The organism is Bacteroidales bacterium (assembly GCA_013141385.1).
Taxonomy (GTDB): Bacteria; Bacteroidota; Bacteroidia; order Bacteroidales; family Tenuifilaceae; genus UBA8529.
The window spans coordinates 57,672-115,342 of record JABFRB010000018.1 but is presented as its reverse complement, the minus strand read 5'-3'; the positions used below and the strand labels follow the sequence as shown (position 1 = coordinate 115,342).

Sequence of the window (57,671 nt, the reverse complement as noted above, 5' to 3'; positions counted from 1 at the left end):
GCAAAATGCGATATAATAGCAAATGGGTGGCATGATTGTTAAGAGGAACAAACCCCAACCACTTGAAAAATGGCTATAACAGGGTGATAAAGGGGTAATTACCAGTGGGGTTTATGGTTATTTGCTTTGTGCCTTTTGTGACTTCTTCGTGTAACTCTGTCTAATAAGCTATTCCTCAAAACACACAAGAGAACATGCAACAATTAAAAAATATATTTCAGGCAATAATCAAGACCAAAAAAAATCCTTAACATTTGTTCTCATATATTCTCTATGCCCTCTGTGTCTCCGTGGTTTTTGTTTATTTCGATTACCGTTGAATGGTTACTCCGAGTTAAATAAAAGATTATATCCACATTCCCCAAAATCACCAAACAGCCATTTGATGATTTGCTAATTTGTTTAACTTTGAAGTAGCTTCATAAAATATTGGTTCGAGAATAAAGTGTAAGTGTAATGAATATATTAAAGTATTTCGATATTTCATGGTTCTCATCGGTTGATGGCCCCGGAACAAGAGTTGTATTATACCTGTTAGGATGCAATTTAAGATGTCCTTGGTGTCATTCTCCCCATTCATGGGAAACATCATCGCCTTTACTCTACTTCGAAAGCCGTTGTACAAAATGCGGCTGTTGTGTGGATATTTGCCCCAATGGGGTACACGAAGTATCAAATGGAATTCATCTTGTTAATCATAGCCAATGTAATCAGTGTGGTGCATGTATTGAAATTTGCCCATCATCCGATATTAACAAGTGGAACACTAGCGCTTTGGGGTTTGCTGGTAAAGATATAGAGGTAAGCGAGCTATATCAACTACTAAAACCTCAGCTGGATTTACTAAAAGGCATTGGGGGCTTAACAGTATCCGGGGGCGATCCGCTGGTACAATCCAAAGCCTTGGTGGAATTGCTGAAAATTTGCTCAGCAGATGGTATTCACACTACCGTTGAAACATCTGCAACCCTAAATAAAAAGCATATTGAGGAGTTGATGCCTTATGTCAACCATTGGCTAATTGGGTTACGTCCTTCTCGCACCGATAAAGTAGAAGATTGGAAGCAACTTCTATCGAATATTGAGCTATTAGCCGCACATAATCCCGATCAAATTACCATTAGAACACCTATAATTCCCGGATATACTAATACCCAAATTGCTTATGATATGATAATTGAGGTGATGCGTTCGAATAGAATAAAATCAATTGAAATTCTCCCGTACAATCCCTATTCCGAAAACTATTACAAAGCAATGGGCATAGAATACCCCTTGAAAGGTACTCAAGTGCCAAGTAAAGAGGAGTTAATTGGGGTTAAAGATAATTTTACCTCAGCAGGAATCAAAGCGAAAATTGTTGCTTAAAACGATAAAAATAAAATATGCACTTACTTTATTATGCCTATAAGCAAACCTCAATCCATTGTCATTCCGGGCGAAGTCCCGGAATCCCTAAAAAGAGATAGATTCCTGCATTTGCAGCAATGACAATTTGGATTATTTATTCTTCATTAGGTATTATTACAGATAATCATTTTGGACTATTAACTAAACGATATTGAAATATAAACCAAAAATAGGAGACATCATTATGGCAGAATTAATTAAGGAAGAAATCATTATTGGATCAACCTACAGGATTACAGAATTGATCAAGGCTATGGAAAAACGTGCTTGGGCTGATCGTTCATCGGAATGGTTTACCAAGGACATGTTTAAAAAAATTGGCATTGATCACCCCAATAAGCCAGTAATTGTTCGCCGAGCATTGGCTATAGAAGAGATCCTCAAAGCCATGACAAATAAGCATCTATTTAAAGGCAATAATCCTCACTACCAAATTCGAGATGGTGAGTTGATAGTTGGTGTTATAACCCTAGGATCGTTGGGTTTGGGAAAATCTTTCCCTATTTATCTTACCCCTAGCGAATTGGATATTACCTCCGTATCTACTAAATCCGAAATGGGTTTATTTGGGCACGATTCGGTAAACTACGATGTAATGCTTGAGAAAGGCCTCGATGGTATTATCGCAGATTGTAATAAGGAGCTTAGCGCAACCGAGCATAAAATTAATCACTACAATAATCTCTTAAACTATTGTAGTAAAGTTGAAGGCGATGATACATTTTTAAAAGAAATACACCACCTCAAATCAAGTGGCAAAGCAACCGAAACTATTGAAAGCTTAAAGGAGATTTTCGAAGAGCATGATGAAAGCAAAGGCAATAGAACCAAAGCTTATGATTCAAATCTGAAAGATCTGTTTGAAATTTTAGAAACACATATTCACGCCAATTTCAGTGATATTTCCAAAACACGCAAGAATAAGCAAAAAACGGCTAGTTTTCCACATTTAAAGCAGATTAGAGGAATAATAGCTGAAAACAGAAATATTCTACATAACAGGCAAGATTTTTACACTGCCGTAAAAATTAGCTGTCAGGCTGTTATTGATTATGCAGGTCAATTCTCAAAATTAGCCAGAGAGTTAAGCATTATTGAAAAAGACCCTATTCGTAAATCCGAATTGATAGAAATAAGTAGAATTTGCAGTAAAGTTCCTGCAAAACCCGCAAGCACATTCTACGAAGCTCTTCAATCCATCTATTTCTTTCACCTTGCCCTGCACAGCAGCATGAGCCAGCTATCATTAGGGCGGCTCGATCAGGTTTTGCAACCCTACTATAAAAAGGAAGAGCATGAAAAACAGAAGGAGCTCTTCGAATGCTTTTTGATCAAATGTGCCGAGCGACTAATCCTCGATTCAACCACTTTTGTAAAGCAAGATCACCTTGATTTTGGCTCAAACCTACTTACCATACCAGTAGCACTCGATCAGTGGTCGGAATCAAACGAATTCCTACAAAATATCATTATAGGAGGACAAACCCGTGATGGTAAAAACGCGGTTAACGATTGCACCTACCTTATCCTTAAAGCATTCCAGAAAACCAAACTTTATACTCCAACCTTGAATGCAAGGATTTATAAAGAGCAAATGGATGGTAGTAAAGAGTCCAACAAATATTTGAATGCAATTGCTGAGTGCTTGTACGAAACAAAAAATGGAATGCCGGTTATTGGGAATGATGAAGTACTTGTTCCAGCCTTGAGTAAATTCTCTGATATCCCATTGGAAGAGGCAAGGGATTATGTAATTGATGGTTGCTGGGAACCACTACTCAATGGCTCATGCGACTGGACCTTTAGGATGTTCAATATGCTTACTGCGCTGGAATGTGCTTTAAACGGGGGTGCTACGCTCAGTTCAAATCCAATATTGCTAAGAGGGCAGAAGCTAACCTACGAAACCCCTTTGCCAGCAGTGGACACGAGCATAGACTTTGAAGGGTTTAAGAAAATCTTTAGAAAGCATATCAAATTTTTTACCGATAATTCGGCATTAAGCATTCACATGTTGTACCTAATCGATCAGGCAGTTAATCCAGATCCGCTCTATTCCGCTTTACTAAAGGGTTGTATGAAGACAGGGAGAGATAAAACCTGGGGTGGAGCCGATTATAAACTTGCTGGAATTATTCCTGCAGCAGTTCCCGATACAGTAAACACATTAACAGCGATAAAGAAATGGGTGTACGATAAAAAGGAATTTGAATTGGCAGATGTTTTGGATGCCTTCAGATGTAGTTACACTTCTACTGATAAAGTCCAGCAAGAAAAGTTCAACAGGATAAAACTCAAATTCCAAACCGATTCTCCCAAATTTGGTAACAACGATAAAGAATCGGTAGAGATGATGCAATGGATGCTAAACACATTTTACGAATGTGTTAAGGAATCGCAAAAATTAGCTCAAGAAGTATTTTTATATCCTCCCAAGGAAGGGGATGAGGAGAGAATTAAATCGCTAAGAGCCTTGGCTGGTTATGCCGGAAAATCGTTAAAAGAAGAATTCGGAGATAAATTTATGATACACATTACCGCTGGAATGGGGACATTTGAGCTGTTCGACATTTTCGGTGGTGGAAATGCCGCCTCTGCCGACCGCAACAAAGCTGGCGATCCAATTGCCCGAAATTTTGCGCCAATGGTGGGTACTACAAAGTTTAGTATTGGACATCTTCTATCATCATTTAAAACAATAGGACTTAATCGATTTGCTGGAGGGGTAATCACCGACCTATGTCTCGAAGAAAGGGACTTAGAGAAGAATGGCCCTGAAATCATTAAATCCGTTATCCAGAACTTTATGCTTAACGAAGGTAATATGATGACCATTACCATTTCTGATAAGAAATTATTAGGCCTAATCTACGATTTATGCGAAAAAAACAGGAATGGTGACCCAGAAGCCAAAAAGGAGCTAAAGAAATACGAACATGTAAGCGTTCGGGTAGGCGGATTCCAGATGCCTTACGTCACCTTACCCCCAGCAATGCAGAAAAGTTATATCGATAGGCCAATGCCTCCTGTGGGTTAAGGATTTTACCAAAGACAAAGATTTCCGAACTCTTGAAGAGTTCGGAAATCTAAACCATTATTTTGATTTAAGAACAAGGAGCAACGATTTATGATTTTCAATATTTGATTGAAGATATTGATTTAAAAGGGTTAACGAAAAGGGAGATTGAAAAGATAACCCAACCGAAAATATTATATGGTTTTATCATACAATACATGCAAAAAGGGGTGTTAAAGTATGATCTTATCATACACATAAATGAGTTAGGTATTATAAAGCACTATGGATAGACAGAAAGGGTTAACTGGAATTTACAAAATTGTAAACTTGACTAATGACAAATTTTACATCGGTCAATCAAGAAACATTTATCAAAGATGGAAACAACATACATCAAATTTGCCAGAAAAGTATCCAACAAGTAGAATTCGTACAGCATTTAAAAAATATGGTTTAGGCCAAATTGTTCATAAAGAAGGAGTATATGGTAATTTCAAGTTTGAAATTATTGAACTTTGCGAAGAATTTGAATTGTATAGAAAAGAATCAGAATATATCTTAAACTTAAAACCTCACTATAATTGTTCAATTTTCACTTCACCAGAATTCTATAAAGGAAATTATTTAGAAAAAGAAGAAAAGTATTGGATACAATATCACAATTATGATGCAGAAAAAGGTTACCCATCACAAGGAATACTTGAAAGTTTTGAAAATGAACTTCTAATTGATAGTACTCATTATATTTCATCTAGAAAACGAAGTATTCTTTATTCAAAAGGTGATGCGATTTTCTTAATTCTTGGAAAAACAATTAATAAGGCTAAGTGTTATTTTTTGTGGACAGCAACGATAGTTGAAGAAGTTGAATTTTTGGAGGAAGAAAACTTGATTTACAATGCTATTGGAGAACAACATTTCATTATGCCTCCTCAGTTATTAAATAATCTAGGTGGTTTTTTGGAGTTTAAGAAAATAACAGGAAATTTTGGATTAGGATTTCAAAACATTACAAATTGGGAATTTCTTGAAACTCTTAGAAATCTTACTTGTAAAAACCTTTGTAAAAAAGAAGATAAAATTACATTTAAAGAATATGTTAGACAGTTTGAAGAAAATAACAACCCTTAGCAGCTAGTGCCAATTTTATTTAAAATCCCCGTTCAACGGTGACTATAAGAATTAAAAATGACAAGATTGGGAGATTGGCTGCGTCGTCGTACATCAATTCTTCTAGGCTATGCCTGCAACCTTGTCTTTGCAGAATTCATTAATAATATTCAACCACCTCGTGGTTGTTTTTTATCACATACCACACCCCGCATTGCATACCGGGTTATTCACCTTCAATCCCTTCGGGATTAAGTACTAAGAGTTCCAATATCTTAAAAAGAAAGGAACTTTCAACCACCATTGTTTTGTCAGCGGGCGGCCGGAAGATATGGCGAGCCAGAGCTGGCCTTGTGGGCTGGAGCATCATATCTTCTTGATCTTTTGGTACTTTTCCATCAAGGGAAAAGTACAATAAAACTCCTTACATCCCCCTCCGTTCGTAGAAGATAAACGAAGCATATCTACGTCGTAAATGAAAACTTTAGCAAACATTTACCACACAAACTTGCGTAAGCAACAAATATGTTTTACATTTGCAACAAATATGCTGCAATATGAGGCACGAGACAATTAAAATAACGCCATTTAACACAAAAAAAAGTGTTGAAAAAGCATCCATAGCTAAAACAAAACCTAAAATATGGACCATAGATTCCGACGGCAAAACTTATGGCTGGTCAAATAGAATGGAGCGCATGGAAATTATTAGGCAAGGAATTCCTTACAATTCAATTGAGGTAATTAGTCAAAAATTAAATCGACCTGTTAAATCCGTGCTATCTATTGTAGGTATGCCTCAAACTACCTATAATAAGAAAAAAAGTGAGCACTCTTTGCTAGATATCAGGAATAGTGAGTTGATAGTATTAATCACTGAGCTGATTGATTACGGTAAAGAAGTGTTTAATAATGAAGAAGATAAGTTTCAAAGGTGGTTAAGAAAAACAAATCAATCTCTAGGCGGAAATTCTCCCGAGAGTTTATTGGACACAGTTACAGGAATAGATGAGGTAAGATTCTGTCTCAATAGGATTGAATATGGAAATTTGGCTTAAATGATAGTATACAGAATTGAAAGAGAAAAATATTTAAAAACTACTTTATCGGGGACGGGTGCATCTATATCTAAAGGGTTTAGATGGAATAGCATTAACACAAAATTAGTATATACCTCTGAAAGCAGAGCATTAGCAATGCTAGAAGTTTCTGTACACCTCGATTTAAGCGAAGATTTACCAACAGACAGATATTTTGTTGAAATTGAAATTCCCGACAAAATAGTAATTCAAGAAGTAAAAATTGAGGATCTTCCAGAAGATTGGAATTCTAAACCGCCTACTTTAACCACTCAAACAATTGGTGACGATTTTGTAACTCAAAATGAATCAGCTGTATTAAAAGTTCCAAGTAGCATTGTTCCACAAGAATATAATTACTTAATCAACCCAAATCATCCAGATGCAAAGAAAATTAAAGTGATTAGAAAAGTATCACTGAATTTTGACCCGAGATTAAAAAAATAGGCAATGTGGTAAAAAATAGAAAGAATATTACTTTCGCTCTGCAAATCTACGTTGTATCTATAAACTCATCGAAAATAAACAGTGGTCTTTGATCGCATTAATTCAAAGCAAACAAAAACCATCCTTTCATAAAATTCATTATACCAATAATATTCAAACACCTCGTGGTTGTTTTTTATCACATACCACCATTGTTTTGTCAGCGGGCGGCCTGAAGATATGGCGAGCCAGAGCTGGCCTTGTAGGCCGAAGCATCATATATTGACTTCATCGAACTCGCAAATAACGCTCGGTTCTTGATCTTTTGGTACTTTTCCATCAAGGGAAAAGTATAAAAAAGATTAAAGCATATAAAAGAAAAAGCAGGTCTGTGAAATGCAAAAACTAATTTGTATGTTTGAAATATCGCACCCGCCAGCGGGGGTTTGCAAACTTGCGCTAGCCGATAGAAAAAAACAGGATTAATAAATATCAATCATAATAATGGCTACCTACAATCATCTCAGCACTAAAACCGAAATAATTGCCGGTTTTACAACTTTCTTCACAATGGCCTACATAATTTTTATTCAACCCGATATGCTCGCTCTTACTGGGATGGATAAAAAGGCACTTATTGCAGTAACCTGCCTTGTTTCGGGTATTATTACAATTTTTGTAGGAATAATAGGTAAAGTCCCCATTGCCATGGCTCCTGGGTTGGGATTAAATTCGTTTTTCACCTACACGCTGGTTCTGGGGCAAAAAATACCGTGGCAAACCGCATTGGGTATAGTTTTCCTATCGGGCTTTCTGTTTTTCATACTTACAATAGTAGGACTAAGAAAAAAGTTAATCGAAGCCCTTCCAAAATCAATGATCTATGCAATTACAGTTGGTATTGGGATATTCATCTCCTTTATTGGATTAAAAAATCTAGGGCTGGTTGTTAGCAACGAAGCAACCATTGTTAGCCTTGGAAAATTCAACCCCACAGTCCTTATAGGAATTGGAGGCTTGATACTTGCCATTTCCTTGGAGGCGTTTAGAATCAAAGGAGCATTGCTAATATCAATTGTTACATCAACCATAGTTGCTTTAGTATTTGGGTATACACCGCTGCCCGAAAAAATTATCAGCACAAACATTGACCTTCTTCCCATTGCCTTTAAACTCGATATTATTTCTGCCCTGAAATGGAGTTTGATAGGCCCAATATTTAGCTTAATGTTCATTGCCATGTTCGATGGCATTGGCACTCTGGTTGGCTGCTACAACAAAATGGGCAAAATGGACGATAAATCTGGAACATCTGGCATCAACAGAATACTTGCTTTAGATGCTTTTGGTAGCATGTTTGGAGCTTTAATGGGTACATCAACAACCACTGCATACATCGAAAGTGCCACTGGGATTGAAGCAGGAGGGAGGACTGGAAAAACCGCCATTGTTACAGGGTTACTATTTTTATCAGGCTTACTATTCATCCCAGTAATTGGGATTGTACCCCCTTACGCCACCGCTCCAGCATTAATTATTGTTGGTCTATTTATGACCCGGGAAATTGTAAATATTGACTTCACCAACCTCGAAGAAGGATTTCCTGCATTCATTACCATATTGATGATTGCCTTTAGCTTCAGCATCAGCACTGGCCTTGCACTTGGTTTCATCTCATATACCCTACTTAAGTTGATCAAACTAAGATTCAACGAACTAAACATTACCCTTTTGATAATTACACTTTTGTGTATTCTATTTCTGATTGTTTAAAATAAATTGCCCCGATCTTCAGGTCGGGGTAATTATATTCAAAACAATACAGGGCTTTAACCCTCCATATTCCTTCATTTTAGAACTTCCAACTTCTGTCTCCCTTCCTCTGTCTTCGGTCTTCCAACTTCTGTCTTCCACCGCAAAACAGCATCACAATAAAACACTTTCCCACAATCTTTCCTATCTTTGCGCCCCGATAGAGATTTGAAAAATGAGCTTAGAAAAAGAGATAAAAAGGCGTAGAACCTTTGCCATTATTAGCCATCCCGATGCTGGTAAAACAACCCTAACCGAAAAGCTACTGCTATTTGGAGGTGCTATCCATGTGGCTGGTGCTGTAAAAAGCAATAAAATTAAGAAAACTGCAACCTCCGACTTCATGGAGATTGAACGTCAGCGTGGTATTTCGGTATCAACTGCTGTTATGGGTTTTGAGTATAAAGATGTTAAGATAAACATTCTTGACACCCCTGGTCACGAGGACTTTGCAGAGGATACCTATAGAACATTAACCGCTGTTGATAGCGTAATCATTGTTATTGACCAAGCAAAAGGGGTAGAGACCCAAACCCGCAAGCTGATGAACGTTTGCCGGATGCGTAACACCCCGGTAATCGTCTTTATAAATAAGATGGATCGCAACGGAAAAGATCCATTCGAATTGTTAGATGAAATTGAGAGTGAGCTAAAGATAAAGGTACGACCACTTAGCTGGCCTATTAGCGCTGGCCCTACTTTTAAAGGGGTTTATAACCTATATGAGCAGAAACTTTGTCTATTCTTCTCTGAAGATAAGCAAACCCTTTCCAATGATGTAATCCAAATAGATGATGTGGACAGCCCAGAATTGGATAAATACATTAAACCTTTCACCGATAAATTTAGAGAGGAACTAACGCTAGTTAATGGCGTTTACCACGATTTTGAAGTTGATAGATATTTAAGTGGCGAACTTGCACCGGTATTCTTTGGTAGCGCATTGAATAACTTTGGGGTTCGCGAACTCTTAGATTGTTTTATTCAAATTGCACCACATCCAAGGCCAACTATTACTGATGTTAGGGAGATTTCTCCGTTCGAGGACAAGTTAACTGGCTTTGTTTTCAAGATATTCGCAAACATGGATCCAAACCATAGGGATCGTTTGGCTTTCCTAAAGATTTGTTCAGGTACATTCGAGAGGAATAAGTTTTTCCACCATGTTCGACTTAAAAAGAATTTTAAGTTCTCAAGCCCCAACGCCTTTATGGCCGATAAAAAATCGATTGTCGATTTTGCATACCCTGGCGATATCATTGGGTTGCACGATACTGGAAGTTTTAGAATTGGCGATACCCTTACAGAGGGCGAAATACTCAGCTTTAAGGGCATACCAAACTTCTCGCCCGAACTATTTAGGTATATTGAGAATGCCGATCCTATGAAATCCAAACAGCTGGCAAAGGGAATCGATCAGCTGATGGATGAAGGTGTTGCACAGCTATTTATTCAAAAGCATAATGGTCGAAAAATTATTGGAACCGTTGGAGCCCTTCAATTTGAGGTAATTCAACATCGTCTTGAGCATGAGTATAGCGCAACCTGTAGATACGAGCCTGTAAATCTTCATAAAGCATGCTGGATTGAAAGCGATAATAAGGCACAAATCGATGACTTTAGAAAACGCAAATACAATAACCTTGCTGAGGATAAGCGTGGGAGAGAGGTCTTTCTAGCCGATTCACCATATTCTCTGCAAATGGCACAAGAAAAATTCCCCGACATTAAATTCTATTTTACTTCCGAATTCTAAGATTTCAATTTGAGGATATTATAAAAGGGTGAATTAATTCGCCCTTTTTTTATTTTTATAAATTAAACCGTATCTTCATTTTAAACTCTTATGTAAGTCCAGATCATTAAAACTGTATTGTAATGAGAAATGTTTTTTATTTGATATTCACTTTATTTATTTCATTATCAGTTAATTTAATTGCTAAAAACAGCAATGATTCATTAGCTATTAAAAAGAGTATAGAAGCTTATCGTATCAATACATCAATAAAAATTGATGGTAAATTGGATGAATCTGAATGGGTAAAAGCTCCCGATGCTAATAATTTTATTCAGCACGAACCTTACAATGGGGCAAAACCATCTGAACAAACAGTTGTAAAAGTATTATTTGATAACGATGCCATTTATATTGGAGCAAGAATGTTCGACTCCAATCCAAATAAAATTTATAGAGAATTGGGTCAGCGTGATAATAGCGATCTTAAATCTGATGTTTTTGCCCTTTTCATTAGCCCTTACAATGATGGTATAAATTACTTAGAGTTTATTGTTGCTGCATCGGGAGTGCAAACTGATGCAAAAGCCACAGGAGAAGACGAAGAAAGTAGTTGGGATGCAGTATGGATGAGCGAAGTTAGCTTTGATGAAAAAGGATGGGTTGTAGAGATGAAAATACCTTTCTCGGCACTGAGGTTCTCGCAGAATAACATACAGAATTGGGGAATCAATTTTGCTAGATTGATAAAACGCTACAATGAGTGGAGTTCATGGAATTTTATCGATAAAGCAGTTTCAGGTGCTGTCAATCAATCGGGTGAGTTAATAGGAATAAATAATATTAAACCTCCTATTAGGCTATCACTGAGTCCATACGTTTCTGCTTATGCCGAAAAGTTTCCTGCTTCAAAATCAATGGAGTATAGACTTAGCGGAGGTTTGGATCTAAAATACGGCTTGAGCGAAAGTTTTACACTGGATATGACATTAATACCTGATTTTGGTCAGGTAAAATCGGATGATCGAATCCTTAACCTTACCCCATTCGAAGTGCAGTATAGCGAGCAACGACCATTTTTTACTGAGGGAACCGAATTATTTAATAAAGGTGAAATTTTTTATTCGCGAAGAGTTGGATCTAAACCTTTTGAATACGATAAAGTAAAGGATAAAATCAGCGCATCAGAAAAAATACTAGAGAATCCTCCCGAAACAAAGATGATTAATGCTACAAAAATCTCTGGAAGAACTTCAGGTGGATTGGGCATTGGCTTTTTTAATGCAATGACTGAGAACACCTATGCCGAGGTTGTTGATACAATTACAGGAGCCAAAAGAAAGATTCTAACTCAAGGATTTACGAACTACAATATGGTAGTTTTAGATCAAACGTTGCCAAATAACTCCTATATGAGTTTGGCTAACTCAAATCTTTATCGGCCTGATGGTAAATATACTGCAAATGTTACCGCATCGGAATTTTCATTCCGAAACAAAGCAAACAGCTATTCTTTAAGTGGAAACGGTGGCATTAGCCAAATTCTTAACGATTCAACAACTCGTGGGTACAACTATAATGCACGCTTTGAGAAAACAAGAGGTAATTTCCTGTTTGAGCTTTGGCATAATGTAGAAAGTAAAAACTATAACCCTAATGATATGGGTTACCTTCAGAGTCCAAATGAATTCTCTTACGGTGCTGAATTAGAATATAATATATTTAAACCCTTTGGGAAATTTCTAAACATGTATTCAACATTATCCTACACTAATGAGTATCTTTTTAGTCCAAGAGTTTACTATTTATCCAACATAACATCCTCTGTTCGAACAACTACTTTAAAGAACTATACAATGTTTTTTAATCTGGAAATCCTCCCTACTAACATAAATGACTATTATGAACCAAGAGTTTCAGGAAGAAAAGTAGTCCTCCCAAAGCGAGCAACCTTAAGCTATTTTGGATCACCAGACTATCGAAAAACTATTGCAATAGATCATCGCTTTGAATATTGGGCATCGGGTGGATACGGTCAGAAAGGATTTTCATTTATGGTATCGCCTCGTATAAGGTTTAGCGATAAACTCTTCATAATATATCAATTATCCCAAGAACTTGAATATAATAACATCGGGTATGTTGATAAAGTAAACTCAGACATTTTCATGGGAAAAAGAGATATTTCTACGGTGATAAACTCCATCAACACCCAGTATGGTATAAACAGCAAAACTTTTATCAATTTTAAATTTCGTCATTACTGGCGTTACTACAAATTCGATAAATTTTACATGCTAAATACAGACGGTACATTAACACCTACAACAGTTGTTTCTGCTGGTAATAATAACACAAACTATTTTAATATCGATTTGGTTTATCAATGGAACTTTGCTCCGGGCAGTGTACTATCATTTGTTTGGAAAAACTCAATTGCCCTTGATAAGAATGCTATTGATTATAGGTACTTTAGAAACATCGACAACACATGGAATTCACCTCAAATCAATAGTTTTTCCTTTAAGCTACTTTACTACATTGACTATCAAATGCTAAAAAAGAAGAGGTAAAGAATTAGACTAACTCCAAAATAGTTATTTTTTGTCCATTAAAAACCACAGAATCTCCTTTGATTTTCTCTTTTAACGATTGATATATAGGTGCTTGTGGCGAAATAGCATAAAACTCACCCTCTGGTACAGTAATTTTCCCTAAACCAATGGACACATAAAATTTTTGTTTATTAGTTACAACTAACGTATTTATAATTAACTCTTTATTTTGATTTTCAGGCTTGAGATTTAGCAAAAAATCCATCTCCTTAATCGCCTTTTCGTACTGTTCAGCATGAAGATCTCTTTTTCTTAAAAGTTGAGCCCTAAACGAATCATACCTATCGCGAGGTGGTCCATACTCATTAGCCGCTTTTTGTGCATCATCCATTGCAGCCTTAGCATTTTCAAGGATCTCTTTTTGCTTCTCAACACATTTATCGTAAACCTTTTTCTTAATTTCAATTAATTCCATAGCAATAGGTGGTGATTTCAAAGTATGATTGGTAAATTTACAGCAATATTATTAAAATTTTAATTCGTATGGATATTACAAACAAAAGAGGATTTGCAAGCGATAACAACTCAGGTGTTCACCCTAATATACTGAACGCCATAATAGATGCAAACAATGGACATGCTATCGCGTATGGTGATGATCCCTACACAGCCCAAGCAACATCAAAGTTTAAACAAATTTTTGGCAATAATATCGATGTATTCTTTGTTTTCATAGGATCTGCAGCAAATGTCCTTGGATTAAAAGCTGTTACAGAGCAATATAATGCTATTATCTGCTCAGATACAGCCCATATAAATGTTGATGAATGTGGTGCTCCCGAACGATTTACTGGATGTAAACTCCTTACAGTCTCAACACCAGATGGCAAACTAACAGTTGATCTTATAAAGAAACACATGCATGGTTTTGGTTTTCAGCATCATGCACAACCTAAAGTAATCTCAATATCTCAAACAACCGAACTTGGAACACTATACAAACCTCATGAAATCAAAGTAATTGCAGATTACGCACATGAAAACGGTTTGTTACTCCACATGGACGGCGCACGATTAGCCAACGCCGCCGTTGCCTTAGATCTTGATTTTAGAAAATTCACAAACGATGTTGGTGTTGATATTCTTTCCTTTGGTGGTACCAAAAACGGTATGATGTATGGAGAGGCAGTTATTTTTTTTAACACAGAATTCTCAAAAGACTTCATGTACACCCGTAAACAAAGTCTACAACTAGCCTCTAAAATGCGCTATATTGCCGCACAATTTAATGCTTACCTTTCTAATAACCAATGGCACGAAACAGCAAGTCATTCAAACAGAATGGCTCAAATACTTGCCAATAAGGTTAAAGATATATCTGGCGTTACAATAACCCAAAAAGTAGAAGCAAATGGCGTATTTGCTATTATTCCACGTAAAGTGATTCAAGCCCTTCAGAATGAATATTTTTTCTATGAATGGGATGAGGACAAATCAGAGGTTAGATGGATGACTTCATGGGATACTACAGAAGAAGACATAACAAATTTCACAAAAAGACTTAAAGAACTTATCTAAATATATCATTTACATAAATCATAACATGTCATTGTATATAAGTAATTTATATATAATGATGCGTTTTTACTTTAGTCAAATATTTCAATTAATATTGGGAACTAAAATCTTAAGTTTATAGATTTGCCAACCACTTCTAAAGCATATTATGTCACAAAAAACAGCTAAACAGAGATACTCCAAGGTATTAATCATATTATCATTCTTTTGCCTTTTATTGCTAATTGATCTGTCATTAGGATATTCTTTAAAGGATAGGAGTTCTGAACCCAAAGCACCAACCTCGATTTATCCTAAAAGCATTAACCTCACCAATGAGATATCAGACTTACCACTCTATAGTAATTTAGATCAGTCATTTAACTATTTTATTAAAAAATGGAACTTAGCAAGCGCATCGGTTGCAATTGCTAAAGATGGGAAATTGCTATACGCAAAGGGGTTTGGGTTTGCCAATAAGGAAGATAGTATAAAGGCTGAACCCTATAGTATGTACAGGATAGCCAGCGTTTCCAAACTGATAACTGCTGCTGCTATTATGAAACTAATTGAAGATAACAAGTTATCTCTTGATTCTAAAATCTTTGGTAAACAGGGCATCCTTAACGATTCCGTGTATTCACATTATGTCGATAAAAGGGTTGAAGATATTACAGTTAAGAATCTTCTTAACCACTCCGCTGGATGGACAAGCTATTGGGGCGATCATATGTTTATTCACGAAGTTATTGCAAAATCCTTAAAGAAAGAACTCCCAATCTCTCTTCAGGATATAATTGTATTTTCTTTATCTAAAAGACTCCACTTTTCACCTGGAACATACAGTTCTTATTGTAACCTTGGTTTCTCAATCCTTCAACTTGTAATTGAAAATGCATCCGGAATACCTTATGAAACTTATGTGAAAGAGACCATCTTTTACCCTTTAAATATCCGCGATGCCAATATCGCCTATAACTTCGATAGTCTCAGGTATTCTAACGAAGCAAGATATTATGAGATACCCGAAGCACAAAAAATAAAAGCATTTGATGGCTCAAAGGAATCTATACTAAAATGTCGTGGGGGTGACGATTTTAGAACATTAGGTGCTGCTGGTGGTTGGGTTATTTCATCAGTAAGCCTTCTTAAATTTTTATTGGCTATCGATGGGAATAGCAGTTTTCCAGATATTCTTACTCATAAATCAATTTTGAGATTAGTTGAACGCGAAGGTGAGTTTCAACCGTTAGGCTGGAAGGCTATTTTTTCAAACGGTAAATGGTGGCGATCTGGATCTTTCCCAGGAACATCAGCTCTTGCTGTAGTTAGAGAAGATGGGTTTACTTATGTTTTCTTAACCAATACAAGCCCTTGGCCTGGAGCCAAATTTCCATACGAAATTGACCGCCTAATGACTCGTAACATTAAGCAGATTGAAACTTGGCCTGATATAAATCTTTTCTATCAGCCAGAAAAATTAGTTAGGTAACAATCAGATATTTAAATTAGAGCACAATCATTCTTTTAATTAAGAGAGAAATTTTTTTGTAGCACATCCTCGTTCTTCTTAATCAACTCATAAAATTTAAGCTGTTTAAACAGAAAATGCTCCATTCTCTTCTGATTTCTAAGCGAATAAAATTTGTACTTATCCTCTGATTTAAGTAGAAGCGATTTGGCTATATCAAAAAGATTGAAGGAATCTTTAGTAGTAATTGAACCAAGAATGGGATCTATAGTTAACTTTAACTGTTTTACTAAAACAATTATTTCAGGATTTGTTGTTTCGTAATTGTCATTAATATATTCAATAATTCCCCCGCCGTAAAGTTTATCAGGCAATTCTTCAAAGAAGTCAAGTAGATGAAAATTCCTAACACATTTTATTAGAATAACCATCTCATTTAAACTATTTTTAGCGACAATACTAAGAAGTTCCACCTCACTTCCATAAATTGATATTTCATCGTCGTTTACATACGGTATACCGAATTTCTTTCCATTCTCCTTACACTCATTAATTAGCTGAATATAACGTGGTTCAAATACTTTCAAAGGAACCTCATCTCCCGGTAGAAGAAATGTTCTTAAAGGAAACATCGCTAATCTATTTTCACCCAATTCCATCTTAACCTATTTATTAGGAGTAAATTTTATTGATGCCGAATTTATACAAAACCTTTTACCCGTAGGCTTTGGTCCATCATCAAATATATGACCAAGATGAGCACCACAAACTTTACAAAGCACCTCAGTTCTTATCATTCCATGGCTATTATCCTGATGAAACACAACATTATCCTTATAATTCGTATCAAAGAAACTTGGCCAACCACAGCTGGACTCAAACTTGGAGTCAGATTCAAAAAGTTTCGCTCCGCAACAAACGCATGAATAGGTTCCTTTTTCAAAAAAATTCCAATACTCCCCGGTAAACGGAGGTTCAGTTCCTTTTTCGCGCGTTACAAAGTATTGTATTTTCGTTAATTTTTTCTTCCAATACTCACTTTGCTTGATTGAATCTAAGTCCTGACTCATAACATTATATTGAGTTATAGCAATAATTATAAAGAGTAAAAATCTTTTCATTCAATTCATTAATATTTTATGTGCATTATTATTAATTGGTTGAAAAACGTTAAACTCTCTAAAAAGTTCATTTTTTTTAATGATATAATAGATTTTATATCAAATTTGTAACAGAATTCTATTGTAAAACTTCTAAAAGATTAAGTGATGAAAAAGACCTTAGTACTATTTGTATTTATGATTGTGAACTCAGCCAATTCATATTGTCAAACAACTGAAGAAAGAAACCTTTCAGCCTTCGACAAACTTAAGGTTGGGAGTGAGGTTAGGGTTTTTCTAACTAAGGGTAATGAGGAAAAGGTGAAAATTATTGCTTCTGGTATAGAACTATCTGATATTGAAACAACAGTGAATGGAAAAACATTACAGATTGAACTTTCTCGCGGAATTCACATTGATGCAAGTGTAGAGTTATACATTACTTACAAGGAGATTAGGGAAATTAATGTTGGAGCATCGGGATTAGTTAGCCTTCAGAACCCTTTAACTGGTGACAAAGTTGTGCTTAATGCAAACACCAATGGGCAACTTCAGGCAGAATTAAGTTTAAAAACAGTAGATATTAAGGTTGGACAAGGTGCTACCATGAGATTAAGCGGTAAAACGGGATCTATGGATGCTAAAGTTTCTACTGGGGGAATTCTTTCAGCTCTTGATGTCCAATCTGATAGCACATACATTCGAGTAGGTAGTGGCGGTACCGCTAAAGTGAATGTAACTCAATTACTGGATGCTAATGTTAGAACTGGAGGTACACTAATATATTCTGGTGCACCAAAACAGAATAAAATAAAAACTGGTATAGGAGCCACCGTTAATATTTTGGAATAACTGTATCCATTAATTTATTTAAATGCCTTATGCTTAAATTAATAGTATACCAAATTGATTCTTTTACCAAAGAGCGCTTTAAAGGAAACCCTGCGGGTGTTGTTGTTAACGCCGATGAACTATCAGATGAACAAATGCTGATGATTGCAAGGGAATTAAACAATTCGGAAACTGCTTTTCTATTTTCCCCTGATGAGGATAACTGCGATGGAGTAATAAGATATTTTACGCCAAAAGTTGAGGTCCCAGCATGTGGTCATGCCACAATAGCGGCCATGTATGCAAAAGCTCTTGAGGAAAATTTAGAATCTTGTGTACTTAGGATTAAAACACGGATAGGTATATTATCCTTTGAGATAATCAAATTAGATGATGATTATCAAGTAATTATGAGTCAAGGAAAATTTGAGCTAAACCCTCCTCTTGACAATAAAACTTCGCAAAGACTAATAGATGCCTTGGGTATTACAAAATCAGATTTAGATGAACGATGCCCAATACAGATTGCTTCTACAGGGCATTCCAAAGTAATGATTGGAATTAAAAGTAGGATAGAACTTAACAGTTTAACTCCTAATTTTCAAGAACTAATAGATTTAAGCAAGCAGATCAAGTGCAATGGGTACTTTGTTTTTACATTCGATTCCGATGATAAAGAAATATTGATTTATGGTAGAATGTTTGCTCCCATAAGCGGAGTAAATGAAGATCCCGTAACAGGCAATGCCAATGGTCCCCTAGGAGGTTATTTACTGCAAAATAGGATAATTGAAGCAAAAGGCAATAATTTTGAATTCAAAGGAAGGCAAGGGGAAGCAATGGGTAGGCTTGGAACTATAGGCGTTAAGGTTACTTTAATTAATGATAAAATATCCTTAATTCAACTTAAGGGCAATGCTGTTAAAGTATTTAAGACTATTATAGAAATTTAGAAATAATATTTTCCACTAAAAATCCTTCATTTATTGAATATTATAATCTTGATAATATTATTTTAATACTTATTTAACCAAACAGTTAAATAAAATGGTTAAAATATTTGGATAATAATAAATGCTGAAATATATTTGCCGTATGGTTTAACCTTTTAGTTAAATTAAATAGTTATTAATTATGACAGAACAACAAAAAGATACTGAACAGCAAATATTAAAAGCCGCTCGTAAAGTATTCATCGAAAAGGGTTTAGATGGTGCCCGTATGCAGGAGATAGCAGATGAAGCGGGTATTAACAAAGCTTTACTTCATTACTATTTTAGGAGCAAGGATAAACTATTTGAAATGATTTTTCAAGAGGAGTTAGGTAAATTCTTTCCAAAAATGGTTACGTTAATGTCCTCCGAAGATATTAGCCTTGAAGATAAGATACGGACTTTTGTAAGTAATTATATTTCAACCTTTATTTCAAATCCATTCCTTCCATCTTTTATTATTAAGGAGGTTCATCGTGATCCTGACAACCTTAAATCTTTCTTTGTTAAATCGGGACTTGATGTAAATATGATAAAACTTGTAATTACAAATCTTGCTAAGCAATTAAATATGAGTTTTGAGGAAACAAGGCATTTTATGATTAATATGATTAGCCTATGTATTTTCCCTTTTGCAGGACGACCTCTCATTGAAAAAATTTTATTTTCTGAGGACAAATCAGAATACAACAAGTTTCTAGAAGAAAGAAAAACGGTTGTTGCTGATTATATAATAAGTACACTAAAGAATAGGCAATAACAACTTACTATATGAAATCGATAATTATTACTATTTCATCCTTATTAATTGGCTTTAATCCGTTGTATTCCAATGGGCAGGATACAATCAGGTTAGCCGATTTATTTAAAGCATTAAACTCCTCAAATCCAATATCTAAGATTCCTTCATCTATCGATTCTGTTTATCAATTAAAACAGAGTAACTTAAAGGTGAATTATCTTCCAAAATTGGATATTAATGGCTCTGCCACATGGCAATCGGATGTTACTGCTCTGAATATAAGCCTTCCAATCCCCGGATTTTCAGTACCTAAACCGAATCATGATCAATATAAGGTAACACTTGACATTTCTCAATTGATATGGGATGGAGGTTCCACAAAATCAAGAATTGAACTTGAGGAGAGGAATAGAATCCTCGAACGAAATAGGATTGATGTTGAGATGTATGGACTCAAGGAAAGATTGACAAACCTTTACTTCAACCTTGTTTTGCTGGATGTTACCAAAAATCAGTTTGAATTGATGCAAAAGGATTTAGCTAGAAGGGTATTTGAGTTAGAATCTGGGGTAAGAGCGGGAATGGTTCTCAGTTCGACTGTTGATGCCATAAAAGCGGAACAGTTAAAACTATTACAAAATTTAGATGCTATTCCGGCTCAGAAAAACTCTCTAATATCATCTATTAGAGCGATTACAGGGATTGTAATCAACGAAAGCGATAAGTATTTACTGCCAAGTCCCATCGAATTAAGTGATTTTTCATGCCTTAGACCTGAATTATCGGGTTTTGGATTCCAAAAAGATTTAATGAATGCCTCATCAAATCTAGTATCCCGCAAACGCTATCCAATTCTTGCGGGATTTGCACAAGGAGGCTATGGCAAGCCAGGACTAAACATGCTCAGCAACAATTGGGATACCTTTTACCTACTCGGTGCTAAACTTTCATGGAATATATGGGACTGGAATTTAGCAAGTAAGGAAAAACAACAGTTTAAAATCCAGCAGGATATGATAGATCGTCGTAAGGATGTATATCTTAATGGTTATAATGCTCAAATAGAAAGTATTAAGGCTGAAATAAGTAAGTTAAGAAATCAACTTGAAAAGGATAATGAAATAATTAACCTACTTCATGGTGTAACTGAGCGAAGCTCATCATCGCTTAAAAACGGAACAATTACATCAGCCAATTATATATCCGACTTTAATGCAGAATCCAGAGCTCGACTCGATATGGAGACAAGAAAAATTATGCTGTCACTCCAAATCGTAACGCTTTATAACCTAACAGGCAACGATATTAAATAATAATTAAATCATAATGATATGAAAATCAAACTGATAATATTTACATTAGTTACTAGCGCTTTAACTACTTCATTATCATCATGCAACAGAAATGGTGATAAAGCCGATGCCTATGGTACATTTGAAACCGATGAAACGACCATTTCTGCCGAAGCCTCTGGCAAATTATTAACTTTCAGTATTGATGAGGGAGATCAGGTTAAAACAGGGCAAGTTGTTGGTGTTATTGATAGTATCCAGCTCTATCTAAAGTGTAAGCAACTAAATAGCCAAATAGAGGCTGTAAAATCAAGAATACCCAACATTAATGCTCAATCCGAAGTTCAAGCAGAACAGTTAAATGTTCTAAATATTGAATACAATAGAATTAAGAAGATGTTCGCTGATGGTTCTGCCACCCAAAAACAGATTGATGATATTGAGGGTAGGATTAGCCTTGCTAAGAAACAGAAGGATGCAATTGATGTCCAAAAAACTTCAACATTTGCTGAAATACCAGCACTTACTGCTCAGGTAGAACAGGTTAAAGATCAACTTCGTCGTTGTAAAATTGTAAATCCTGCTGATGGAAAAGTGCTAGTTACCTATGTTAATCAGTTCGAGAGTGTTATTCAGGGGAAAGCGCTCTATAAAGTTGCAAATATGGATTTTATGTATCTACGAGCTTATATATCTGGAAATCAACTACACAGTTTTCAACCCGGTAGTAAGGTTAAAGTCTTTATTGATAATGAAAGTGGTCAACTTATTGAATCAGAAGGAACAATATCATGGGTATCGTCTGAGGCTGAATTTACTCCCAAAATAATTCAAACCCGCGAGGAGAGAGTTAAACTTGTGTATCCTATTAAAGTTAAGGTTAAAAACGATGGAAGTTTCAGAATAGGTATGCCAGCAGAAGTTAGGCTAATTAGCAACAAATAGTATGAATCCCATTTTAGCTAATAATATTTCAAAATCGTATGAGAAGGTTGATGCTTTAAAGGATGTCTCCTTTGAAGTTGAAAGGGGCGAACTATTTGGTCTAATAGGGCCCGACGGCGCAGGTAAAACAACTCTCATTCGAATACTAACATCGCTAATTATTCCCGATTCAGGTAAAGCTTCTCTTTCAGGGAATGATGTAGTAAAAGATTTTCATGAGATTAGAAAAATTGTCGGCTATATGCCCGGTCGTTTTTCTCTTTATGCTGATTTAACGGTATTGGAAAACCTAGAGTTCTTTGCAGGTGTTTTTGGCACTACTATAGAGGAAAACTATTATCTTATTAAAGATATCTACCACATGCTAGAGCCCTTTAAAAATAGGCTTGCTGGTAAATTGTCGGGTGGTATGAAGCAAAAATTAGCGCTTTCATGCGCTCTTATTCATAAACCCGAAATCCTTCTACTCGATGAGCCTACAACAGGGGTAGATGCAGTTTCAAGGAAAGAGTTTTGGGTAATGCTTCGCAAATTGAAAGATGAAGGAATTACAATACTTGTATCAACCCCATATATGGATGAGGCATCGCAGTGCGATCGAATTGCATTAATTGATAAGGGGCAGATTTTAAGTATCAATACACCTAAAGGAGTGGTTGATTTATTCCCATATAAGTTGCTGGGAGTGAATACACCTAATTCTTTCAAACTTTTAAAAAACCTTCGATCTTTTCCAATGTGTAAAGGGGCATTCCTTTTTGGGCAGGATATTCATTTTGCAACGGATAATAAGGATTTGACCTGTAAAGAATTACAGGATAGTATTATTAATGCTGGTTTTGAAAATACAACAGTAAAACAGATTGAACCATCCGTAGAAGACTGTTTTATGCAGCTAATGGGAAATAACGAATAGTTTCAATATGAATTCTAACGAGATAGTAATTGATGTTCAGGGCCTTGTTAAGAAGTTTGGTCAGTTTGTTGCCAACGATAACCTAACTTTTAAGGTTTACAAAGGTGAAATATTCGGTTTTTTGGGTGCAAATGGTGCCGGAAAAACAACTGCCATAAGGATAATGAGTGGTTTGCTTGAACCCACATCGGGTAAAATAAATGTGGCTGGATTTAACGCTTATACTCAACGCGATTTAATTAAAGCAAACATTGGTTATATGAGCCAAAAATTTTCTCTGTACGATGACTTAACAGTAAGAGAGAATATTAGGTTTTTTGGTGGTATTTACGGGCTAAGCAGTAAAGTGTTAAAAGCGAGGATTGAAGAACTGCTTTCGAGTCTAAAGATGGTTGAATTTAAAGATGAGTTGATTTCATCACTTCCCTTAGGATGGAAACAACGTTTGGCCTTTTCCATTGCTATGATTCATAACCCAATTATTGTTTTTCTCGATGAACCAACAGGCGGTGTCGACCCAATTACAAGAAGAAGTTTCTGGGAGATGATTTATAGTGTTACTAGCCAAGGAACTACAGTATTTGTTACAACACATTATATGGATGAAGCTGAATACTGTGATAGGCTTTCAATCATGGTCGATGGAAGAATTGAAGCATTAGATTCGCCATCAAACCTGAAGAAAAAATATAATGCCAGCAGTATGGATGAGGTATTTGTCATGCTCGCCCGTAATGGAAAAAGTGTTGCCTAATTAAATAAAAGGATTAAAATGCCAAATAAGAAAACAAATAAATTCTGGGGTTTTGCCAAAAAAGAGTTCAGGCATATCTTTAGGGATAAGCGTACACTACTGATTATATTTGGAATGCCTATTGCTCAATTGCTTATCTTCGGGTATGTTGTAACCAATGAGATTAAAGATGCAAATATTGCAATATTTGATAAATCAGGAGATTACCTTTCTCAAAAGTTAACATCCAAATTAGGCTCATCTGGATATTTTATACCAACAACATTCATTCATTCTGAAACTGAAATTGAGCCTGTTCTGCGTTCAGGAAAGGCTAAAATGGTATTGGTATATGAGCCCAACTTTGCACAAAAGTTTTATAAAGAAGGAAAATCTTCAATTCAAATAATAACTGATGCCTCAGAACCCAATACAGCAAGCCTTTTATCAAATTATGCATGGGCTATAATCAACAGTTTTGCAATCGAAAATGGGGTAAAGGAATTTTCCTCCTCCTCAATTGATATCAGACTAAGAATGCTATATAACCCTGAATTAAAGGCAGTTTTTATGTTTGTGCCCGGTACCATGGCTTTAATACTAATGCTTATAACTGCTATGATGACATCAATCTCAATAGCAAGAGAAAAAGAGTTAGGTACAATGGAAATTCTGCTAGTATCTCCGCTTAAACCATCACAAATTATAATAGGCAAGGTACTTCCGTACGTAGGATTAGCTTTCACAAATGCCTTAGTAATATTATTTCTTGGATATACAGTTTTTAGCCTGCCCATGAGGGGTAGTCTCTTACTATTACTTCTTGTAAACTTCATTTTCATTATTCTAGCACTTTCGCTAGGTATATTGATTTCTACGGTTAGTAAAACTCAGCAGGTTGCTATGTTTTTTTCAATGATTGGCTTGATGCTCCCAACCATACTACTATCGGGATTTATCTTTCCTATAGAGAATATGCCAGTAATCCTTCAATGGCTTAGCCTAATTATGCCTCCACGGTGGTTTATTTCTGCTCTTAAAACCATTATGATTAAGGGTGAGGGTATTCTTTATGTATGGAAGGAGATACTAATTATGCTGGGTATGATAGTATTCTTTTTGACCTTAAGCATTAAAAAATTTAAAGTTAGACTTAGCTAGCTATGAGAATAATACTGTACATAATTCAAAAGGAGTTTCTACAAATATTTAGGAACAAAACTATGCTACCTGTTATATTCATGGTACCTATAGTTCAACTCCTTATCCTTGCTAATGCGGCTACATTTGAGATGAAAAACATCAACCTTTCAGTGGTTGATTTTGACAATTCCTTAAGATCTCGGGAGATAATTCGTCGTTTCGATGCGTCCCCTTTTTATTCAATTGTTCCAACAGAACGATCAGTTGAGAAAGCCGTTGAGTTGGTTCATTCTAATAAAACGGATGCTGTACTTGTAATTCCAAAAGGATTTGAGAAAGATCTTGATAATGCTTATAGGCCTAAAGTTCAACTACTATTGAATGCAATTAATGGAACATCTGCTGCTTTAGCCAATGCATATACTTCTTCAATCCTAATTAGCTATTCCCAAAATATAATGTTGGAAAAAACTGGATCGAATCTCATTAAACCATCATCAATATCAACCCAAACAAGTTATTGGTACAACCCAGAATTAAAATACTCGCACTTTATGGTTCCGGGAATCTTGGTTATACTGGTTACCATTATAGGTATGTTTTTAACCGCTTTAAATCTAGTAAGAGAGAAGGAGATAGGTACAATTGAACAAATCAATGTAACCCCTATAAAACGTTATCAGTTTATTATCGGAAAACTTATACCATTTTGGATTATTGCCATGTTTGAACTTGCGTTTGGCTTATTGGTAGGTAAAATCCTTTTCAACATACCAATTAATGGAAGTCTATTGCTCCTTTTCAGCTTTGCTGGAATTTTCCTTGTACTTGCTTTAGGGGGAGGATTGCTTATATCTTCAAGCTCATCGTCTCAGCAGCAGGTGATGTTTGTTGCTTTCTTCTTCATGATTATTTTTATTCTTATGAGTGGTATTTTCACACCAACTGAGAGTATGCCAAACTGGGCGAAAATATTTAACCATATCAATCCATTATACTATTTTATGAAGGTTAATCGAATGGTCTTACTCAAGGGTGCTAGGCTATCCGATATAAGTGAAAGCTTTATATCAACTTCTATTCTTGCGGTAATTGTACTTACATTTGCTATACGCAGATACCGAAAAACTACATAAACTTATTATTCATCACCCTAAATATAAAGAGCCTATCCAATTGATAGGTTCTTTGTCTTTTATAATAATTATGTTTACATCATTATTTAGGGTCTGCTTGGAGACCGGGGTACGTCTGCCGCAGCTCTACGCCTAATTCCTGCGCAATCCTGACCGCTTTCTTAATAATCCTGCTGTGCAGTTTGGAATCCATGGGGGTAGGTGATGTTCTTCTCCTGAACCGTGCTGTCGATCAAAACCTCTCGCTCACAGGCTTCCGTGCCGAACAGCCTCACGGAAAGTCTCAGCAGCTTTTCAGCCCCCTCGGAGTCGATTCTCTTGCGGAAGTGAACAAACCCACTTGGATCCATGGGCTTGCTCTTCTGATAGTTATGCTCGCCGCAGAAGTACTGCCCAGTAAGGGTTTTCGACCCAACAATCGATCAGAGCCTCATCGCTAAGGTTGAATATTTGCTTCAGCAGCACCAGTCCCGACCATCTTCCGAATCGGAATTGATTGCCGACCGAAATCGGCGTAGTACCCCGAAAAATAATTCTCAACTGATTCTCTGTCTATTTCTGAGGCTAGCACGCAACCTCATGCCGGGTGTTGATGAATGATAGCAGCGGTGTTTCAAAAATATTGAGTTGAGGGTTACTTTTAATCTTTCCGACTATTTTGTAAGTTTTATTACGGATATGCAACTTTTCTTGCAATAGCTTGAGGGTAAATTCGAATATTTATCAACATTATAAATACTTCTTAAGGGACGACTAAATAAGATTTTGGCTAACTATTAGTCAATTTTACATTTAGATACATACAAATTATCTTACGATTACATATGTAAACTATTTAATTCGGTTATTATTAATACGTAAAGTTTACGTTTGTATCAATGGTCATATCAAGATAGTTGATGCATCAATAATTCTTGAATATATATTTTAATATACTATATATCAAATATTTATATATTTTAATTGATTCTATTATTCAATGTTTTAGGTGTTTTTTATCATTTATAAGATGCAAAATGCTGTTTTTAATAACTTACTTAATAGATAACCAGCGATATATACAGTTTAACACAATATCTTATTTAAAATAAATGTCCATTATTTTGCACCTATAGCAAAGAACTAGGTTATTTATAACCTAGAAACCATGCTATTTTAGCCTTATTAGCCATTGGTAATGATGTACCATATATAACGTAATTAATAAGGATTGTACTAATTTAACTTTTATCATATACCTATACTCTTTTACGAATATAATCTTATTTCAAACATTCGTCTTTCCCATATTAAACTTGCAATTAGCATTCCTTTAACAGATAGGTTTAGTCTAGATTTTACAGGAACCTCCAATGTTACATTGTTTAAATCAGTATCTCAATGATTTTTACCCAGAATATCAGATTTTGAGTCTTATAATTGCTTATTTAAGCCTTAAATGACCAATCTGTTCGCTTACCTAAGATGTATTGGACGATAGACACTATATCACAATCAAAGAATGCTGATATTATCCTCATAAAATCTGAAATATTCTACATATAAACTTTAATATCAATGCATTATGTAATTTATGGTTCATTACAACTCCTATATACATTTAGCTTGAACCACATCTCATACAGTATGGTTACATAAAGCACTTAAGTTACATATGTATCACGTATGTGTTTACAATTGAAATATGTTTGGATTACACATGTATCATTATTTTCATTACATTTGTAAAAAATATGTTTATGGAGGCACGAATTCAGAAGTTAATTAGCTATGAAAACCTTACGCCTACTAAGTTTGCTGATATAATAGGAGTGCAACGAAGTGCTATTTCCCATATACTCTCAGGTAGAAATAAGCCAAGTTTCGACTTAATACAGAAAATTCTAAACAAATTCCCTAGGATTAGCTCTGAATGGTTGCTTATGGGAAGAGGCGAAATGTATAAAACTATGGTGCAACAACGGTTATTCGATGTTGACCAAAAAACTAATGATATCAAAATTGAGGTTAAACCACCTGTAATTCAAGAAAATACACCAAATATTTCGATTCATAAAGAGGCTGAGAATAGCGTAAACGACAGCAGCATTGAGCGTATCATTATATTTTATAAGGATAAAAGCTTTAAAGAGTACGTACCGGGCAAGTAATTTTTGTTTGGTAAATTTTTTAGATTATAGTAGTTTTGCAAAAATTCTTTATGTACGAAAAACTACTTCGACCAATCCTATTTCTATTCTCCCCCGAAAAAATTCATTCACTTGTAGTTGTTTTCATAAAAATTGGATTTCGGATACCAGGAATCAAATGGATTATTCGTAAAGTCACCAATGTTGAGCATCCATTGCTTCGTAGGAGTGTTCTTGGATTTGAATTCAAAAACCCAGTGGGTTTTGCGGCAGGATTCGATAAAAACGCAGAGGTTTACCAGAATTTTGAAGCCTTTGGTTTCTCGTTTATCGAAATAGGCACCGTTACGCCTAAACCACAACCAGGTAACCCCAAACCACGTTCATTCAGACTTAAAGCTGATAAAGCCCTTATAAATAGGATGGGCTTTAATAATAAAGGGGTTCTATATGCAAAGGAGAGACTTCAAAATCGTAAGAATAATATAATAGTGGGTGGCAATATTGGGAAAAACACTGCAACACCTAACGAACAAGCCATTGACGACTATCTATTCTGTTTCAAAGAGTTATACGACCATGTCGACTACCTTGTAGTCAATATAAGCTGTCCAAATGTTGCAAACCTTCGACACCTGCAGGATGGTGAACATCTAGGGCAGATTCTCGATGTGTTGATGACTGAGCGCAAACTGCGTAGCAAGTACAAACCAATTCTACTTAAGGTTTCACCTGATCTTACTATAGATCAACTCGATGAGATAATTACAACTGCTGTTGCTTCAGGTATCGATGGATTTATAGCAACTAATACAACTACATCGCGCGATAACCTAATCACAAATAAAGATAAGGTAGTTGCAATTGGCAATGGCGGCCTAAGCGGTGCGCCAATTACCAAGCGTTCAACCGAGGTAATTCGTTACATATCTCAAAAAACATTAGGCAAACTACCTATTATTGGTGTAGGAGGTATTATGACAACTGAAGATGCTATTGAAAAACTTAATGCTGGTGCATCTCTAATCCAGATATATACTGGATTTATCTACTTCGGTCCAATGTTTGTGAAAAGGATAAATAAAGCATTAATAAAAACTACAAAATAATATATAAATCAAATAGTTATGAGGATTGTTGATTGTAAAGGACTTATCTGTCCAATGCCTTTAATTGAGACCAAAAAAGTTATTCGTGAGAGTAAGATTGGGGATGAACTCTTGGTAGAGGTTGATAACGAAACATCCTTTAATAACCTCTCTCACTTTCTAAACGATAACGGTTTGACTTTTGAGCATTCGAAGAAAGGAATTGTTTATCGAATTAAATTCATTGTTAAAGAGTTACAAACAAAAATTCAGGAGAATAAAGTTGAAGTTAAACCATTGACTAATCATGGTAACTACATAATAGTATTTAGCTCCAATTCCATGGGTTCTGGTGATGATGATCTGGGAAAATTACTATTTAAAGGCTATATAAACACCATTGATCAACTTGAAACTCTACCTCAGGAGATTATCTGTTATAATAGCGGTGTAACACTTGCAACTAAAGGTTCAGATACAGGTCAATCACTTAAAAAGATTGAAGGACTGGGAGTTAAGATTTCAGTTTGTGGAACTTGTGTCGATTTCTTTGGCTTAAAGGATAACCTTGAGGTTGGAACCATTACTAATATGCTCTATATTGCTGGTAAACTTGCTAGTAATAGTATAATTGTAAAGCCATAACTGTCAGATAGATAAAATGAACCTTTACTTCGATAACGCTAGCACTAGTTTTCCTAAACCTCATGAGGTTGGAGAATATATTGCTAGATATTTGAGTGAAGGAGGAACCTATGGTAGGGCCGCCTACCCACGAGTTTTCAATGCCTCTCAATTGGTCGAAGAGACCCGTGAACTTGTTGCATCGGTTATATGTACATCTTTGATTTCGAACGTGTTATTTACATACAACTCAACATACGCTTTAAATACTATTATCCTAGGATTTACCTATAAACACAGGAAGATTCTAATCTCGCCTCTAGAGCATAACGCAGTTGGTAGACCTATTGAGCATCTAATGCAAGAATTTGGTATCGACTATGTTATAATACCCCATTTTTCAGATGGTCTAGTTGATATTGAAAAACTGAAAACAATTGATTTTTCGAAAATCGATTTGGTAATTATCAACCATGTAAGTAATGTAAATGGGCTTATCCAGCCCATTAAAGAGATAAAACAAACTATTGGTGATGTTCCTCTGCTTGTAGATGCTAGCCAATCGCTAGGCAAAGTGCCAGTAAAGGTCGATGATTGGGGCATTGATATGCTTGCATTCACTGGTCATAAGGGTTTATTAGGACCAACAGGTATTGGTGGACTATTTATCAAGAACCCAGAACTCGTAAAGCCTTTGATCTATGGTGGAACAGGTTCTAATTCTGATAAACTTGAGATGCCTAAATTTTATCCAGATCGTTTTGAAGCAGGAACCATGAATGTTTTAGGCATATACGGTCTTTGTGGAGCATTAAAAAATCAGTCTAGTGCAATTTATAGTCATGCTGTCTTCAGGGATATAATTGATCGCTTAAAAACAAATAAAGCAATCAAACTGTTAATTGCCAACAAGATAGATAGTCAATCCGATGTTTTTTCGATAGTTCCGCTCAAAACATCAGTATCGAATTTTACGAAGTTACTCTACGATACCCATGAAATTGAGGTTCGTGGAGGTTTACACTGTTCACCTATTGCATATCAAACATTGGGAGAGTATCCTCAGGGAGCAGTTAGGGTATCACTCTCAAATTATCATACCGACAGTGAACTAAACCACCTATATAATTGTATTACAGATATTATTGATAAGACCTGCAATGGATGATCGCTGCTTGATACTGTTCCAAAACGTTCACGTTGTGATTAAATCCGAACAACTAATTAAAAGCAAAGGGTTTGAATATCAAATTATTCCTGTGCCATCAAACATTAGCTCTGAGTGTGGAATGTGCATTGAGATAAGCACAATCAATTCAAATGAGATTTGCTTACTACTTGATTCAAAACAAATTAACTATCATCTTTACACAAAATAGTATATGTCATTTGATCTGCTTACAACCGTTGAAAACGGAGGATGTTCTGCAAAAATACCTGCTGCAATTCTTGAAAAAACATTGCTAAACCTAGTAAGGGTGAAGGATCCAAATATTTTGGTAGATATCGATACCCACGATGATGCTGGAGTATATCGGATTAACGATGAGTTGGCCCTAATATTCACCACCGATTTTTTTCCACCGATATGTTCTGATCCTTACGAGTTTGGCGAGATTGCTGCTGCGAACTCCTTAAGTGATGTTTATGCTATGGGCGGCGAACCGTTCTTAGCCTTAAATATTGCCATGTTTCCTGCAGCAATTATCCCAATTGAGGCATATGTCCAGATTCTCGAAGGTGCTGCAAGCATGGTAGCCAAGGCAAATACGATTGTTATTGGTGGTCATACCATTGATGATAACCCACCAAAATTTGGATTAGCTGTAATTGGTAGAGTTCATCCTAAGAAGGTGATTACCAATGCAGGACTAAGATCTGGTGATAAGTTGATCCTCACAAAACCTTTAGGTACTGGCATTATCATTGCTGGTAAGAAACTGAATATAGCCAGTCAAAATGCTTATAATGAGGCTTTAATGTGGATGAAAACCTTAAATAAAGAGGGTGCCACAATAATGCAGGAGAATAATGTGACTGGAGCAACCGATATAACTGGGTTTGGACTCCTTGGCCATGCATTAAAGATGGCCAGAGCCAGTAAAGTTGATATCCAAATAAATGCAAATGATGTTCCTGTTATTCAAGAATCCTATCAACTAGTTGATAATGGATGTATTCCATGTGCCGCCTTTAAGAATCTTGAGTATATTAAGAATTCGGTTACTTTTGGTAAGTGTGACTATAACTTAAAGATGATGCTTACCGATGCTCAAACTTCTGGTGGTCTATTAATGGGTGTTCAACCCAATAAGGTTAATAGCGTGCTTAATTCATTGATTAAAAGTGGTTTTTCCTACTCAAAGGTTATTGGTAAGGTTATTGGGGCAGGAGAGGGGAATATAGTCTTAAATTGAAGTTTTTCGATGAAATTTGATGAGGGTATATGGTATTCGTTTTCCATTTCAGGGATTGTAGACGTTCCTGACAAGGGAGAACATTTTATACTTTTGCATGAATCAGGTCGAAAAATGCTCCTACGAACTGATTATTATGTTAAATACAATTTTGCTTTAGGCCAAATCATTGAATGTCACGTTGATAAAGTAAACTGCACAGGGCAAGTATTCTTGGAGCCAAAACATCCTTTTTACAACGATGGAGAGGTGTATCAATTTGAAATTGTAAAGACTTTTGTGGAAGAGGATTCTCCTTTCAATGTTACAGTTACTGATTTATATGGGAAAAATATTGATGTTTGGGTGAGTAACCTTGAGGTTGTAAAGGTTAAACAAACTTTTCCACTTAAAGTAAATCAGGTACGAAAAGGCATTCCAATACTTTCTGAAATAACTGCAAAAACGGATGAGTTTGTTGAACCTGAACCGAAACGCGAAGTAAAATTTACTGTAAAGTCAATAAAACGGTACAATTCCGATGATTATTTTATCCTTACAGATGGTAAAAACTTCTCGAAATTAAAATTAAAGCATTTCAAGAAGTACGGCTTTGGTATTGGCGATGAAATTTTATGCGAAATAATTGGCAAAGAATCTACAAACCAGCTAGTTATTGAGCCAAAGAATCCATGGTACACAGTTGGTGAAGTTTATAAATTCGATAAAGTTAGAATTGAAGAGTTTATCGACTTAGAGGGCAATATTTCAAACATAGCAGTTGTTTTTGACAATGGTGGGAATAAATGTGGTGTTCCAATAGCTAATAGCTATTTAGATCAAATTCAGAGCATGAAAACTATCAGTTGTAAAGTGGTAGGATTTAGAAAAGGTCGACCTCAGCTAGAAATCGACCTTTAGTAAGAAATATAAGAGCGATTAAAGCTTAATCTTCACCATATTCCTCAGCAGGTTCTTCACTTTCTTCTGGGAACGAATCTCCATCAGTTCCAATATCATCACTTTCCGAAAAGAAGTCTTTTTCTTCGTCCTCATCCTTAGGCTTGCTGTCTATCTTAACATTTACTTTGATTAAGTAACTTGTATCGTCAGTATCTAATGTGATAGCGTAAAAGAAATCATTATTTGGTTTAGTAACTTTTATAACGCTGTTTAAGTAACCATAAGGGTACTTTTTCTTGACTAGCTCCAACACTTCTGGGGATAAGTTGTTATAACTGATAACCAGTCTTTTCTTTTCCATATATTCCCTTTAATTTTTTTTGCAATAATACATTAAAAATTGAAATTTCATAGATGACATAAAGATTTTTTATTTCTATTTTTTAACTTAATTATAAATTCATTAATAATAACAATAAATGTCTTATAATTAATATTATGTTAAATATAACATAATGAAATAAACCTCAGTAATTATAAACTGAGGTTTAAATATTTAATTTTTACTTCAACTGCTCCGACTTATCTTTAAATTCTAAATATTTCTTATTCATCTCATCACTTTCGGTTCTATATCGAAAATAAATGTTTTTTAATGTTTCAACAGTAGATTTATCGGTGGGCTTAATTTCATTGGCTTTAAGAATGTATGGTAAAGCATTTTTAAATTCTACATTTGCTTTTGCAATTAAAGCGTCATACCTTTCAAGTTCCTTGGCAGGTACTTTGTTTGCATCTTCCAAATATTTTACACCCTTATTATAAATTATAGCACCAAGATTAAAATAGGCATCAAAGAAGGTAGGATCACACTCTATAGATTTTTGATATATCTCTGCAGCTTTTTCAAAATCACTTAACTTATCATAAATTGCGGCCTTATTAAAATATAATGAAGCATTTTTTGGATCATCTTGAATAGCCTTATCAATATAAGTTAACACCTTATTGGGATCCTCATTTTTATTAATATAGTAGTTAATTAGAGCAATAAGAACATTTTGATTCTTTGGATATTTAATAAACCCTTGTTCAAGATAAGGTAATCCTGATTCATTATCACCTAACGATCTGTATGCTTGCTCTAAGTACGAATATGCATTACCTTCTGAGGTATATCCTAATTCAATAGCTTTTTTATATAAATCAACAGCTTCTTTGTTCTTACCATCTAATTGTGCAGAAAGAGCTGAATAGTAATAAATTGCAGTATCTTTTTGATTTAACTGTGGTATCATTCCAATGTTAATAACTGTATTAAAACTATTGTAGGCACATGCATATTTTTTAAAACTATAGCAATTTGAGCCTTCTGAAATAAGCAATTCTTTTAATCTAATGTAGTTTTCTTTGAGAGGTTTAACCTTTTTTCCATTAACATCAATTTCTCTTGCTTTATTAAGACTTTCCATAGCAATAGCGAGAGGGTTCTCAATTACAGGATTAAGTATTTCCCATTTTTCAAGTTTATTGTTAGCAAAATAAAAAATTGCACGGTCAGTAATCAATTTATCAACAAGACTTCCATCTTGCTCCTCTTGAACACTATTCTTTAACTGTCCACCTAACAAAAGTTTGAAAGTTGCCAAATCTGCACCTATCGCAGATTTATAAAGATGTGATTCGTAAATCTCCATCATTAATTCAGCTCTATCAATCCAAACTCCTTCTTTGATGTTTTTCTTAGGGTTTTCTATATCAGCATTACTCTTCTCAACTTTTTTCTTAAGTTGATCAAAGTTAACTTGAACTCCGACTTGTGCATGTACAATATTCAAACCGAAGATCAATAATAAGATGATTGAAAATTTTTTCATTGTGTTGTGAAATTTAAGTTCTAGTTTAATTTTTTGCAAAAATATTGATAATTAATTTATTATTCAAGCTCTGAAATGATATTTTCAGATACATTATCAAACTCATCACCAATTTTTTCATCAGATGATTCTACATTTGCTACTGCAGCAATTGCATCATTATTCTTGAGATTTATTAATCGAACCCCTTGAGTAGCTCTTCCTGTAATTCTCATCTTAGTTACTGAAAGTCTAATAGTTATACCGCTTCTATTGATAATCATCAAATCATTATTATCCGTAACACCCTTAATTGCTATTAGATTACCTGTTTTGGGGGTAATATTTAAGGTTTTTACTCCTTTCCCACCCCTATTTGTAATCCGATAGTCATCTAGCTTAGAACGTTTACCATAGCCCATTTCTGATACAACGAGTATATCTTTTTGTTCAGTATCAGTAACACAAACCATACCAATTACTTCATCTGTTTGTTTAATGGAAATAGCTCTTACTCCACTTCCTGTCCTTCCTATTGGTCGCACAAGTTTTTCAGGGAATCTAATTGCTTTTCCATCTTTTGCTGCAATTAAAACGTGACAAGTGCCATTCGTTAAACAAGCCTCAAGTAATTGATCACCGTCCTTAATAGTAATAGCATTTACTCCATTCTGTCTTGGTCTACTATATGCCTCTAATGAAGTCTTTTTAATTATACCTTTTTTTGTACAAAGAATGATATAATTATTTTGAATATACTCAGTATCAGTTAGTTTTTTAACATTCAGGTATGCTTTCACATTATCGTCACTCTCAATATTCAGCATATTCTGAATAGCTCTTCCTTTAGATGTTTTACTTCCTTCTGGGATATCGTAGACTTTAAGCCAAAAACACTTTCCCTTTTCAGTAAAGAAAAGCATAGTATTATGCATACTAGCGGTATAAAGATGTTCAATAAAATCTTCATCTCTAGTATTGCTTCCTTTAGTACCTACTCCTCCCCTAGCCTGAGTTCTATATTCAGTTAATGGTGTTCTTTTTATGTAACCTAATCTAGATATCGTAATTACAACCTCTTCATCAGCATAAAAATCTTCTGGATTGAACTCTTCAGCATTTGGAATTATTTCGGTTCTACGATCATCTCCATATTTTTCTTTAATATAGAGCATTTCGTCCTTAATAATCTTCATTTGTAAAGCAGTATCACTAAGAATATTCTTTAAAAAAGCAATCTGATTTAGCAATTCATTATATTCTTCTTTTACCTTGTCGCGTTCTAGGCCGGTTAAGCTTCGCAAACGCATATCTATAATTGCACGTGACTGAATATCAGAGAGTCCGAAACGAGTCATTAAACTCTCGCGAGCTATATCTGGAGTTTCAGCTGCACGAATTAATGCTATAACCTCATCTATATGATCGATAGCTATGAGTAAACCCTCGAGGATATGAGCTCTTTTTTCAGCTTGATCTAATTCGAATTGTGTTCTCCTAATAATAACATTGTGACGATGTTTAATAAAAAGAACGATTAGATCCTTAAGGTTCAACACTTTTGGTCGTCCATCAACAAGGGCAATATTATTAATAGCGAAAGAGGATTGTAGTTGAGAATGTTTATAAAGGTTATTTAAAACTACATTTGCAACAGCCTCTTTTTTAAGAATCATTACAACTCGAGTACCCTGACGATCCGATTCATCGTTTATATAGCTAATACCCTCAAGTTTCTTTTCGTTAATCAAGTCAGCAATCCTGCGTATCATCTCAGATTTGTTAACCATATAGGGTATTTCGGTTACAATAATCTTTGATCTACCAGATTCGGTTTGTTCAATTTCAGTTTTAGATCTGATTACCACTCTACCCTTACCAGTATGGTATGATTCCTTAACACCTTGATAACCATAGATAATAGCTCCTGTTGGAAAATCAGGACCTTTGACGTACTTCAATAGTTCATCAATGGTTATTTCGGGATTATCGATGGTTGCACAAATTGCATCAACAACCTCCCTTAAATTGTGAGGAGCCATGTTTGTTGCCATACCAACTGCTATTCCAGATGAACCATTTACTAAAAGGGTTGGGATTTTAGTTGGTAAAACAGTTGGTTCTTCGAGTGAATCATCAAAGTTCAATCTGAAATCGACTGTATTTTTTTCAAGATCTGCTAGAGTTTCTTCTGCAATCTTAGTTAACCGAGCTTCAGTATAACGCATGGCTGCAGGGCTATCCCCGTCAACAGAACCAAAGTTACCCTGTCCATCAACAAAAGGGTATCTTAATGACCATTCCTGAGCCATTCTAACCATGGCATCATACACAGAAGTATCACCATGGGGGTGATATTTTCCTAAAACCTCACCTACTATACGAGCCGATTTTTTAAAGGGTTTACCTGATAAAACTCCAAGCTCAGACATACCGAAAAGTACCCTTCTGTGTACTGGTTTTAACCCATCCCTCACATCGGGTAGAGCTCTTGAAACAATTACCGACATTGAGTAGTCAATGTAGGCAGATTTCATCTCCTCTTCGATGTTGATCTGAATAATTCTTTCTCCTTCAGCCATATTATTAATTAAAGAATCGAAATTATTATTAATAAATACTTTTTTATGAACCCGCTAAAGTACTCAATTATCATCAATAATAAACCATCTTTTCTCAATGAATTATTAACATTAATCATCATATTTACTAAGTGATCTTAATCATAAAAAGTATATTAAACTTTATGCTTGTATTTACGTTATTCTATATTACTTTAGTATTCGAATTCTAATATCAATGTTGTGTATTATGGACTCCAAATTTTCTCAAAAAATAAAAGATATACTTACCTATAGTCGCGAAGAAGCGATTAGGCTAGGTAATAGTTCCATTAGCCCTGAGCACTTGTTCCTCGGTATTCTGCGCGATGGAGAAAGTATTGCCATTGATGTATTAAACTCGTTGGGATTAGATCTGGCTGAGATTAAAAAATTACTAGAAAACAAACTTTTAAACAGTAAAGATATATTGAATGTGAGTGAGCCAGATGAACTTAACCTTTATAAATCCTCTGAAAGGGCTCTAAAACTTGTCTTTTTGGAAGCAAGATCCCTAAAGACAGACGTAGTAAATCCTGCACATCTTCTATTGGCTATACTAAAAGATGAGAACAATTATATTACACAAATTCTAGCAGAGAGAAAGGTTAATTACCTATCGGTTAGAGCTGAACTTGAAATGGGAGAGATTAAATCTCAAGGTGATTTCTCCGATGAGGATGATGAACGTAGCCAATTCGGAGTTCCTCGAGGAGGCTCTCAGCAAACACCAGGCAAACCTGCATCAGACACACCTGTACTTGACAACTTTGGAATTGATTTAACCAAAGCAGCAGAAGAAGGACGCTTAGATCCGATAATTGGTAGAGAAAGAGAGATTGAACGTATTGCCCAAATTTTAAGCAGAAGAAAGAAAAATAATCCTATACTTATTGGTGAACCCGGAGTTGGGAAGTCAGCAATTGCAGAGGGATTGGCCCTACGAATAATAAAAAAGAAAGTATCTAGAGTTCTTTTCAATAAAAGAGTTGTAACCCTTGATTTAGCATCTATTGTTGCTGGAACTAAATATAGAGGGCAATTTGAGGAAAGGATGAAAGCTATTCTCAACGAATTAGCTAAAACCAATGATGTAATTCTGTTCATAGACGAGATTCATACCATTGTTGGTGCTGGAGGTGCAACGGGTTCATTGGATGCTGCAAATATGCTAAAACCCTCTTTGGCTCGAGGAGAACTTCAGTGTATTGGCGCAACAACTCTTGATGAATACCGCGAACATATTGAGAAAGATGGTGCTTTAGAGCGTAGATTCCAAAAAGTAATGGTTGATCCTACATCACCCGAAGAAACTGTTGAAATTTTAAATAATATTAAAGAACGTTATGAAGAACACCATAATGTTACCTACACTCCTGAAGCCATTAATGCTTGCGTTAAATTAACTATGCGTTATATTTCTGACCGACATTTACCAGATAAAGCTATTGATGCGTTAGATGAATCAGGATCTAGGGTTCATATCTCTAATATCAAAGTTCCTGAGAAAATGATTATGCTTGAAAAGCAAGTTGAAGAAGCTAAAAAAGAAAAAATTAAATCGGTAAAAAATCAGGATTTTGAATCTGCTGCTAGTTTTAGGGACAAAGAAAAACAGTTTATAGATCTCTTAGATCAAGAGCAAAAACGCTGGGAGCGTGAACTTACTAAGCATCGTGAGATAGTAAGTGAAGATAAGGTGGCTGAAGTTGTTGCTATGATGACTGGTGTTCCAGTTCAAAGGATTGCACAAGCTGAAGGTGCAAGGCTTGTTAAAATGGCCGATGAACTTAAAGGTTCTATTATTGGTCAAGATGATGCTATAGGAAAGGTTGTTAAAGCAATTCAGAGGAATAGGGCTGGATTGAAAGATCCAAATAAACCTATTGGTACCTTCATTTTTCTTGGACCTACTGGAGTTGGTAAAACACAGCTAGCCAAAGTACTTGCCAGATATCTTTTTGATTCATACGAAAACCTCATTCGTATTGATATGAGTGAGTATATGGAGAAATTTTCAGTATCAAGACTTGTTGGAGCTCCTCCAGGTTACATTGGATACGAAGAAGGAGGTCAATTAACTGAGAAAGTGCGTCGTAAGCCATATTCAGTCGTATTATTGGATGAAGTTGAAAAAGCTCACCCCGATGTTTTTCATATATTACTTCAGGTATTGGATGAAGGTCTTCTTACAGATAGTTTAGGCAGAAGAGTTGATTTTAAAAACACTATTGTTATAATGACTTCCAACATTGGATCTAGAGAACTCAAAGATTTCGGACGGGGTGTTGGTTTTAATACTGCCGCTAAAGAGGCGACAGCAAACGATTACTCTAAAAATGTACTTCAAAAGGCATTGAAAAAGGCTTTTGCCCCTGAGTTCTTAAATCGTATTGACGATATAGTGATATTTAATACCCTGTCAAGACCTGAAATTCACAAAATTATTGATATCGAATTAAAAGGTCTCTATGATAGGATATTAAGCCTTGGTTATTTGATTAAAATATCTCCAGCAGCGAAAGATTTTATTACTGAAAAAGGCTTTGATATCCAGTATGGTGCTAGACCATTAAAAAGAGCCATTCAGAAATACCTTGAAGATCCTATGGCGGAAGTAATTATAAAAAGTACTATGAAAGCGGGTGATGTTATTTCTGTTGGTTTTAATAAGAAGAAAGAAGAAATTATAATCAAAATCATCACTAAAGAGGAAGTGTCTACAGAAATTGTTTTAGATGAAGAATAGATGTTTTAATTTAAAATTATTTTTTTTTAATAAAACGCTGAACAATTTATTAACGTTCAGCGTTTATCATATAAACTAAACCTTGAAAACTATGAGTAATCGAAAAGTTAAATTTGGTGGTAATCCTCTAGAACTTGCAGGAAATGAATTGAAAATTGGTTCGAAAGCACCTGAATTTAATGTACTTGACATTGGCCTAAAGCCAGTAAAACTATCAGATTTTAAAGGCAAAGTAAAACTTATCTCTGTTTTCCCTTCTATTGATACAAGTGTTTGCTCTATTCAAAACCATAAATTCAATAGCGAAGCAGGATCATATGGCGAAAATGTTGCCTTTCTTGCCATTTCAATGGATTTACCCTTTGCATTAAAAAGGTTTTGTGGAGCAGAAGGCATTAACAATCTTAAAACCCTCTCAGATCATCGGGATGCTGATTTTGGTAATAAGTACGGATTTCTTATCAAGGATTTACGATTACTTGCTAGAGGGGTTGTAATTATTGATAAAGATGATAAAATACAATACGTTGAAGTTTTGCAAGAAATAGGAAAAGAACCAAACTATGATGCCGCCTTAAAGGTCTTGAAAGCATTAATCTAAAAACTAAGGACTGCGAAATTTTGCAGCCCTTAGTTTTATATCATCTCTCCCATTAAATCATAGTCATCGCATGACGTGATTTTCACGTTTATAAAATCTCCTACAGCTATTTTTTTATCCGATTTTATTATAACCTCTTGATCAACTTCGGGTGAATCGTATTCTGTTCTTCCTATAAAATTCTCATCTTCAATTCGATCAATAATAACTTTATAAACCTTTCCTACTCTCTTTGAATTATTGCTTAAAGATATCTCACGCTGAATCTCCATTATTTTATTAAAGCGACGATTTTTCACAGAGCTGGATATTTTATCGGGATAGTTATTCGCAGAATAGGTACCCTCCTCCTCAGAATATGTGAAAACTCCTATTCTATCAAACTTTGATTCCTTAACAAAATCAACTAATTCTCTAAAATCCTGCTCTGTTTCCCCTGGATGACCTACTAAGAAAGTAGTACGTATGGCAATGTCAGGTATGCTTTTTCTAAGATTATCCACTAATTTAATTGTCTCATCTTTAGTCAAGCCTCTACGCATTATCTTTAGCATGTTATCGCTAATATGCTGAAAAGGTATATCTATATATTTACAAACTTTAGGATTATTCTTTATTACATCAATTAGTGATATTGGAAAATTACTTGGATACGCATAATGAATCCTTATCCACTCAATACCCTTAATTTCACTAAGCTTTTCAATAAGTTCAGCCAACATTCTCTTACCATAAAGATCAAGTCCATAGTATGTGGAATCCTGAGCAATAATAAGAAGCTCTTTTATACCATTTTGGGCTATTTTAGTTGCCTCATCAACAAGCGATTCAATACTTCTAGAAATGTGTTTACCTCTAATTAAAGGTATAGCGCAATAGCCACAGCCCCAATTACAACCCTCTGATATTTTAAGGTAAGCGTAATGATTTGGGGTAAGTAGCATCCGATCATTTGCGACCTCATTGCTATACTTTGATTTTAAATCTTTAAGAATCTCAGGAAGATCTGTTACCCCATAAAACCCATCAACCTCAGGGATCTCTTTAGATAGATCATCTTTGTATCTTTGGGATAGACACCCCATAACATAAACTCTATCGATAACTCCTTGATTTTTAGCATTTACAAAACGAATAATAGTGTCAGTTGATTCCTCCTTTGCATCGGCAATGAAACCACAGGTGTTAATAACTACTACTTTTGCTGAAGTATCATTAGAATCGTGAACAACCTCCCATCCATCAAAATCCAACTGTTTCATTAAGAATTCCGAATCAACGATATTCTTAGAACAACCCAAGGTCACAACGTTTATTTTTCTTTTGCTTTTCTTCATATTATGGAAAAACCCGGGAGTTATACCCGGGTTAATTATATTGATAAATTTAGATTAGTTAAATAGCGAATCAACAAATTCAACTCGATTAAATATCTGAAGATCAGTTATTTTCTCACCAACTCCTATAAATTTTACAGGGATTTTAAACTGATCAGAGATTCCAATCACTACACCACCTTTTGCTGTGCCATCGAGTTTTGTAAGAGCTAAAGCAGTAACCTCCGTTGATTTAGTAAATTGTTTCGCCTGTTCAAAGGCATTTTGCCCTACCGAACCATCTAAGACCAATAAAACCTCATGGGGCGCATCAGGAATGACTTTCTGCATAACCTTTTTGATCTTCGATAATTCATTCATCAGGTTAATTTTATTGTGAAGTCTCCCTGCTGTATCTATTATCACAACATCCATATTGCTAGCCTTTGCAGATGTTAAGGTATCAAAAGCAACTGAGGCAGGATCTGCACCCATTTGCTGTTTTACAATGGGAACTCCAACCCTATCCGCCCAAATGGTTATTTGATCAACTGCAGCAGCTCTAAAAGTATCTGCGGCACCAATTAATACGGATTTTCCACTACTTTTAAAAAGGTAGGCAAGTTTTCCAATGGTAGTGGTTTTACCAACACCATTAACTCCAACAACCATTATAACATATGGATTTCCACTATTTTTCGCTGGAAACAATTCAGATTCAACTGATTCATTCTCAGCAAGGAGGTTAACAATTTCAGACTTTAATATTTGATTTAGCTCATTAGTATTCAAATATTTATCACTAGCAGCTCTTTTCTGAATCCTTTCAATAATCCTAAGCGTTGTCTCTACGCCCACATCTGAAGATATTAATATCTCTTCAAGGTTGTCTAGCACTTCATCATCCACATGAGATTTACCAATAACAGCCTTGGATATCTTCTTAAGTAGACTCTCCTTAGTTTTTTCAAGACCCTTATTCAGAGAATCTTTGTTCTCCTTTGAAAAGAAATCTAAAACACCCATAAATACTTAAATAAATAGACACTAATATACAAAAAAGAAAAGCTTTCTGATCAAGAAAGCTTTATCAAATATGTCTCAAGCCAAGAAAACAAAACAAATTATTTTGCTTTAAAAAAATCCTGAATCTCAGCGTTGTTAACCATTTCCTCTTTAAACATGTAAGCACCTGTTTTAGGAGATCTTACCATTTTTATGCATTTTGTACGTACCCTTCCGGTACCTTTCTGCATTGTAGCAACTACTTTCTTTGCCATGATTTAAATATTATTTAGTTTCACGATGAAGGGTAACCCTTTTTAATACAGGGTTGTACTTACGGAACTCAAGTCTTTCTGGGGTGTTTTTTTTATTTTTTGTAGTTATATATCTTGATGTACCGGGCATACCACTTTCTTTATGCTCTGTACATTCCATAATAACCTGCACCCTGTTACCTTTCTTAGCCATTTGTAAACTCTTTAGTAAATGTTAATCAACCCTTTTTCTTGTGATTCTTTAAGAACTGCTTTCAGCCCTTTTTTGTTGATGTTACGTACACCAGCTGCGGTAACTTTAAGAGTAACCCAGCGGTTTTCTTCTTCTAAAAAGAATCTTTTTGTTAGAAGATTAGGATAAAACCTTCTTTTGGTTCTCCTCTTTGAATGGGAAACATTATTCCCAACCATCATTTTTTTCCCGGTAATCTGACAAATTCTTGACATCTTTATAATGTTTTTCAAACAGGTTTTTCAAAACAGGACGCAAAATACGTTATAAATATTTAAATATTCAAATTTTTATTGAAAAATATTTCCATTAAATCAAAGATTTTCATCAATTAGCATCAACCTTAACATATTCAGTGCAGTAACGGATGTTCTAAGAATGTTCCTTTGGCGATCAGAAGTAAATACTAATTCTTTGCTAATTAATGATTTATCCGAATAAATAGCAAAACACACGGTACCTACTGGCTTTTCTAAAGTTCCTCCATCTGGTCCTGCAATTCCAGAAACAGCAATCGAATAATCTGTTTTAAGTTTTTCTTTAACTGAAATTGCCATTGCCTCAGCAACAGGTATACTTACAGCACCAAATTTCTTTATTAACTCAGCATCAACGCCTAGAATCTCCTCCTTAACTTGATTAGAATATGCAACAATACTACCCTTATAATACGATGATGAACCAGGAGTTTGCGTGATCAGATGAGCAATTGTTCCACCAGTACAACTTTCTGCTGTAGATACAGTTGCACCTCTTATTTTAAGCATTCGTCCAAGTTCACTTTGTAAAGTGTCGTCTCCTTCTCCAAAAATATTTTTTGGTATAATTTGATATAACTTTTTTACTTCAACATCTATCAATTCTTTAAGATTCATATTTATATCACCATAAGCCGATAATCTTAAACGAATTGATGTGGGGCTAGGCAAATATGCTAGTTTCAAATTTTGTGGCAATTGGCCTTCCCATTCTGATAATTTTTCCGCTAAGAATGATTCTGGTAAGCCAAAGGTTTGAATGGTTCTATGAGTAATAACTTGGTTTGTAGTTAATTTTGACAATCTAGGTATTACCTCATTTTCCATTAAACCAATCATCTCAAAAGGTACGCCCGGCAGAGAGATTAAAATTTTGCCCTTTTTTTCAAACCACATACCCGGTGCTGTTCCTAATTGATTATTAAGGGCAATGCAACAATTAGGTACTTCGGCCTGTTTTCGATTTAATTCGGTAAGTGGCAAACCTCTTTTGCTGAAAAAAGAGGATATGTTATTTAGAGAAGGTTGATGAATTATAAGACTTCCATTAAAATACTCATTTAGTGTTGATTTTGTGATATCATCATTTGTGGGACCAAGTCCCCCAGTCATAATAATAAGATCAGAATTCACAAACGACTCATCTATAGATGCTTTAATTGCCTCCTTTGTATCTGATATTGAAAGTATTCTATTTACTTTTATCCCTATCAAATTTAGATTTTCGGCAATCCAAGCTGAGTTCGTATCAACAATTTGACCTATCAGTATTTCATCGCCAATCGTTATGAATATTGCATTCATTATAGTAGTAATAGAAAGAGTAGCTTTTGATAGCTACTCTTATTGAGCCTCTCAGGGGACTTGAACCCCCGACCTGCGGTTTACGAAACCGCTGCTCTACCAGCTGAGCTAAAGAGGCAATTTGAGGCGCAAAAGTAGCTATTTAATCAACGTTTTCCAATGAGTAAACAAAAAAACTCTAATTAGTTTTTTGTGTCTCATAAATGAAATTTAATGCTTTTAGTCTATCGTAAAGTGGAGGGTGTGAATAGTTTATGATTACATATAAAGGATGAGGGGTTAAATTTGAGTAGTTCAAAGAGGATGTCTTTTTTAAAGCAGTAGCTAAATTATGACCTAAACCATATTTATTTGCAAAACTATCAGCCGAATACTCCATTTTCCTGCTAACTACATTTAGTAGTATACCAAGAATAGTCTCAATTGGGTTAATGAGTAATATAAAACAGATGATATTGAGGTAAAATACAGGTACATTGGAAGAACCTCCCATTACTTGTGTAAAAATAGTGCTTTGAGAGATCAAATTAAAAAAGTATAGAAAAACTGAGGATTGAATGATTCCAATGAAAAGGTTTATCCATATATGATGTTTTTTATAATGACCAAGTTCATGGGCTAATACAGCAATAATCTCTTCATTATTAAGATTATGAATAAGAGTATCGTATAAAAAAATCTTTTTCTTTTTACCAAATCCAGTAAAAAAAGCGTTTGCTTTTGAAGATCTTTTTGAACCATCAATTAGGTATATATCATTAATTGAAAATCCTATTGATTCGGCAAATGAAAGTACTTTTTGTTTTAACTCACCTTCTTCAAGTGGGGTCTTTCTATTAAAAAGTGGTAAAATAACCGAAGAGTAAAGCATGTTCATTAAAAATGAAAATACTAATACTACCCCTAACGCCATAAGCCAGAATAAATGCGGATTTTTAGTATATAACCATGTTAAAAATCCGATTAAAACGCCACCAATTATTGCCGAAAGTAAAAGGGTTTTGATGCCATCGATAAAAAAAAGTTTTTTTGATGATTTATTGAATCCAAACTTTTCTTCTATTACAAAATTGTCGTAATAGCTAAAAGGGATTGAAATTAGAAATGAAACAAACCCAAGAATACCGAAAAAAAGCAATGTTTGAACAACAATACTATTACTATAATTTGATACAAATAATTGTAAATGACCAAAACCTTTAATTGAAAAGAAAACAATAATCAATATAGAGCCAAAGATTGTTTCAATCTGAGAAAATCTAACCTTTTCTCTTTCATATTCTTGTTGTTTCAGATAATTATCTGAATCATAAACGTCTGAAATTAAATCTGGTAACTTTATAGATCTTCCTGTCAGGTTTATCTGTTCAAGTATTATTGAAAAAAGAAGATTAAAAACTAGAATAGCGATAATAATGAAATAAAGGGTATTTACCATGGTTTTAAATGTTATATTTTTTCTACTTTACTTTGTTAGCAATTCTTTCGTTAACAGCACGTTGATAGTTTTCAATTTCGGATAAGGGATAGAATTTTTTGGCTTTAAATAGCCATTCCAATGAAAGATCGAATTTTCCAAGCATTTCGCTTGCAAGTGCGAGATTAAATGCGGCCTTAGCATTAAGTTTTCTATTGTTTAGAGCAAAAACCTTCTGCCATTCTAAGGCTGCTTCCATCCATTGTTCTTTGACTACATATTCGCTTGCTTTTTCCATTTCTTTAGATCCAGTATGAAAAAATTTTCTTTTATCATCTGACCATACTGGAGCAATTTTTTGAGCATATTTCTCCCCACAATCACTTCCAGCATAAGCAGAAGCATTAAAGAATCCTGGAAGTTGATTCCCCACAGTAACTGGAGTCCAATCTGTAGTATCCCACATTAGAGTATCGCGGTAAAGAAATCCATTCAAAATCTGCTTTTTGTGGATATCATAAACTCTCCAATAGCAGTATAATGGAACTTTTAAATATCCATAATAGCATTCAATTTGATTCTCTATAGTTTTATAGGAATCCGTTAATTCAATGATTTTAATGTATTCTAACGAAATAACTAGATCTGCACTATCTTTATTAGCAATAATATTTACAGCGCTCCATGTTAAGGGTTTAATATATCTAGAACTATCTATACGTTGATGTCTTTGAATTGAGATATCTAAATCTTCATATAATGGAGATTTTTGGAGATTTTCTTTTAATGATATGACAGCTTCTTCCGAAGCTAAACTATCTATTGCATAATCAAATCTATCCTTTTTACTATTTCTCTTATTTTGATAAAAATTAATTAGAATTAACGGTTTGTTGAAATCGGATGATATTTTAATTTCAGGTTCTTTAATATATTGTATATCAATTTCTTTATATGGAATACACGAAGTAAATCCTAATGTAAGAATGTAAATCAAGTTTTTATTTATTTTCATTTACTGATGGTTAGTTAAAACAAAAACCATCCATTCGGATGGTTTATTGTTTATTAAATATAAAATTTTTTAGGTATTCATTGCTCCACATACATTAAGCACCTGCCCGCTAACATAAGATGAAAGGTCTGATCCTAAAAAAATACAAGCGTTTGCGACATCTTCAGGAGTACCCCCGCGTTGAAGAGGAATTTTTTTAACCCATTCATTGCGAACATCATCTGGCAATTGATGTGTCATTTCAGTGATAATGAAACCTGGTGCAATCGCATTACTACGAATATTTCTTGAACCTAATTCTTTAGCAATTGATTTAGTAAATCCAATAATGCCAGCTTTCGATGCAGAATAATTTGATTGTCCAGCATTTCCAGAAACACCTACAACTGAGCTCATATTAATAATCGAGCCATTCTTCTGCTTTAACATATATTTCTGTACTGCCTTAGTGAGATTAAAAACAGATTTTAAATTAACTCTTATTACTAGATCCCACTGCTCTTCCGTCATTCTCATTATCAGATTATCGCGAGTAATTCCAGCATTATTTACAAGTATATCAATCCTTCCAAAGTCAGCAATAATATCATCAACCATTTTCTGTGATGATTCAAAATTGCTAGCATCAGAAACATACCCCTTAGCTTTAACACCGAATACTAAAAGCTCTTTTTCCAAATTCTTAAAATTATCATCAGCGGCAATGTCAGTAAATGCAACATTTGCTCCCTCCTTTGCATAAGCAAGAGCTATTGCTCTACCAATTCCTCGGGCAGCACCAGTAATAAGCCCAGTTTTTCCTTCAAGTAATTTCATAGTTTATTATTTGATGATTTTGATGCAAAAGTAAGAAAAACTATAGAAAACAAAACACCCGTATTATTTATTGAAATCATAACTGGTTAAGGTTCTTTAATCTTAAGTACTACTTTCTTAAAATGATCTCTATAATTTTTGTATTACACAAAATATAGCTTATTTTCACCTATTCATACTAATACCAGAACTTAATCATATTCAATAAGCACAAGGCAATGAAAATCAGGATGAAAATTAGAAGTAAAATGCTTCTATCTGTTGTAATAATTGCATCGATGGTATTTTTATCATCCATTGGATACCTTACAAATAAGTTGAAATCCATTTCTCTAAAAGAATCATCTAGCCTTGCCGATGCTATTGCTGCCAAGAATGCAAATCTGATAAAATCATCTTTAACTGCAGAGATGGGAATGGCGAGAACTATGGCTAATAGTTTAGCTGATTTTAGGGAGCACCCAGATGCAAAACGAGTTGAATATACTAAACAGATATTAAAGAATGTTGCAACTCAAAATCCCGATTTTCTATCAGTGTGGTGTATATGGGAATTAAACTCAGTAGATGCAAACTGGAATAAACCTTACGGAAGATTATCTTTAACTTACTTTAGGGAAAATGGAAAATTGATTTTCACTTCAGGACGTGAGAGACTTGACGGAGATTTACTAACAGGTAGTTATTATTATTTGAAAACACATAAAAAAGAGGCTGTCTTCGATCCTTATCGATATACATATAAGGGTTCAAATATCACTATACTTGAAACAAGCGTTTGTGTTCCTCTTGTAGAGGGGGAAAGATTCGCTGGAGTATTTGGATTCGACTTCTCCTTGTCTCACCATCAAGTTTTAATAGATAAAATAAAACCATTTGAAGGTAGTATTGCAATGCTTCTTTCTCAAAATGCTTCAATAGTAGCCCATTCAAATGAAAAATTGATTGGTCTTTCATTTGATAGTATCTATCCCAAAGAAAATAAAATATTTGAAGTAGCTAAAAATATAAATAGTGGTAAAAGTTTTTCAGCCACTTTCATCGACTCAAAAACAAACATTGAGTACTATGCCACTTTTGCCAGTTTTGCAATTGAAAAATCAGAGAACCCATGGACATTGGCTCTTTTTGTTCCAACAAAGGTTTTAATGAAAGAAGCCAATGCTGTTTCTAAAACCTCTTTCGTGGTTATTCTTGTTGGATTGTTTGTTCTAATAATTGTTATTTGGGTAATTGCCTTCAGTATTACCAACCCATTGGTGAGAACAACACAAATACTTGGAAAACTCGCTCAAGGCAATATTGATACCAATAGCAAGTTGAATGTAAAATCTGGTGATGAAATAGAAGATATTGCTAACTCAGTTAACACTCTAATTGATGGGTTAGCCAAAACAGTAAATTTTGCCAATGAAATTGGCAAAGGAAACCTCAATGTATCTTACACTAAACTTAGTGATAGAGATTTGCTTGGTGAATCACTTTTAAACATGCGTAAAAGTATAGAACAAGCAAAAATACAAGAAGATAAGAGAAAAGTTGATGATGAAAAAATGAATTGGGCAACACTAGGTATTGCAAAATTTGCAGAAATACTTCGCCAGAATACTGATGACATGAATGAGTTTTCATATCAAATAATTAGTAACCTAGTTAAATATGTGGATGCAAATGTTGGAGGACTTTTCTTAATTAATAATGATGCTAAGAGTGATATCTTCTTTGAATTGGCATCTTGCTATGCTTATACTAGACGTAAATATTTACAAAAAAGAATTAATCTTGGTGAAGGATTAGTTGGGAGATGTGCAAAAGAAGGTGAAACCATCTATTTAACTGATATTCCTAAAGACTATATTCATATTGTTTCTGGTTTAGGCGATGAGAAACCATCAAGTTTACTTATTGTTCCACTTAAACTTAATGATGAAGTATACGGAGTTATTGAAATTGCTTCTTTTGAAGTAATTGAAAAATATATTATCGATTTTATCGAAAAAATAGGAGAAAGCATAGCCGCCACAGTTTCAAATGTGAAAATAAATATAAGAACCGTAAAACTTTTAGAGGAATCTAAGGTGAAATCTGAAGAATTGGCTTCACAAGAAGAGGAAATGCGCCAAAACATGGAGGAACTTCAGGCTACACAGGAAGAATCAGAGCGGAAATCAATAGAAGCCGAAAGTTTGGTTAATGCCCTTAATGCCTCTAGTTATGTAATTGAGTATGATATCAATGGAAGAGTCATTTCTGTTAATGATGCATATCTCGATTTAACAGGTCAAAAAGCAAAAGAGATAATAGGTACGCATCATAGCGATAACTTGCTGATGACCGAAAAACAGAAGCATAACTATCAAAATTTCTGGAGAGACCTTAAGAATGGGGCAATTCGTAAAGAAACAAATAAGGTTACTCTTTCTGATAAAACATACACCTTCATTGAAACCTATTCACCAATTTTTAATGAAAATCATGAAGTAACAAAAATATTAAAGATAGCACACGACATTACTGATTTTATAGCTGATAAAAGAGAAATAGAAAAATAAAAAAAGAGCCCAAATCATTCCGGGCTCTTTTCATCTTATTATAGGAAAATTTATCTAAAATTGATTCCAACACCTGCATTATATAGTTTATACTTTCCTACAGTATAATCAAAGTGGAAGGCAATAACAGTTAATTTGATTCTTAACCCAATATTTGCATTTACACCACTATTTTTAAACTCTAAAGAAAAAGGGTTTGATATATCGACACCTACGCCTGGAATATTGTACTTTCCTTTTAAATCAACATTTGTTTTTGATTTATTAATACCAACACCCGCATAAACTGTTAAAACAGGGATAGATTTACTTATTAATAATTTCCCAGTATATCCTGTGGCACTAAAATCAAGTGTTTGTTTTGAATTTCCAGTTTGGGGTGCACTTAAGTCAAAATTTGAAGTAAATTTTGTATATCCAAGTAATGCGGAAACATTAAAAGGTAACGCTTTAAATCCTGGTATAAACTCCTTGAACTCGTTCTTAATTCCAAAACCAAACATGCTAAAATTACCAACATCAGGAACATCTATTTTAGGTAAATACCTCACAATAAGTTCGGTATTTAAAGGAAGTCCAATCCCAATCTGAATCATTGGTGATGGAATAAACTTCAAGTTTGCACCTTGTGGAAGAGTCATTGAGGCTGGTTGTCCAGGAATAACTCCGGTTGGAATTAAAACTGGTCCATTTGATTTATTGCCAGTAACTGTTGGCGACAACACGTTTGCAGGGTTTTGCAGCGTCCAAGCCGTTAAGCCAAGTTTTGAAACATCGAAAGTTTTTGAACTTGATGGCGGAATTGCTGTTGCAACAGAAAAGGTGATATCGAAACCTCCAAGTTTATGAGGTTTTGCTGAATTATACCATCCATGATTTAAAGCACTTCCAAACCCATTTGCAAATGGATCAATATAGGCTTTACTTAATTTTGTAGCATCACTAACACTACCCGATAAAAAATTGATTATATTCTCCTGCGCTTTAAGAGTAATTGAACTAAACAAAAGGATGGCTAGGAAGAATAGAAAATGTTTATTTATTTTCATAGTACTAAGATTTAGGTTTATTTTAGTTTTTGAATAAGCGAATATAATTTAATTGTTAAACAATCGATATTAAAAAATGTTGTTTGTTTGTATCTTCTACAAAAATACCAAATACCTTTAATAAAAAGTGCATATTTTTACCAAAAAAATGAATGATGACCAATGTTCCTCTTGCTGAACGTATTCGCCCAAAAACTCTTGACGATTATATTGGACAAAAACACCTTGTTGGCGAAAAAAGCATACTTAGGGAGATGATAAGATCTGGAAATCTATCATCATTTATACTTTGGGGACCACCGGGTGTTGGGAAAACAACACTTGCAAAAATAGTTGCCAATCATCTAAAAAGACCGTTTCATATTCTAAGTGCTATAAATTCAGGGGTAAAAGATATTAGAGAGGTTATTGATAAGTCTAAATCACAAAAATTCTTTGATTCACCAGCCCCTATCCTGTTTATTGATGAAATACATCGTTTTAGCAAATCACAACAAGATTCATTGCTTGGTGCTGTAGAGCAGGGTGTTGTTGTACTAATTGGTGCAACAACAGAGAATCCTTCATTTGAGGTTATCTCTCCCCTTCTATCCAGATGTCAAGTGTATATTCTTAGAAATTTAGAGGAGGTAGAACTTCAAGAGTTACTTAAGAGAGCAATTGAAAATGATATTGTGCTTAAAAAGTATCAATTCAATATTGAGGAAACGGATGCTATTTTTCGCTTTTCGGGAGGAGATGCAAGAAAACTACTTAACATCCTTGAGTTAGCATTTAATTCGCAAATGCAGAATCAAGTTATTTCAATTAACAATAAGATTATCATCGAAATACTTCAAGAAAATATAGCCTTATATGATAAAAGTGGAGAACAACATTATGATATTATCTCTGCATTTATCAAATCTATCAGGGGGAGCGATCCAAATGCAGCTGTATATTGGCTTGCTAGGATGATTGAGGGTGGTGAAGAACCCAAGTTTATTGCACGTAGATTGGTGATATTAGCATCAGAGGATATTGGTTTAGCTAATCCAAATGCTTTGCTTCTTGCCACTAGTTGTTTTCAAGCAGTATCGTTAATTGGAATGCCCGAATCAAGAATTATTTTATCGCAAACAGCCATTTACCTTGCAACTTCGCCTAAAAGCAATTCTTCAATAGAAGCAATTAATTCCGCACAAGAACTTGTAAGAAGAACCGGAGATCAACCTGTCCCGCTTCATCTACGAAACGCACCAACAAAACTTATGAAAGAAATTGGTTATGGTGCCGATTATAAATATGCCCATAGCTATAAGAATAATTTTGTGGTACAGGATTTTCTCCCTGAATCCATTGCGGGAACTATTCTTTACAACCCTCAGGAAAATAGTAAAGAGACTGAAATTGCAACTAAATTGGCATCACTCTGGAAATCAAAGTATAACTATAAATAGTCAAATAAAATCATCTAAATATGAGTATTTTAAATAAAATAGAACATCTCAAGAATCTCGATTCTGGAAACTTTTTTTTAATGGCTGGTCCATGTGTAGTTGAGAATGAAGAGATAACTTTTCAAATTGCTGAAGAGATAAAGCAAATTGCTGAAAAGTATAAAGTTCCTTTTATTTTCAAAGCATCCTACAAAAAAGCAAATCGTTCGAAATTAGATTCTTTTTCAGGAATTGGAGATCAAAAAGCTTTAAAAATCCTTTCAGAGGTTAGGTCTAAGTATCAAATACCAGTTGTTACAGATATTCATACAATAGATGAGGCCTATCTTGCAGCTGAGTTTGTTGATGTATTGCAAATTCCAGCGTTTTTGTGTAGGCAAACTGAACTTTTAATTGCAGCAGCTAGGACAGGAAAAGTTATTAATATCAAGAAGGGTCAATTTGTTTCGCCCGAATCAATGAAATTTGCGGCTCAGAAAGTTGTTGAATCTGGTAATAATCTGGTATTCCTTACAGAACGTGGAACAACTTTTGGATATCAAGATCTTGTGGTTGATTTTAGGGGTATTCCAATCATGAAAGGTTTTGGTTTTCCTGTTGTTATGGATGTTACTCATTCTCTTCAACAACCCAATCAAGCTGCTGGAGTCACAGGAGGTCATCCAGAATTAATTGAAACAATTGCACGGGCTGCAATTTCAGTGGGTGCAGATGGACTTTTTATTGAAACTCACCCCAACCCTTCAAAAGCTTTATCGGATGGAGCAAATATGCTTAACATAAGTTTACTCGAAGGGTTAATTGATAGATTAGTTAAGATTAGACAAGTAATTAATAAACTTTAAGTTACAATTTTGAACAACAATAAAAAAGCCGCTCCAAATATAGGGCGGCTTCTTTAGGTTAATACCAACGATTAGAAGAAAATTCCTAAGCTAAAAATCCATTGTGAAGTTCTTTGGTCAAATTTATAGGCGGTATTATTAAGTGTCATTCCACTGCCAAGTTTACTAAGATTACCCTCGTATTTAACATCAATAGCAATTTTCTTTAGGATATCCAATCCAACACCCACTTGATAACCAAACGTCGCATTTTTAAAATTACTCTTTGTTGTTTGATTGGCCAAATCAGCTAATTTGTCCTTTAAACCATCCGTTTCATTTAACATAATTGTTGCAACTGGTCCTAAGCCTATTCGAGCTGGACCTAATTTCCAACCCACTAATACAGGAATATCAACTTTATTGAATTTCTGGGTTTCGTTATACACCTTGTTTGCTGTCACATCTGTAAGTTGAACCTCGCTCTGTGAATGGGCAAAAAGTAGTTCAGGTTGAATAAATAACCCTAATAGTTGGATTCTTCCAAAAAAACCAAATTGCATTCCAAATTTAGAGTCTCCTTGCTTTGCTATAAAATCATTTGCTCCCGAAGTAAAAGTTGTTTTATCAAATTTAACATTTGATGAGGTTAGTCCTCCCTTAACACCAAACCGAAGGAACTGTGCATTAGCAGTACCCACAATGGTAAATAATGCTAAAACTATAACTACGATATTCTTTTTCATAAAAATCAGTTTTTGATTAACAGTTAAAATTACATTTATACTTTAAATAACATGGTGAGTGAGACAATTTTAATGCCAAAAAAATTAAAATAGAGGGCTAAATAGCCTAGCAATAGATTCTTTAAGGTTGTATTTATGTGAACGTAAGTTCCATTCCTCTGAAATAACCATTTTGCTTCTTGAAAGATCATTTAAGAAAGATTTTTCTAAAAGACCAGTTATTTGTTCATCGTAAATTATGGCAGCAATTTCAAAGTTATCTTCAAAACTTCTTATATCCATATTGGCAGATCCAACAGAAGCAAATGAACTATCTATCATCAGAATTTTTGAATGGTTAAAACCATTCTGATAAAGATAAACTTTTATGCCAGCATCTAAAAGTTCAGATACATATGATAGAGAACTCCAGTATACGACAGTAGAATCAGATTTGCCTGGAAGCATTATTCTTACATCCACACCACTTAGCGATGCAGTTTTCAGAGCAGTAAGAATGCTTTCATTTGGAACAAAATATGGTGAGGCAATATAAATATGACGTTTTGCTTTAGTAATAGCTAAAAAAAAGGTCTGCATAATGCTAGCCCAATCAGAGTCGGGACCACATGCAGTAATCTGTATAGGGTGATGCGAACTAACATTTTGTTCAGGGAAATATTTTTCACGATCATTAATTATCTGATTACTAACAAAATACCAGTCAACAAGGAAAATAGCTTGTAATGAGTGAACAGCCTCTCCTATAAGTTTAATCATTGTATCTCGCCAAGGTCCCAATTCTTTACTTCCTTCTATATATCTGTCGGCAATATTCATTCCACCAACAAAACCAATCTTGCCATCAACAATAATTATTTTTCGATGATTTCTATAGTTAGCCTTACTAGTTAATAAGGGGAATTTTACCTCCATAAATGGGTATACAGAAACCCCTGCTTCCCGCATAGACCTAATATATCTTTTTGGTAAACTCCAACTTCCCACATCATCAAATACTAACCTAACCTCAATCCCTAATTTTGCTTTCTCAATAAGAATATCTTTAATCCTATTTCCAATTTTATCATCGCTAACTATATAAAACTCAATATGAATTGTACTTTTAGCAGAATTAAGTACATCAATAATTGAATTAAATGCTCCATTTCCGTCCTGAAAAATCTCAACTTCGTTGAATTCTGTTAATAGTGATTTGCTATTATTTAGTAGTAATGTAATAATGTTAAGATTGTCAATAATTTTAGAACTTCGATTGAAATTCTCTTTGTGCAGTTTTACAATTTGAAGATGGCTTAAACTCTCAAGTTGCTCTAAATCTCTTAGTCCTTTTCTATTGAAAATCTTCTCCTTACGATGATACTGTCCGAAAAAAATATAAAAGATTAACCCTGCTATAGGTAATAAAATAAGAATGAGAACCCATGAGGTTGTTTTAACCGGATCGCGTTTTTCTCTAACAACCATAATAGCAGTAGAAAAAACAGTTATAGCATATATTATTATGAGAATCAACGAAATATCCGCAGCAGAAATATTTTTCCAAATTGAAAGAAATACCATAACAATCATATTTTATTAATTGCAACTAATATAAATAAAATGAATTTCTATTACAATAGGTAATTTGAATGGAATAAAAGATTCTTATGTACAACATAAGAAAGAGTATAAAGTTAGGAAAGATATCTTTAAAATTGTTGACTAAAAATACTTAATAGGTTATTGTTGAAATCTATCAAGATTTGTTATTGCAATTACATTTTCAGGTTTAACTAAATTCACAACCTTTTTAGGTTGAATTCGACCCATAAAACTGATACAGTATATTGCATTATTATTAGATACTAACACTACTAGTTCGTCAAAGTGGTTTTTTTCTTTTTCAACTTTTACCCTAATTATTTCTTTTCCATTATTTATTTGAGCAAGATCATAGAATTTTAGGCTGTCAAGTTGTGTATTTAACTTATCTAAACACTGATATTCAGGATTATTGTTGCTATTTTTATTGATGATAAGAAATGATAATTCTTTTACGTCAACAAGAAGATCTTTAAGTTCGGAATTTCCTTTTTTAGAGTCATCTAGGAATATTGATACTATACCTGGAGGAACATTAAAATAATTTGCATTGTGATTAATACAATAACTTTTATATATATCAGAAGATGTCCTAGTCTTTACTTTCACCTTTTCGCAGGCTATTAGACTAATAGATATAGATAAAACAACAATATACCTAGTTTTATTAAGCATCATATAATCTTCTGAGGGCAAAGATAGAAATTAATATCTTCTTTTGTTTTCTTGATTATAAAAAGACTGCACCTAGGTAAAAAAGATAAAAAAAGCCCGCTTCAAGAGCGGGTTTCTTTTATCTTTTTATAAAATGTTACTTAATTTTCTCTAGATTCTCTAGTCCATTTATTTTCATTGATTTAGAAAGTTTTGCAATATTCTTAAGGTTTAT

The 57,671-nt window shown here is 34.5% G+C and carries 53 protein-coding genes and 1 tRNA gene (1 of these 54 only partly in view); 32 read left to right on the top strand and 22 right to left on the bottom strand.

Annotated elements, in window-relative coordinates; translation table 11 throughout:
- The first annotated feature begins 456 nt into the window (after window positions 1-456).
- From HOO91_10715 to HOO91_10675, 9 genes are all read left to right on the top strand, one after another.
- The gene (locus HOO91_10715) at window positions 457-1,368 is read left to right on the top strand and encodes a glycyl-radical enzyme activating protein (protein NOU18013.1); all 912 of its coding nucleotides are present in this window, start codon (window positions 457-459) and stop codon (window positions 1,366-1,368) included.
- Window positions 1,369-1,594: 226 nt separating this feature from the next.
- Entirely contained in the window at window positions 1,595-4,447 is a 2,853-nt protein-coding gene (locus HOO91_10710) for a formate acetyltransferase (protein NOU18012.1), read from the top strand.
- Between the two features lie 264 nt (window positions 4,448-4,711).
- Window positions 4,712-5,560, top strand: a complete 849-nt coding sequence (locus HOO91_10705) for a GIY-YIG nuclease family protein (protein NOU18011.1) — start codon at window positions 4,712-4,714, stop codon at window positions 5,558-5,560.
- A 57-nt stretch (window positions 5,561-5,617) separates the two neighbouring features.
- Entirely contained in the window at window positions 5,618-5,794 is a 177-nt protein-coding gene (locus HOO91_10700) for a hypothetical protein (GenBank protein ID NOU18010.1), read from the top strand.
- 302 nt (window positions 5,795-6,096) lie between these two features.
- Window positions 6,097-6,597: a DUF2384 domain-containing protein gene (locus HOO91_10695; GenBank protein NOU18009.1), complete on the top strand. Its 501-nt coding sequence runs from the start codon at window positions 6,097-6,099 to the stop codon at window positions 6,595-6,597.
- Window positions 6,598-7,065: an RES family NAD+ phosphorylase gene (locus tag HOO91_10690; protein NOU18008.1), complete on the top strand. Its 468-nt coding sequence runs from the start codon at window positions 6,598-6,600 to the stop codon at window positions 7,063-7,065.
- Window positions 7,066-7,548: 483 nt separating this feature from the next.
- The gene (locus HOO91_10685) at window positions 7,549-8,817 is read left to right on the top strand and encodes an NCS2 family permease (protein NOU18007.1); all 1,269 of its coding nucleotides are present in this window, start codon (window positions 7,549-7,551) and stop codon (window positions 8,815-8,817) included.
- 214 nt (window positions 8,818-9,031) lie between these two features.
- The gene (locus tag HOO91_10680; GenBank protein ID NOU18006.1) at window positions 9,032-10,612 is read left to right on the top strand and encodes a peptide chain release factor 3; all 1,581 of its coding nucleotides are present in this window, start codon (window positions 9,032-9,034) and stop codon (window positions 10,610-10,612) included.
- Window positions 10,613-10,734: 122 nt separating this feature from the next.
- The gene (locus HOO91_10675; protein ID NOU18005.1) at window positions 10,735-13,164 is read left to right on the top strand and encodes a carbohydrate binding family 9 domain-containing protein; all 2,430 of its coding nucleotides are present in this window, start codon (window positions 10,735-10,737) and stop codon (window positions 13,162-13,164) included.
- A 4-nt stretch (window positions 13,165-13,168) separates the two neighbouring features.
- On the opposite strand, the gene HOO91_10670 is transcribed toward HOO91_10675, so the two are convergent.
- Window positions 13,169-13,621, bottom strand: coding sequence for a hypothetical protein (locus HOO91_10670; GenBank protein ID NOU18004.1), 453 nt, complete (start codon window positions 13,619-13,621; stop codon window positions 13,169-13,171).
- A gap of 68 nt (window positions 13,622-13,689) precedes the next feature.
- Here HOO91_10670 and HOO91_10665 point away from each other — a divergent pair, with 68 nt between their 5' ends.
- Window positions 13,690-14,724 (top strand): low specificity L-threonine aldolase, encoded by a 1,035-nt coding sequence (locus HOO91_10665; protein NOU18003.1) that lies wholly within the window; start codon window positions 13,690-13,692, stop codon window positions 14,722-14,724.
- Between the two features lie 148 nt (window positions 14,725-14,872).
- Window positions 14,873-16,195 (top strand): beta-lactamase family protein, encoded by a 1,323-nt coding sequence (locus HOO91_10660; protein NOU18002.1) that lies wholly within the window; start codon window positions 14,873-14,875, stop codon window positions 16,193-16,195.
- A 35-nt stretch (window positions 16,196-16,230) separates the two neighbouring features.
- Here HOO91_10660 and HOO91_10655 read toward each other — a convergent pair whose 3' ends face one another.
- Together HOO91_10655 and msrB are read right to left on the bottom strand one after the other, a co-directional pair.
- On the bottom strand, window positions 16,231-16,833 hold the full coding sequence (locus tag HOO91_10655) for a hypothetical protein (protein ID NOU18001.1): 603 nt from the start codon (window positions 16,831-16,833) through the stop codon (window positions 16,231-16,233).
- A gap of 6 nt (window positions 16,834-16,839) precedes the next feature.
- A complete protein-coding gene (gene msrB / locus HOO91_10650) occupies window positions 16,840-17,244 on the bottom strand; it encodes a peptide-methionine (R)-S-oxide reductase MsrB (protein ID NOU18000.1) in 405 nt (134 codons plus the stop codon).
- Window positions 17,245-17,442: 198 nt separating this feature from the next.
- Here msrB and HOO91_10645 point away from each other — a divergent pair, with 198 nt between their 5' ends.
- The 9 genes from HOO91_10645 to HOO91_10605 all read left to right on the top strand — a co-directional run bounded on the left by HOO91_10645 (window position 17,443) and on the right by HOO91_10605 (window position 26,004).
- Window positions 17,443-18,126, top strand: a complete 684-nt coding sequence (locus tag HOO91_10645; protein ID NOU17999.1) for a DUF2807 domain-containing protein — start codon at window positions 17,443-17,445, stop codon at window positions 18,124-18,126.
- Window positions 18,127-18,155: 29 nt separating this feature from the next.
- Window positions 18,156-19,058: a PhzF family isomerase gene (locus tag HOO91_10640; GenBank protein NOU17998.1), complete on the top strand. Its 903-nt coding sequence runs from the start codon at window positions 18,156-18,158 to the stop codon at window positions 19,056-19,058.
- 181 nt (window positions 19,059-19,239) lie between these two features.
- Window positions 19,240-19,857, top strand: a complete 618-nt coding sequence (locus HOO91_10635; GenBank protein ID NOU17997.1) for a TetR/AcrR family transcriptional regulator — start codon at window positions 19,240-19,242, stop codon at window positions 19,855-19,857.
- 11 nt (window positions 19,858-19,868) lie between these two features.
- Window positions 19,869-21,152 carry a TolC family protein gene (locus HOO91_10630; GenBank protein NOU17996.1) on the top strand — a complete coding sequence of 428 codons (1,284 nt, stop codon included), beginning with the start codon at window positions 19,869-19,871 and terminating at the stop codon, window positions 21,150-21,152.
- Window positions 21,153-21,176: 24 nt separating this feature from the next.
- Window positions 21,177-22,076 carry an HlyD family efflux transporter periplasmic adaptor subunit gene (locus tag HOO91_10625; protein ID NOU17995.1) on the top strand — a complete coding sequence of 300 codons (900 nt, stop codon included), beginning with the start codon at window positions 21,177-21,179 and terminating at the stop codon, window positions 22,074-22,076.
- Between the two features lies 1 nt (window position 22,077).
- Window positions 22,078-22,992, top strand: a complete 915-nt coding sequence (locus HOO91_10620; GenBank protein ID NOU17994.1) for an ABC transporter ATP-binding protein — start codon at window positions 22,078-22,080, stop codon at window positions 22,990-22,992.
- 7 nt (window positions 22,993-22,999) lie between these two features.
- A complete protein-coding gene (locus HOO91_10615; GenBank protein NOU17993.1) occupies window positions 23,000-23,746 on the top strand; it encodes an ABC transporter ATP-binding protein in 747 nt (248 codons plus the stop codon).
- Window positions 23,747-23,764: 18 nt separating this feature from the next.
- On the top strand, window positions 23,765-24,886 hold the full coding sequence (locus HOO91_10610; protein NOU17992.1) for an ABC transporter permease: 1,122 nt from the start codon (window positions 23,765-23,767) through the stop codon (window positions 24,884-24,886).
- A 2-nt stretch (window positions 24,887-24,888) separates the two neighbouring features.
- The gene (locus HOO91_10605; protein NOU17991.1) at window positions 24,889-26,004 is read left to right on the top strand and encodes an ABC transporter permease; all 1,116 of its coding nucleotides are present in this window, start codon (window positions 24,889-24,891) and stop codon (window positions 26,002-26,004) included.
- A gap of 161 nt (window positions 26,005-26,165) precedes the next feature.
- Here HOO91_10605 and HOO91_10600 read toward each other — a convergent pair whose 3' ends face one another.
- Window positions 26,166-26,354: a hypothetical protein gene (locus tag HOO91_10600; protein ID NOU17990.1), complete on the bottom strand. Its 189-nt coding sequence runs from the start codon at window positions 26,352-26,354 to the stop codon at window positions 26,166-26,168.
- A 1,383-nt stretch (window positions 26,355-27,737) separates the two neighbouring features.
- Here HOO91_10600 and HOO91_10595 point away from each other — a divergent pair.
- The 7 genes from HOO91_10595 to HOO91_10565 are packed head-to-tail and all read left to right on the top strand — an operon-like array spanning window position 27,738 to window position 33,162.
- Window positions 27,738-28,154, top strand: a complete 417-nt coding sequence (locus HOO91_10595; GenBank protein ID NOU17989.1) for a helix-turn-helix transcriptional regulator — start codon at window positions 27,738-27,740, stop codon at window positions 28,152-28,154.
- Between the two features lie 50 nt (window positions 28,155-28,204).
- Window positions 28,205-29,242 (top strand): quinone-dependent dihydroorotate dehydrogenase, encoded by a 1,038-nt coding sequence (locus HOO91_10590; GenBank protein ID NOU17988.1) that lies wholly within the window; start codon window positions 28,205-28,207, stop codon window positions 29,240-29,242.
- An 18-nt stretch (window positions 29,243-29,260) separates the two neighbouring features.
- Window positions 29,261-29,866: a sulfurtransferase-like selenium metabolism protein YedF gene (yedF, locus tag HOO91_10585; protein ID NOU17987.1), complete on the top strand. Its 606-nt coding sequence runs from the start codon at window positions 29,261-29,263 to the stop codon at window positions 29,864-29,866.
- A 16-nt stretch (window positions 29,867-29,882) separates the two neighbouring features.
- The gene (locus HOO91_10580; GenBank protein NOU17986.1) at window positions 29,883-31,013 is read left to right on the top strand and encodes an aminotransferase class V-fold PLP-dependent enzyme; all 1,131 of its coding nucleotides are present in this window, start codon (window positions 29,883-29,885) and stop codon (window positions 31,011-31,013) included.
- Window positions 31,014-31,047: 34 nt separating this feature from the next.
- On the top strand, window positions 31,048-31,224 hold the full coding sequence (locus HOO91_10575) for a DUF3343 domain-containing protein (GenBank protein ID NOU17985.1): 177 nt from the start codon (window positions 31,048-31,050) through the stop codon (window positions 31,222-31,224).
- Window positions 31,225-31,227: 3 nt separating this feature from the next.
- A complete protein-coding gene (gene selD / locus HOO91_10570) occupies window positions 31,228-32,262 on the top strand; it encodes a selenide, water dikinase SelD (GenBank protein ID NOU17984.1) in 1,035 nt (344 codons plus the stop codon).
- 9 nt (window positions 32,263-32,271) lie between these two features.
- The gene (locus tag HOO91_10565) at window positions 32,272-33,162 is read left to right on the top strand and encodes a hypothetical protein (protein ID NOU17983.1); all 891 of its coding nucleotides are present in this window, start codon (window positions 32,272-32,274) and stop codon (window positions 33,160-33,162) included.
- 25 nt (window positions 33,163-33,187) lie between these two features.
- Here HOO91_10565 and HOO91_10560 read toward each other — a convergent pair whose 3' ends face one another.
- The 3 genes from HOO91_10560 to gyrA all read right to left on the bottom strand — a co-directional run bounded on the left by HOO91_10560 (window position 33,188) and on the right by gyrA (window position 37,582).
- Entirely contained in the window at window positions 33,188-33,505 is a 318-nt protein-coding gene (locus HOO91_10560) for a hypothetical protein (GenBank protein ID NOU17982.1), read from the bottom strand.
- Between the two features lie 202 nt (window positions 33,506-33,707).
- Complete coding sequence (locus HOO91_10555) at window positions 33,708-35,021, bottom strand: tetratricopeptide repeat protein (GenBank protein ID NOU17981.1); 1,314 nt, start codon at window positions 35,019-35,021, stop codon at window positions 33,708-33,710.
- A 59-nt stretch (window positions 35,022-35,080) separates the two neighbouring features.
- The gene (gyrA, locus tag HOO91_10550) at window positions 35,081-37,582 is read right to left on the bottom strand and encodes a DNA gyrase subunit A (GenBank protein NOU17980.1); all 2,502 of its coding nucleotides are present in this window, start codon (window positions 37,580-37,582) and stop codon (window positions 35,081-35,083) included.
- 229 nt (window positions 37,583-37,811) lie between these two features.
- Between gyrA and HOO91_10545 the strand changes: the two genes are divergently transcribed.
- Window positions 37,812-40,349: an ATP-dependent Clp protease ATP-binding subunit gene (locus HOO91_10545; GenBank protein ID NOU17979.1), complete on the top strand. Its 2,538-nt coding sequence runs from the start codon at window positions 37,812-37,814 to the stop codon at window positions 40,347-40,349.
- A 91-nt stretch (window positions 40,350-40,440) separates the two neighbouring features.
- Complete coding sequence (tpx, locus tag HOO91_10540) at window positions 40,441-40,950, top strand: thiol peroxidase (protein NOU17978.1); 510 nt, start codon at window positions 40,441-40,443, stop codon at window positions 40,948-40,950.
- A 35-nt stretch (window positions 40,951-40,985) separates the two neighbouring features.
- Here the strand turns inward: tpx and rimO are convergent, their stop codons facing one another.
- The 10 genes from rimO to fabG all read right to left on the bottom strand — a co-directional run bounded on the left by rimO (window position 40,986) and on the right by fabG (window position 48,588).
- Window positions 40,986-42,287 (bottom strand): 30S ribosomal protein S12 methylthiotransferase RimO, encoded by a 1,302-nt coding sequence (gene rimO / locus HOO91_10535; GenBank protein NOU17977.1) that lies wholly within the window; start codon window positions 42,285-42,287, stop codon window positions 40,986-40,988.
- Between the two features lie 54 nt (window positions 42,288-42,341).
- A complete protein-coding gene (gene ftsY / locus HOO91_10530; protein NOU17976.1) occupies window positions 42,342-43,292 on the bottom strand; it encodes a signal recognition particle-docking protein FtsY in 951 nt (316 codons plus the stop codon).
- A 98-nt stretch (window positions 43,293-43,390) separates the two neighbouring features.
- A complete protein-coding gene (locus HOO91_10525) occupies window positions 43,391-43,546 on the bottom strand; it encodes a DUF4295 domain-containing protein (protein NOU17975.1) in 156 nt (51 codons plus the stop codon).
- Window positions 43,547-43,556: 10 nt separating this feature from the next.
- Window positions 43,557-43,739: a 50S ribosomal protein L33 gene (rpmG, locus tag HOO91_10520; protein NOU17974.1), complete on the bottom strand. Its 183-nt coding sequence runs from the start codon at window positions 43,737-43,739 to the stop codon at window positions 43,557-43,559.
- 11 nt (window positions 43,740-43,750) lie between these two features.
- Entirely contained in the window at window positions 43,751-43,993 is a 243-nt protein-coding gene (locus tag HOO91_10515; GenBank protein NOU17973.1) for a 50S ribosomal protein L28, read from the bottom strand.
- Between the two features lie 99 nt (window positions 43,994-44,092).
- Complete coding sequence (locus tag HOO91_10510) at window positions 44,093-45,340, bottom strand: competence/damage-inducible protein A (GenBank protein NOU17972.1); 1,248 nt, start codon at window positions 45,338-45,340, stop codon at window positions 44,093-44,095.
- A gap of 45 nt (window positions 45,341-45,385) precedes the next feature.
- Window positions 45,386-45,458, bottom strand: a tRNA-Thr gene (locus HOO91_10505).
- Between the two features lie 60 nt (window positions 45,459-45,518).
- The gene (locus tag HOO91_10500; GenBank protein ID NOU17971.1) at window positions 45,519-46,778 is read right to left on the bottom strand and encodes a M48 family metallopeptidase; all 1,260 of its coding nucleotides are present in this window, start codon (window positions 46,776-46,778) and stop codon (window positions 45,519-45,521) included.
- A gap of 22 nt (window positions 46,779-46,800) precedes the next feature.
- A complete protein-coding gene (locus HOO91_10495) occupies window positions 46,801-47,772 on the bottom strand; it encodes a hypothetical protein (GenBank protein NOU17970.1) in 972 nt (323 codons plus the stop codon).
- Between the two features lie 69 nt (window positions 47,773-47,841).
- Window positions 47,842-48,588, bottom strand: coding sequence for a 3-oxoacyl-[acyl-carrier-protein] reductase (gene fabG, locus HOO91_10490; GenBank protein ID NOU17969.1), 747 nt, complete (start codon window positions 48,586-48,588; stop codon window positions 47,842-47,844).
- Between the two features lie 218 nt (window positions 48,589-48,806).
- Between fabG and HOO91_10485 the strand changes: the two genes are divergently transcribed.
- On the top strand, window positions 48,807-51,140 hold the full coding sequence (locus HOO91_10485; GenBank protein NOU17968.1) for a GAF domain-containing protein: 2,334 nt from the start codon (window positions 48,807-48,809) through the stop codon (window positions 51,138-51,140).
- A gap of 50 nt (window positions 51,141-51,190) precedes the next feature.
- On the opposite strand, the gene HOO91_10480 is transcribed toward HOO91_10485, so the two are convergent.
- Window positions 51,191-52,189, bottom strand: coding sequence for a hypothetical protein (locus HOO91_10480; GenBank protein ID NOU17967.1), 999 nt, complete (start codon window positions 52,187-52,189; stop codon window positions 51,191-51,193).
- 155 nt (window positions 52,190-52,344) lie between these two features.
- Here HOO91_10480 and HOO91_10475 point away from each other — a divergent pair, with 155 nt between their 5' ends.
- A complete protein-coding gene (locus HOO91_10475) occupies window positions 52,345-53,628 on the top strand; it encodes a replication-associated recombination protein A (GenBank protein ID NOU17966.1) in 1,284 nt (427 codons plus the stop codon).
- A 20-nt stretch (window positions 53,629-53,648) separates the two neighbouring features.
- Entirely contained in the window at window positions 53,649-54,473 is an 825-nt protein-coding gene (gene kdsA, locus HOO91_10470) for a 3-deoxy-8-phosphooctulonate synthase (protein ID NOU17965.1), read from the top strand.
- Between the two features lie 71 nt (window positions 54,474-54,544).
- Here the strand turns inward: kdsA and HOO91_10465 are convergent, their stop codons facing one another.
- The 4 genes from HOO91_10465 to HOO91_10450 all read right to left on the bottom strand — a co-directional run.
- Complete coding sequence (locus HOO91_10465) at window positions 54,545-55,198, bottom strand: PorT family protein (protein ID NOU17964.1); 654 nt, start codon at window positions 55,196-55,198, stop codon at window positions 54,545-54,547.
- Window positions 55,199-55,282: 84 nt separating this feature from the next.
- A complete protein-coding gene (gene cls, locus HOO91_10460; protein ID NOU17963.1) occupies window positions 55,283-56,761 on the bottom strand; it encodes a cardiolipin synthase in 1,479 nt (492 codons plus the stop codon).
- Between the two features lie 159 nt (window positions 56,762-56,920).
- The gene (locus HOO91_10455) at window positions 56,921-57,457 is read right to left on the bottom strand and encodes a DUF4252 domain-containing protein (protein NOU17962.1); all 537 of its coding nucleotides are present in this window, start codon (window positions 57,455-57,457) and stop codon (window positions 56,921-56,923) included.
- Between the two features lie 136 nt (window positions 57,458-57,593).
- Window positions 57,594-57,671, bottom strand: the 3' end of a protein-coding gene (locus HOO91_10450; GenBank protein ID NOU17961.1) for a DUF4252 domain-containing protein. The gene runs 435 nt beyond the window's last position; 78 of the gene's 513 nt are visible here — the last part of the coding sequence; its start codon lies off the right edge, out of view; the stop codon is at window positions 57,594-57,596.

Bases quoted from the DNA above. Each gene is read 5' to 3' on its own strand.
- HOO91_10715 (NOU18013.1), top strand. From the start codon at position 457: ATGAATATATTAAAGTATTTCGATATTTCATGGTTCTCATCGGTTGAT.
- HOO91_10710 (NOU18012.1), top strand. From the start codon at position 1,595: ATGGCAGAATTAATTAAGGAAGAAATCATTATTGGATCAACCTACAGG.
- HOO91_10705 (NOU18011.1), top strand. From the start codon at position 4,712: ATGGATAGACAGAAAGGGTTAACTGGAATTTACAAAATTGTAAACTTG.
- HOO91_10700 (NOU18010.1), top strand. From the start codon at position 5,618: ATGACAAGATTGGGAGATTGGCTGCGTCGTCGTACATCAATTCTTCTA.
- HOO91_10695 (NOU18009.1), top strand. From the start codon at position 6,097: ATGAGGCACGAGACAATTAAAATAACGCCATTTAACACAAAAAAAAGT.
- HOO91_10690 (NOU18008.1), top strand. From the start codon at position 6,598: ATGATAGTATACAGAATTGAAAGAGAAAAATATTTAAAAACTACTTTA.
- HOO91_10685 (NOU18007.1), top strand. From the start codon at position 7,549: ATGGCTACCTACAATCATCTCAGCACTAAAACCGAAATAATTGCCGGT.
- HOO91_10680 (NOU18006.1), top strand. From the start codon at position 9,032: ATGAGCTTAGAAAAAGAGATAAAAAGGCGTAGAACCTTTGCCATTATT.
- HOO91_10675 (NOU18005.1), top strand. From the start codon at position 10,735: ATGAGAAATGTTTTTTATTTGATATTCACTTTATTTATTTCATTATCA.
- HOO91_10670 (NOU18004.1), bottom strand. From the start codon at position 13,621: ATGGAATTAATTGAAATTAAGAAAAAGGTTTACGATAAATGTGTTGAG.
- HOO91_10665 (NOU18003.1), top strand. From the start codon at position 13,690: ATGGATATTACAAACAAAAGAGGATTTGCAAGCGATAACAACTCAGGT.
- HOO91_10660 (NOU18002.1), top strand. From the start codon at position 14,873: ATGTCACAAAAAACAGCTAAACAGAGATACTCCAAGGTATTAATCATA.
- HOO91_10655 (NOU18001.1), bottom strand. From the start codon at position 16,833: ATGGAATTGGGTGAAAATAGATTAGCGATGTTTCCTTTAAGAACATTT.
- msrB (NOU18000.1), bottom strand. From the start codon at position 17,244: ATGAGTCAGGACTTAGATTCAATCAAGCAAAGTGAGTATTGGAAGAAA.
- HOO91_10645 (NOU17999.1), top strand. From the start codon at position 17,443: ATGAAAAAGACCTTAGTACTATTTGTATTTATGATTGTGAACTCAGCC.
- HOO91_10640 (NOU17998.1), top strand. From the start codon at position 18,156: ATGCTTAAATTAATAGTATACCAAATTGATTCTTTTACCAAAGAGCGC.
- HOO91_10635 (NOU17997.1), top strand. From the start codon at position 19,240: ATGACAGAACAACAAAAAGATACTGAACAGCAAATATTAAAAGCCGCT.
- HOO91_10630 (NOU17996.1), top strand. From the start codon at position 19,869: ATGAAATCGATAATTATTACTATTTCATCCTTATTAATTGGCTTTAAT.
- HOO91_10620 (NOU17994.1), top strand. From the start codon at position 22,078: ATGAATCCCATTTTAGCTAATAATATTTCAAAATCGTATGAGAAGGTT.
- HOO91_10615 (NOU17993.1), top strand. From the start codon at position 23,000: ATGAATTCTAACGAGATAGTAATTGATGTTCAGGGCCTTGTTAAGAAG.
- HOO91_10610 (NOU17992.1), top strand. From the start codon at position 23,765: ATGCCAAATAAGAAAACAAATAAATTCTGGGGTTTTGCCAAAAAAGAG.
- HOO91_10605 (NOU17991.1), top strand. From the start codon at position 24,889: ATGAGAATAATACTGTACATAATTCAAAAGGAGTTTCTACAAATATTT.
- HOO91_10600 (NOU17990.1), bottom strand. From the start codon at position 26,354: ATGGATCCAAGTGGGTTTGTTCACTTCCGCAAGAGAATCGACTCCGAG.
- HOO91_10595 (NOU17989.1), top strand. From the start codon at position 27,738: ATGTTTATGGAGGCACGAATTCAGAAGTTAATTAGCTATGAAAACCTT.
- HOO91_10590 (NOU17988.1), top strand. From the start codon at position 28,205: ATGTACGAAAAACTACTTCGACCAATCCTATTTCTATTCTCCCCCGAA.
- yedF (NOU17987.1), top strand. From the start codon at position 29,261: ATGAGGATTGTTGATTGTAAAGGACTTATCTGTCCAATGCCTTTAATT.
- HOO91_10580 (NOU17986.1), top strand. From the start codon at position 29,883: ATGAACCTTTACTTCGATAACGCTAGCACTAGTTTTCCTAAACCTCAT.
- selD (NOU17984.1), top strand. From the start codon at position 31,228: ATGTCATTTGATCTGCTTACAACCGTTGAAAACGGAGGATGTTCTGCA.
- HOO91_10565 (NOU17983.1), top strand. From the start codon at position 32,272: ATGAAATTTGATGAGGGTATATGGTATTCGTTTTCCATTTCAGGGATT.
- HOO91_10560 (NOU17982.1), bottom strand. From the start codon at position 33,505: ATGGAAAAGAAAAGACTGGTTATCAGTTATAACAACTTATCCCCAGAA.
- HOO91_10555 (NOU17981.1), bottom strand. From the start codon at position 35,021: ATGAAAAAATTTTCAATCATCTTATTATTGATCTTCGGTTTGAATATT.
- gyrA (NOU17980.1), bottom strand. From the start codon at position 37,582: ATGGCTGAAGGAGAAAGAATTATTCAGATCAACATCGAAGAGGAGATG.
- HOO91_10545 (NOU17979.1), top strand. From the start codon at position 37,812: ATGGACTCCAAATTTTCTCAAAAAATAAAAGATATACTTACCTATAGT.
- tpx (NOU17978.1), top strand. From the start codon at position 40,441: ATGAGTAATCGAAAAGTTAAATTTGGTGGTAATCCTCTAGAACTTGCA.
- rimO (NOU17977.1), bottom strand. From the start codon at position 42,287: ATGAAGAAAAGCAAAAGAAAAATAAACGTTGTGACCTTGGGTTGTTCT.
- ftsY (NOU17976.1), bottom strand. From the start codon at position 43,292: ATGGGTGTTTTAGATTTCTTTTCAAAGGAGAACAAAGATTCTCTGAAT.
- HOO91_10525 (NOU17975.1), bottom strand. From the start codon at position 43,546: ATGGCAAAGAAAGTAGTTGCTACAATGCAGAAAGGTACCGGAAGGGTA.
- rpmG (NOU17974.1), bottom strand. From the start codon at position 43,739: ATGGCTAAGAAAGGTAACAGGGTGCAGGTTATTATGGAATGTACAGAG.
- HOO91_10515 (NOU17973.1), bottom strand. From the start codon at position 43,993: ATGTCAAGAATTTGTCAGATTACCGGGAAAAAAATGATGGTTGGGAAT.
- HOO91_10510 (NOU17972.1), bottom strand. From the start codon at position 45,340: ATGAATGCAATATTCATAACGATTGGCGATGAAATACTGATAGGTCAA.
- HOO91_10500 (NOU17971.1), bottom strand. From the start codon at position 46,778: ATGGTAAATACCCTTTATTTCATTATTATCGCTATTCTAGTTTTTAAT.
- HOO91_10495 (NOU17970.1), bottom strand. From the start codon at position 47,772: ATGAAAATAAATAAAAACTTGATTTACATTCTTACATTAGGATTTACT.
- fabG (NOU17969.1), bottom strand. From the start codon at position 48,588: ATGAAATTACTTGAAGGAAAAACTGGGCTTATTACTGGTGCTGCCCGA.
- HOO91_10485 (NOU17968.1), top strand. From the start codon at position 48,807: ATGAAAATCAGGATGAAAATTAGAAGTAAAATGCTTCTATCTGTTGTA.
- HOO91_10480 (NOU17967.1), bottom strand. From the start codon at position 52,189: ATGAAAATAAATAAACATTTTCTATTCTTCCTAGCCATCCTTTTGTTT.
- HOO91_10475 (NOU17966.1), top strand. From the start codon at position 52,345: ATGACCAATGTTCCTCTTGCTGAACGTATTCGCCCAAAAACTCTTGAC.
- kdsA (NOU17965.1), top strand. From the start codon at position 53,649: ATGAGTATTTTAAATAAAATAGAACATCTCAAGAATCTCGATTCTGGA.
- HOO91_10465 (NOU17964.1), bottom strand. From the start codon at position 55,198: ATGAAAAAGAATATCGTAGTTATAGTTTTAGCATTATTTACCATTGTG.
- cls (NOU17963.1), bottom strand. From the start codon at position 56,761: ATGGTATTTCTTTCAATTTGGAAAAATATTTCTGCTGCGGATATTTCG.
- HOO91_10455 (NOU17962.1), bottom strand. From the start codon at position 57,457: ATGCTTAATAAAACTAGGTATATTGTTGTTTTATCTATATCTATTAGT.